Source organism: Methanolapillus africanus (assembly GCF_032714475.1).
GTDB classification, from domain to species: Archaea; Halobacteriota; Methanosarcinia; order Methanosarcinales; family Methanosarcinaceae; genus Methanolapillus; species Methanolapillus africanus.
In genome coordinates this window covers 57,672-115,342 of sequence record NZ_JAWDKD010000013.1, presented here as the reverse complement: position 1 = coordinate 115,342, position 57,671 = coordinate 57,672, and the positions used below count along the sequence as shown (strand labels likewise).

Here is a 57,671-nt window from a genome sequence, read left to right as displayed (position 1 = left end):
TAGAATTCGTGAATCGCGATCAAACGCAGACTCTGGAAACGCTGGGCGCTCTGACCACCCTTTCTTTGTTTGCCGGGAACGGTCGAGGTGAGGCGGCGGTAAGAATCGATTTTTTTACCGGTCAACAACCCGATGGTCGCTTCCCGGCGGTCCATGACCAAAAGGCCGAACGTTCCTTTTTCTTTGAGCATATATTCGAGCGGCTCTAAGTAAAACTCGGAATTGCAGTGGTATTTATAAGTCACAATCGGTTCGGGCGGGTGAATGACGTAACTTTCCATGCTGGTTTTGTTGGCGCCGATGTCGACAGCACCCGTAAAGTAAACGATCCCGTTTTCCGGCACTTTGTCCAGGTAGCGCAGCCGGGACAAAAGGGAATCAATCGCACCCTGCACGTTTGTTTTCGTCAATTTGGATTTAATGTTGGACGCCTGGCTGTGCTCCTCGCGCAAGTCGGCGGCGACGTCCGAAATCTGTTTGTCCGGCGGAATGTAAAGGGAAACCAATTCGGTACTGCGGCCGCTCTTGTCGCGAAGAATCTCAAGCGTTTTTTTGAATTCGTATTTCTCATGCGCTGACGTTTCTGCCATTTTAAAAATACTCCGAAAGAATCATTGAAATAATATTTGAATAATTGAAAATGAATTGAATATCATCTTTGTATAAATATAGATTTTAGAATTTTGGATTAAATGAACTCATAAATTATAAACCAATCTGAAAAAGACGGCAAAAACAAAGTAAAACGAACAAATAAGGATAAAAAGAAATGTTGGGTTAAAAAATAAAAACGTCCCGACTGAGATTCGAACTCAGGTCGAAAGCTCCGGAGGCTCTCAGGATATCCGCTACCCTATCAGGACTTGACAGAACAAAAAACAAAACGAAAAAATAAATAAAAAAGCCGCGAACGAATTCGCGGCGGCGACGTCCCGACTGAGACTTGAACTCAGGTCGAAAGCTCCGCAGGCTTCCAGGATATCCACTACCCTATCAGGACACAGAGCAACAAATAGGCAATATCGGATATAAACCTTATGATAATGTCAAGTCAACGCCAAGTCAACGCCAAGTCAACACCAACCCCGCAAATTCCGCCGCGCCCATGCGCGCGCGTGACAGTAATCACCTTTATTCAATGAAAACCGGAGCCGTTTTAAAAACAAAAGATAATATTTTAAAGATTCAGGGATATGGCGTATCAAAAAGCGGGGGAATCAAAATGGATGTGGCCGATAAAAAATATTTTATGAAATTCAACGACGCGACCGGGCGAAAACTCAGACCGCTCGCCAATGCGTTTGAAGAAGATTTTAAAACCGGATCCGACCTCGATGAGGCGGACAACGACATCCTGATGTCGCTCGCGTTTTATTTATGGAATTTGGACGGCAAAGCGGACGTGATCCGGGAAAAAAGCGGCGAAAAAGAAGCCGTGCTCTATGAACCGACCGTTGATGAAATCGAACGGGCGATGTCGGCGTATCACGTCGCTTTTGAAAAAGAGCTGACGGAGAAGAATTTCCACGAAGCGGTGCATTATTTGTCGGATATTTTATCGGGTCCGAATAAAAAAACGCCTCGCGTCGAATACCGCCGCGTCCCGGTTGCGATTTTCAACGGGCGCGGAAAACGCGTCTATACGCCGCCGGAGCCGGAATATGTCGGCGCGCTCATGGCGTCCGTCTTTAATCAAACGGTGCTGCTGCTCAAACAAGACCTATCCGTTTCCGAAATATTTTACCACGCGGCGCTCATTCATCTGAAAGTGATTCAGATTCATCCGTTCATCAAAAACAACGTCAAAGCCACCGTTTTGCTTGAAAAATGGTTTTTGAAAGAAAAACTCGGCAACTGTTTTATCAAACTGCCGTCTGAGAAGTATTATTTTGAAAACAAAGACCGGTACAATGTCAATACGCTGACCGGATCGGCTTTCAACAACATTGACGACGACCGCTGTCTTCCGTTTCTGCTGATGCTGCCGGAAAGTTTGAAAATTCGGGACATTTAAATTTTCGCGGCGCCGGCGCGCGCGTTATGGCGTCGGCTTTCATTGATCGTCAAAAATCAACCCCAAATTTAAAAGAAATTCAAAAGCCAATCGAATTCAAATGCAGTTGACTGGAACAATATTAATTTATACAATTTTGCAATGCCATTGCAAATTAAACTAAAATAAATAATTTGGATAAAAAAAGTGTAAATCAGACAAATTTGCAATGGCATTGCAAATTTGTCCAAATATGTCATTCAATTCTTATTTTATTTGTTTTCCGATTTCTTGGATGTGGTGTAGAAGTAGTACACGCCGGCTGCCGCGATGATAATCACGACAATGCCCAAAGCGATCCAAATCCAGGTGGTGGAAGACATGCTGCTGCCGGTTGTTAATTCAACATTGAACGTGGCCGAAGATCCGGCTGCGGGGCGGTTGCTGCTGGTGATGGTAATGGTTTGGGTTTGGTAACCGTTGGCCTCGACCATGATTTCACCGATGGTTGCGCCGTTGCTGTCTGTGTTGATGGTCACGGATCCGGCGGTGATGTATCCGGTGTAAGCAACTTGGCCGTTCGTGTCAATTAAAGAGACTTTGGCGCCGTCGACGTTACAGTTGACGATGTAGGTGCTGGTGCTGCTCGGCTGGGAAACCGGTGTGAGCGTGATGTTCACGGTCACAACTTGACCTTGGTCCATCGGGTAGGTGTAGACCGGCGTGCTGTTGTTGTAGTAGCCGCTGGCGGACGCGCGGACTTCCGTAATCGGTGTGGCCGGGATGTAAATCGGGAACCAGGCGTAGCCGTTTTGGATAGAACCGGTGTAAACAATCATGCCGTTGGCGTTGACGAGTTGAACGAGTGCGCCGTTGACGTTACAGTCCACTTCGATGAAAGCGATGTTTTCGCCGTCATAGTCATCACCGCTGTCGGTCGGAGCTAAAGTGACCGAAATGGTGGTGGTTTGACCCGGGCCCGGGTTGTTGACGGAGACAACGGCGGTTTGGTAACCGTCTGCCGAGATGACGGCTTCCGTCACCGGTGTGCCGGTGGTGTAAACCGGAATAACGGCGTAGCCGTTTTGGATGGTGGCGGTGTAAAGAACGCTGCCGCTTGAATTCAAAAGCTGAACAATGGCGCCGTCCACGTTACAATTGACGCGAATGTTGCCTTCATCGCTGCCGGGCGCGGCCAACGCGGCACCGGAAAGGACGAACATAACCAGTAAAACAATAAAAATAGAGGCGATTTTTTTGAGACTTTTCACGATATTTCCAACCTTAACATTGAATATGAGATTTTTTAGATCAATTTTCAATTTTTATTTTGAATTTTATAACTATTCTTCGAATAAAATTCCTAATAATATGCCTCCGCCATCTTTTTAATTCATTTAATGGTGAGACAAAATTATTAAAGGATATTTATTAAATAGTTAATATGTTATTTATATTTTATTAATGATTTTATTTATTTTTGATAATTTTATCTAAAATAATAAAATCCGTGTGAAAGAAAAGAAAAATGTGACAGAAAAGCACCCGTTTTCGGCGGTTCTCAGAAAAATTCTGCCGTCACGCGCGTGCCGGCGCCGCCAAAATAAAATCAGAACAGACCGGAAGAGCAATAGAATAAAAATGAATATTTGTTTCAAAAATATAAAATGTTAATTTTGATTAAAAAAAAGGATGACGTCAAAGACGTCATCCTTTCTATCTCAAGTGGGGTTAGAACTTAAGCGTGAATTTAGTTTAAGCCGCCGAGCGTCTTTTCCTTCTTTTCTTTGTAGTAAAGGTAAGCGTAGGCGATGATCAAAATAATGATCAAGACGATTAAGATAATCGGAATCCATGGAATAGTTTTCTGTTTGAGGGTGACCGTGATGGTGGCGGTTCCGTTAACGCCGGGCCGGCAGTCGTCGCCGATAGTCACAACGGCGGTGGTATATCCGTCAGCTTCGACTTTGACTTTGTCGATCGGGGTGCCGGTCAAATAAACCGGAATGGTCGCTTGACCGTTCTGAACGGTGCCGTTATAAGCAGCATTGCCATTGATATCGATTAATGTTACATTAGCGCCGTTGACGTTACATTTAATAACGTATGTGCCTTTGTCGCCGCCGACTGAGTCAGCCGCGATCGCAACGCTTGCCAATGAGAGCAAAACCAATAAAACAACGAAGATTGAAAATAAATTTTTAATAGTTTTCATTGAGTACCCTTGCCTTTATTTGAATAAGATATATAAAATGTTTATAAAATATTCCAACCCATATATTTTATAAAAATTTTTAAATAAATCATATATCCATAGTATAAAAACATAGATAGTATATAAAAATATCCCCGTATTAAACGGGGACAAAAATCCGAATGAAGCAACCATTTTCACTGAAAATGAGGTGAGTCATTAAGTTTGTCGGGTTTGGCTATTTTGACGGATGCCGGGTTTTGCATCCGTCATATTTTTCAGCGGCGGCCTCATTCGGTTTTGAACTTTTGAACATATGCATCCGGCCATTTTTTCCGGAACATCATGTTATGGAGTTTAGTTTTTTGGTTCGTTTTTTGAGTTTGTTTTTGGAGTTTGGTTTGTTTTTGTGTGGTGTTGTGAATAAACCGGCTTTGCAATCAATAAAAAACAATGCATGGGAACTAAGATGGCAGTACCATGGATATTTTGAAAATGACAGCTTTGCCGGTAAGATATTATATAAAATAAAATATATATAAAATTATGTTTTAATCTTTTTTCAAAGGAAAAATCTTTTTAAAAATTGTATTTCAAAATATATTCGATAAGAAGAGAGATGATGGACGAAGATTTGAAAAGAAATCGTAAAAGAAGCCTAACCGGGAACATATATTATATGTTCCAAGAACCGAAAACGTGTATATATATTCCAAGAACCGGAAACATGTATTATAGAAACATATTATTACATAATCCAAGAACCGTTTCCCGGTATTTTTATACTTTTTTCGGCGGAAGGCCAAGCGCATTAATCTGCGTAATCAGTTCCGAAAACGCTTCAATTTCAAACGCGATGAGTTCTTCCCGCGTCATTCCCGCGGAAATTTCCCCGTCAATCGACAGCGTGTCGGGTCCCCGGCGGACAATCCGTTTGACGCCGCCGGCGTCCATAAACTCTTTGAGTTCGCGGTCATGCACAAACGCCCGCCCCGGAATGAAAACCGTTTCTTTAATATTTTTCATATCTTCCGGACTGAGTTTTTTGAAATCTTCAAAAGTGATCAGGCAGCCGATATCTTTGGGAACAGCGACGACGTTTACCAAACCGCCGAGTTTGTCAAAAATATCGGACAAGCGTGATTCGGCTGCTTTTCCGGTAATGACCGTTGCTTCTTTGGTGACGGCGGGCAGCTTGGACAGCGCGTCCGGATCGTTGCGGATTGCAAACGGTGAATCTAAAACCGGATCGCAAAGCGGCGTTCCCGAAATCCGAAGGTTCGGATGGTTTTTCGCAGCTGTTTTCACGATGTCGGAAAATTCCTCAATGGTGTGCGGCACAATTCCCGGCATCACCGGCTCGTTTCGAAGAATCAGGCCGTTGTCGTAACTGTTGGCAAACCGCATCAAAAGAGCGCCTTTAGCACCTGTTTTTTCGAGCCATGTCAGCGTTTCGTCCAAAACGGCGCCGTCGTTGACGCCGGGAACAAGAACGATGGCCGCATAAACATTGCAGCCGCAGCATAATTGTTCAAAAACCGCCAGCGACATTTCAGGCTCGGGGTCGCGCATATATTCCTTTCGAAGCGCCGGGTCGGACGCAAAAAGCGTAAAGTTGACTTCGGAAACACCCGAACCGAGCAAAACCGGGGCTTCTTTTCCCAAAAAACCTTTTCCGCTGGTGTAGCCGATTTTAACAGGGAGACCGAATTCGGACAAAAAAGAAAGCAGAGAATAAAATTCAGGATAGCAGCTGACATCGCCGCCGCCCGTAATCATAAATCCGGTGATGTCGTTCGGATTCACTTGAGACAGCTTTCCCGCCGTTTCATCCAAAACCTGGCGCATCGGCTTAAAGCCCGAATACGATTCCCGAACGCTGCGCGTGCAATAGTCACAGCCTTTCTGATATGGCAGACAGTATTTGCAGCCGAGCGGCTCGGCGTCTTTGACTTTTTTAAAATAGCAGTACTGACAAAATCCGCGGCAATCCGTCCCGGGATTTCCGCCGACGTCGATCAAAATATCCATGACAGGAAAATGAAAAGTCTTCTATTAATAATATATGCTAGAAACCACCCTGTGTTTTGACATATATTATATGTCAAAGAAAATCGAAGAAAATGGAAGATTCAATAGAAAGACCGCCTCACTTTTCGATTTTTAAAAAATACGTCGCCGTAACGCGCGCGCATGCCGCCGCAAACAATAAACGGACCGGACCGGCAGCAACATTGAATCAGAAATTGAAAATGCAAATATCATGATAAATCATGACTATAATTTTAAAAAAACAAACTCGAAAAATACAAAATGAGTCTCATATTTCAAAAAAGATTTGAGCAAAATAATGCCGCCGTTTTGAAAATGAGTGATGTTGATTTTGGGCGGATACATGAACATTAATTAAATATGTTTTGATTCGATTCTTTGAACTTTTTTTGGAAAAACAATCTTTTTCGGAAAAAAAGACGTGTTTTGATAATATTAACACGATTGTATTTTAGAATAATACCCTTTGCTAAAAATAATGTATATCGTATTCTCATCTTGTTTTTTCAAATGATTTTTGGTTAACAAATCTCAAAAGCTTTAAGTATAAAACTTACGAATTGGATAGATGATTGGAATGGTAAATAAGTGCAGATAATATTCTCTGCATTTTGAATATCGTTTATCATAGCCAATTTTTATTTTAAATATTTAAGGAGGATATATCCGTGTCTGACACCGTAGATATCTACAGCGATAGAGGAAAACTCTTAGAGAGCAACGTAAATATCAGAGACCTTGCTCCAACAAAAAACAAGGCAGTCCAAAAAATCATTATGGACACTAAAAGATCAGTTGCAGTCAACCTTGCCGGAATTGAGAAATCACTCTCCACCGGAAAGATGGGCGGCGCTGCAAAGCAAATTCTCGGACGCAAACTTGAATACAAAGTTGTTGCTGACTCCGGCGCTCTTTCCGACGCCATCAAAAAGCTCGTCCAAGTTGACGAAGGCGACGACACTGTTGTTAAGCCCCTTGCAGGCGGAAAACAACTCTTGGTTCAAATCCCGACCGCAAGATTAACCTCGGGTGCGGAATCCACCGCCTCCATGACCGTCACTGCAGCTGCAGTTACCCAAGCGATTCTTGACACGTACAACACTGACATGTACGACTCTATGATGGTCAAAGCCGCCATTTGGGGCAGCTACCCGCAAACCGTCGGTATGGCCGGAAGCCCGATCAAAGGAATTCTCGACATCCCGCAAAACAACGAAGGTCTTGGATATTCACTCAGAAACATCACATCCAACCACGTTGCCGCTATCACCAAAAGAAACGCAATGAATGCAGCCGCACTCTCCTCCATTTACGAGCAGTCCGGTATCTTTGAAATGGGCGGTGCCATCGGCGAATTCGAAAGACACCAACTCCTCGGCTTGGCCTACCAGGGCTTAAACGCCAACAACTTGGTCTACGAAATGGTCAAAGAAAACGGAAAGACCGGTACAATCGGATCCGTTATCGAGTCCACCGTCTCCAGAGCCATCGAGAAGAAAATCATCACCGTCGACAAGACCGGCCCGTCCGGATACAAATTCTACAAAGCAAACGATGTTGCCATGTGGAACGCCTATGCCGCAGCAGGAACCCTTGCCGCAACAATGGTCAACTGTGGTGCCTCCCGCGCCGCACAAGACGTTGCCGCAACCATGCTCTACTTCAACGACATCCTTGAAAAAGAAACAGGCCTTCCGGGCTGTGACTACGGTAAACTTCAGGGCGCATCTGTTGGATTCTCCTTCTTCAGTCACTCCATTTACGGTGGCGGCGGACCGGGTATCTTCAACGGTAACCACGTCGTTACAAGACACTCCAGAGGATTTGCCATCCCCTGTGTCGCTGCAGCCGTTTCACTCGACGCAGGAACTCAGATGTTCACCATTGAATCCACATCCGCCATCATCGGCGACGTGTTCGGAACCATCGATGAATTCAGAGAACCCATTAAAGCCGTCGCAGGAGCCCTTTAAAATAACCAAGACAAGGTCTGATGTTTATGACAAATCCCACAGAATCAGGTTCAGATTGTCCGGTGCAGCCGGAAATTGGGGACACGCTCCAAATTGAGATCGTCCCGCAACGCATTTTGAGTCCTGAGACCTCGGAAAAACTTCTCGGAAGAATTTACGATTGCGACGGGATTGTCAGAGTCATGGTGCAAGGATCAAGTCTTCCGGATAAGGTCGGATACGGACCCGGAAAAGGCGAAAAAGTCAGCCATCCTCTCAAAAAACCAATTGAGGTGGAAGGCCAAGAAATCAACATGAGAGTCAGCCTCGGGCGGCTCCGGATTGAAGTACTCGACGAAGAATGTGTGGAACAAATCAGATTGGCTTGCAAAGAAGTCCTGAATTTTCCGTTTGAATTTTATGTCGGAACGTTTTTCAAAAAACACGCAACCGTTGTTGATTACGCCAAAATGGGACCCTGTGCCGATGAAACCCTTCTCGGAATGACGGACCCGAAAGCAAAACTTGACCAAATCGTCTACATCAAAAAAGAGGAAGACGACGAAGACAACAACACAAGCGGCGAAGAATGAAAAAGCACCTACGGATGCAATGATTGAGATCAAAACCAATCGGTGAATAATAAATGATGAACTTTAACCGGAACACCCAAGTTGTGGATTGTCGCTGCGGCTTAAGCCACGGAAAAGGCGGCAGTCTCGCCCGCGCGGGAACACTCTCCCAAGCCGGCAAACTGGAAGTCGTCGTTGTGGCGATGGGATCCGGACGAAGACACGTGACAAAACCGATTTGTGAAATCACATATGCTATCCGAAGAGAAAATATTCACACCGGCGTTTTGGTCCTTTACGCAGGAACCGGTTATCCCGACTCGGGAACCATGGGATCTTTCGGTATTGACCCGAAAGAATTGGACCAAATCAACATGCACAAAATGGCCATCATCCATTTCGGAAATGTCCGGAACCACTTTGTGAAAAAAGCCCGGGATATTTTCAGCGGCGTGCACATTCCGGCAATTATTATCTGCCAAGCACTTGTGGATTTTGAAGACTTCGCGAAAGTCGGCATCAAGACGCGCAACGTAAAACCCAAAGAGAAAGACATGATTTCCGACGGTATGATCTTAAATATCGTAACAGGAGTCGCAAGAGGCGACGCTTGTTCCAGAGAGAAACTGAGCGAGATTATCGTCAAAACAAAAGAAGCATTAGGCCAAATCGAATAAGGAGTTAGTAATATGGCATACAAAGCACAATATTATCCAGGTACAACCTCTGTTGCACAAAACAGAAGAAAACACATGGGTCACGACTTAGAAAAATTGAGAGAAATTTCTGACGAAGACTTAACCGCAATTCTCGGACACCGCGCTCCGGGTCAAGACTACCCGAGCACCCACCCGCCGCTCGCCGAAATGGAAGAGCCGCCGTGCCCGGTCAGAGAGATCGTCGAAGCGACCCCCGGCGCAAAAGCCGGTGACCGTGTCAGATACGTTCAGTTCGTTGACTCAATGTACAACGCACCGTCCGTTCCGTACGTCCGCTCGTACTACGCCGCCATCAACTTCAGAGGCGTCGACCCGGGAACCCTTTCCGGTCGTCAAATCGTTGAGGCCCGTGAGAGAGACATGGAAATCATCGCCAAAGACCAACTTGAAACTGAAATGAGCGACCCGGCCCGCTCCAGCATCCGCGGCGCCACCGTTCACGGACACTCCGTCAGACTTCAAGAAGACGGCGTTATGTTCGACATGCTCGACAGAAGCAGAAAAGAAGGCGACGTCATCATTATGGACAAAGACCAAGTGGCTATCCCGCTCGACCGCAAAGTCGTCCTCGGAAAGCCGATGTCTGAAGAAGAATTAGCCAAGAGAACCACCATCTACCGCGTGGACAATGTCCCGTACAGATCCGATGCAGAAGCAATCGAATGGGTCCACAGAGTGTACTTACAAAGAACCCAGTACGGTTTCAAACCGGGATCAAACAAAGCCCAGTAAGGAGAGACAAAAATGGCACAAGATATTTTTGACAGATTCAAGAGATCCATGGAAATCAAATTCGGAGAAGACTATGGAGACAACAGACAGGGCGGAACAGACATTACCTCTAAGACCGCGAAGTTCCTGAGATTAGGACCGGAGCAGAGCCCGAGAAAGAGAGAAATGATCAAAGCCGGTAAAGAAATCGCGAAAAAGAGAGGACTTGCAGGCTACAACCCGATGATGCACACCGGTGCACCGCTCGGTCAGAGATGTATCACCCCGTACAGAATTTCCGGCACCGACATGGTCGTTGACCCCGATGACCTCCACTACGTCAACAACGCTGCCATGCAGCAAATGGTTGACGATATCAAGAGAACCAACATCGTCGGTCTCGACATGGCTCACGAAACACTCGAGAAAAGACTCGGTAAAGAAGTGACTCCGGAAACCATCAACAACTACCTCGAAAACCTTAACCACTCCCTTCCGGGCGGCGCTGTCGTTCAGGAAATGATGGTCGAGTGCCACCCGGGACTTGTTGACGACTGTTACGTCAAGATCTTCACCGGAAACGACGAACTTGCTGATGAAATCGACAAACAATTCTTGATCGACATCAACAAAATGTTCCCGGCCGAACAAGCCGCACAACTCAAAGCCGCGATCGGTAACACATCCTGGCAAGCGCTCCACATTCCGACCATCGTCATCAGATCCACTGACGGCGGTCAGACCAGCAGATGGTCTGCCATGCAGATCGGTATGTCCTTCATCTCCGCATACAACATGTGCGCCGGTGAAGCAGCTGTCGCTGACTTGTCCTACGCTGCAAAACACGCCGGTGTCATCAACATGGGAGAATTACTTCCGGCCCGCCGTGTCAGAGCACCGAACGAGCCCGGAGGAGTTTCCTTCGGTCACCTTTGTGACATCGTCCAGTCCAGCCGTGTGAACGTCGATGACCCGGCCAAAGTCGCCCTCGAAGTCGTCGGCGCAGGCTGTGTCATGTACGACCAGATCTGGCTCGGTTCCTACATGTCCGGTGGTGTCGGTTTCACACAATATGCAACCGCAGGATACACCGACGATATCTTGGACAACAACTTGTACTACAACATGGACTACATCAACAAGAAGTACAACCAAGCTGCCAAGACCGGAACCGCAAACAAGGTGAAGGCCACCAACGAAGTCATCAAAGACATCGCCACGGAATCCACCCTCTTCGGTATCGAAGAATACGAAAAATACCCGTCTGCCCTTGAAGACCACTTCGGTGGCTCCCAGAGAGCAACCTCCCTTGCAGCAGCAGCAGGCTGCGGTGTCTCCATCGCCACCGGAAACGGTAACGCTGGTCTCTCCGGCTGGTACCTCTCCATGTACCTCCACAAGGAAGCCTGGGGACGTCTCGGATTCTACGGCTACGACTTGCAGGACCAGTGCGGTGCCTCCAACGTTTGTTCCTACCAGGGCGACGAAGGATGTCCGGCTGAACTCCGCGGACCGAACTACCCGAACTACGCCATGAACGTGGGTCACCAGGGCGGTTACGCCGGTATCACAATGGCTGCTCACTCCACCAGAGGAGACGCCTACACCGTGAGCCCGCTCGTCAAAGTCTGTTTCGCAGACGACTTGCTGCCGTTCGACTTCACCAGACCGAGATACGAATTCGGCCGCGGTGCCCTCAGAGAATTCGAGCCGGCCGGCGAGAGATCTTTGATCATCCCCGCCAAATAAGCGTGTTCTCGAACATAAAAATTAAAAATAAAAAAAATGAAATTCGGATGAAAATTCCGAATTTCATCCCGCCGGACAAACGAAAGTTTGTCCGGCTTTTTTTTAGCTTACAAAAACATTCATAAATTTTGGATTACAAAAACATTCATAAATATTCGGGATAATGTTACTTTGGAATTGTAATGAGTTTGGGGTCAAGCTCTTGATTTCCAAGTATATTTTTCAATTTTTGTTTCGATTTTTAATTTTTGAATCGGATAACAGGTATTTTCTTTGGGGTTAATTTTTCCCTGATTTTCAAGAAAAGAAGGCGTTAAAATGGAAGAAAATAAGAATAACTCATCCGAAGCCGGCGGCAGTTCCGCTGATAAAAAACCAAGCGCAGCATCAACCATCGGAAAACTTCTGCTCGTCGTTATTATTTTTGCCGTCCTTGTGTTTTATTTGTCGCAAACGGGCGCTCTGGCGTCCATCAATCCGGGATGGGGATTTAAAGCGCTCAACGAAAAAAGTTCCGAGAATTTTGACGAAGCACTCGTCTTTATTTGGGACACGCAGATGAACGACTCGACCACGAGCGGCGTTCAAAAATGGGCGGCGCCTATGAAAATCAAAATTGAGGGCGATCCATCCGACAAGGATTTAAAAGCGCTCAATCAGACGATTGCGGAATTCAACACCATCCAAGGTTTCCCCGGCATGCAGATTGTAAACAGCGGCGAAAACATCAAAATCATCTACACAACCAATGAAAATTATGAAACCGTCCGAGATCAATATTCAAGCGGCGGTTTTGAAAAGAGTTTCTGTGATTTCAACATTCGAAACGGCGAAATCTATCAAGCCAACATCATTATGGAACCGGGCGGACCGCAGGGATATAGAAACAGCGTCATGCTCCACGAATTCGGCCACATGCTCGGCTTTTACGACCACGTCGACGGTCGAACCAGCATTATGAATATGAATAATCCGGTGTCAAGTTTCTCCAAAACAGACACATTGGCGCTGAAAATGATTTACAACCCGGACATTCCGATCGGTATGCCGTATTTCAGATTGTGCGATTATTATGACAACACGACCGTGGATGAATTTGTGAATAATTAATTCGAATAAATCCGGCGCTCGGATTTATTTTTTACTTTTCTTTTTTACATTTTACTATTTTTATCATTTCATTTTTACTATTTATTTTTCGTACTTGAAACGTTCTTGATTTTGAACCTACTATATTTTCCGTAAAAAATAAATAATCTCGGAAAATACATCAAAAACGGAGAATCAAAAATGGAAAAACTCACCCCCGAACAAATTACCGCCGCCAAATCTAAAGGCTTCCTGCAAAACCGCAACACAACCAATTTTTCGGGACGCATCGTCGTCCCGGGCGGCGTTTACACCGCCGAGCAGTTGGCTCAGATTTCCGAATGCGCGAAACGCTTCGGAAACGGAAAAATCGCAATGACCACCCGCCAATCCGCCGAAATTGTCGGCATTCCGTACGAAAACATCGAGCCGGCACGCGAATACATAAATGGCCTCAATTCCGGCATTTTCTTCGGCGGCACCGGTCCCAAAATGCGCCCGATTTCAGCCTGCAAAGGAACAACATGCGTTTTCGGCGGCTGCGACACGCAGGGAATTGCCCAAAAACTGCATCAAATATATTTCGTGGACCGTTTGGGAGAAACATTTCCGGCCAAGGTAAAAATTGCGGTCGGCGGCTGCCCGAACAACTGCGTGAAACCGGATTTGAACGACATCGGCATCGTGGCGAAGCGTCAGAAGGGAGAAACGAAATATCAGATTTATGTCGGCGGCATATGGGGACGAAAAACGAGAGTTGGAACGCCGGTTTCAAAATTGATTGAGGAAGAAGAGATTCTGCCGATGGTGGATCAGATTTTGGCGTGGTACGCAAAGAATGCCAATCCGAAAGAACGGCTGGGATTTTTGATTGAACGGGTCGGGATTGAAGATTTGGAGAACGCGCTGTTTTCGGAAAAATGAAACCGATATCAAAACTGTCTCTTGAAGGTGGTGAGAGTTTTATGAAAATATTTCACAATCTAGAGACGTTTTGAAAAAATATTTTCTCACAAGTGGTGAGAGAAATTCAAGATAAAAATGAATATGATATCAATTTTCCCAAAAACCGGCCGTTTTTTAAGAAAATATGTCGCCCGATGGTGCTGAGAGTTTTGTCAAAATTTATCGATTGCAATAGACATTGTCATAGAATAATTTCATACAAGTGCTGAGAGTAATTCAAGATAAAATTACCTGGATATTGGTTTTTGATTGAAAAGGATATCAATGACCATTTTTAATACTTTTAATTTTTGAACAAAAGATTTTAACGAATGAAACCGTTGTCATTCACATCAACAGAATTGAGGATTGAATATGGATTACAGCGGAATACCGATTTATCTGATTTTGGGCTTTATCATTCTTCTGGCAATTATTTTGCTTCTGGCTGCTTTTTTTATGCGCAAAATGGCCAAAAAACAAAATGAATTGACTTTCTACGAACAGGACGCCGGCAACAAAGAATATGATCTCGACTTGCTCTTGAGAGATCAGGCCGAACGCTTGAGCTATCTCGCGGTTTTGCTTCAAAAATATGATGCGGACGGAAAACTCCGTCAAACCGTCGCCGACGCTCAGAATGAAGAAAGAAGTGTGGCGGAATGTTACAAAAGCATTCAATCGGCCGGCCGGATCATGAACGACATGATCGCCAAAAACCCGCAGATTATCGAAAACCCGATGTATGCGGAACTGATGAACGAAATCGAAATCAATGCCCGAAAAATTCATGAATTCAAAGAAAAATACAATACGGCTGCCGCAAAATATAACAAAATGATAAAGGCGCCGACAAATGCGGATATCGCCGACAAATGGGATTTCGAAGAAAAAGAAATCTTGGGCGCGTCGCCGGAAATGAATCAATAAACCGGATCGACAGAATTTATATTTTCTTTTATTTTTCTCTTTGTTCTTTTTTTTCTTTTTTTATGGCGGGCGCCGCCGCGCGCATTACAGCAACACATTTTCGGCAACTCGCCAACCGACCCTCATTTTTCAAAAACAAGACTTCAAACCCGTTTGCAGTTAAAGTAAAGACTTTATAAAAACCAGCCCTTTTTGGATTTAGATTTTAAATAAAAGCATTATAAAAGCCGTTTATTAAAAATCAAAATGTATTCGAAAAGGTGACATTATGGATGAAAAATCACACATGAAATTATGGATTATTATTTTAGCCGCTGTCTTTATTGTGGTTGCGGCCGCCGGTGTTTATACGGCGATGAATAAGATGGATGCAAAAGAAAACAAAACAAACGACACTGATCTCGGCACCATTATGATCAATTGGTATTTCCCCGAATTCCCGCAATTGGTTGATAATTCCGATTTAATCGTCGTGGCAACCGTGACCGGCGAGAAAGGCGTTTGGGACACCCCTGACGGACAAAAACCGGCGAACATGACGGAATACAAAGACAATTACGGACAAATTTCAACCGAATACACGTTTCAGACGGACGACATTTTGAAAGGAACCGTCAACGACACATTTACCGGCCGCGTGAAAGGCGGCACTCTTGACGGATACACGTTTACCGCCCAAAAAGTGCCGACATTTGAAAACAACGACACGGTTTTGCTGTTCATTCAATATCCGAAAGACGAGAACGGAACTGTGATTCAACAAAACTACGTTCAAATCGGATTCCCGAACGCATTCATTGAAACCGCAAACGGAAACTTCACCAGCGAATATTACGGCGACGTCACGTTGACCCAAGTGAAAGAAGAAATTGCCTCCTAAGCAATCTCTTTTTTCATTTATTTATTCGTTTTTTATTTTTCATTTTTGCTTTTCCTTTTGTATTAAAAATCGGAAGTGGAAACTGTGGACAAAAATAAAAAAATTGCAGCCGGAATCATCATTGTTGTTGTTCTGACCGTTGCCGCCTTAGCCCTTATCATTTCAGCCGCGTTTATTTCCTTTGAAAACGATTGGGAATTAGACGACGGGACAATCCTCGTCGGCGGCATGTGTATTTGCTATGTCGGATACACCGCGGAAGAATTGATTGAAAAATCAGATGTTATTGTCATCGCAACTGTGACGGATTCTAAGGGCGTCTGGAATACATCAGATGGGGGAAAACCACCTCAATACACACATTCGAGATTATACGCCAAATTGTACCTGTTTGCCGATATGTTTTATGACAGACATCTGAATCCGGAAATCGGACCAACGTACGACATTCCGATTCATACGGAATTAACCTTTGAAACAAATGAAATTTTAAAAGGTGAAATGCCGGACACGTTCAAAAAACAAATGTGGGGCGGAACCGTTGACGGATTTACTTTCGACAACTGCACCTATGAAAGAGAGATCGGGCAGCAATTTATTCTGTTTATCGACAACGATACGAATGAAAAATTCATCTTAGAAACCGAAATTTATGAAACCGGAAAGATGTTTTACAACGGCGGCGAACAAATCAGCTTTGAAGAATTGAAAACAAAAATTAAAGCCGAAAATAATTAAATTTTTCAATTTTCAACTTTTATTTCAAATTTCTCATTTTTATTTTTTGATAATTATAAGTCTAATAATTTTCAATATGTATATATCAATTGAACATTTTTTAAAAAATAGTGAATGATGATGAACAAAAATAAAAAGATGAGAATATCAATTGCAGTTGTTTTGATTATTGCTGTATTGGTTGTTGTTGCAGCTATGTCAACATATCATGAAATCAATCGAAGATACCAAAAAGAAGACGGAACGGTCGGAACAGGATGGATGTGCGTCCTCTATGTGGAAACGCCGATGGGCGAACTGATTTCAGAATCAGATACCATTGTGATTGCAACCATCACCCAATCCGAAAGCGTTTGGAATACGCCGGATGGGGCAGCGCCACAAGAATTTTCAAGATCGAAAAATTATGCAAAACTTTACATGTACGTTCACAGCTTTTTTGATGATTCCGACGGATGGGACGCACGAGAATATCCGATTCGAACGGTTCACACATTTCAAACGGATGACGTTCTGAAAGGAGAAATGCCGGAAAAATTCACAAAACAAATGGGCGGCGGAAAAAAAGACGATTTTTTTTATGACAATGGTACAATTGACCGGGAAATCGGAGAACAAGTTGTCATATTCATCAACAGCACATCTGATTTTCTGACGGAGCCGGTTTACACCGTCAACGGCGGAAAGATTTATCATTACGGCGAACAAATCAGCTTTGAAGAATTGAAGAATAAAATTCAATCAGCAGAGAACTGAAAAATAAATCAAAAATAAAAAACTGAAAAACAAAAACTCAATCTTCAGACAATTGTTTTTCAGAAACTTTTCCTTTTCGTCCTTTCGGATCTTCACCGTAATGATTCGGTCCAACCGATCCTTCAAACAGGCATAAACAAATGTCCAAAAGGATGACGGCAAAAACCGTCACATAATTCAATCCGGGAATCAAAAGCGTTGGTTTTAAAATCCAAAGCCATCCGGACCCGTTTAGATCATGAAGGCGGCGGACGGTTTGAGAATAGTTGAATATGGATAAAAGAATCAAAAAAAGGACGTAAATTAAAAAAACCGCAAGGAGCAACAAATTCCAATAGCTGAAATAAAGATCTTTCCAAAAAAGAAGAAAAAAATAATAAAAAGCAAAATAGTTGAAAATCGCCAATAACCAGCACCCGATTGTTAAAAAAATATAAGGCGCCCGGTTGAGACGGCCTTGATATGAAAAAATGTTCATGATGGAATGCATGAACATAAAATATTTTAATAGTATATATGTGTATTTTAAAATTTAAAAATTAATAAAAAAATGGCGGCAGCTTCATAAAACAATAGATTTTACTCTTTATATTCCCGTTTTTTTGACAAAGCGCTGGCCACCATAATGGCTTTCGTATAATGCCCAGCCGACCGCGACGTGTCCACAAAAACATGGTGATCCATTAAAATCGGCGCGCCTAACCCATCACCGCCGCCCAAGAACGTTAAGGCGCGGAAAATCAAATTTCCGGAAATGCCGTTGGGCGCAATGATATAATTGGAATTCTCAAACGCTTTTTCCAAATTTAAGCCGTAATCAATCACAGTAATATCTCTTTTCTTCATTTCCCGAATGATGATGGCCGCTTCTTCTTTGCCGGCGTCGTCCGGGGTTGTGATCAAACCGACGCAGGGCATGACGCCGACGCGGCGCAGCAAATGCGTGCCGAGGCAGATGAATTTCACTTTGTCTTCCGCCGTCGTTCCTTCATCGATGCCGACCGGCGCGAAAAAATAGGGGTTTCCTTGTTTGGTGAGCAAAATCGCAATCCTGTGAATTTCATTGATGTCGCAGGCCCGTTTCAGGTTGGACAGCGAGTCGCTTGCTTTGGCGGTGCCGCGAATGGCGGCGTCCACTTTGCCCGACATCAGCATGGAAACAATTTCTTCTTCCGGCTCGTCCGTGTCCACGATTTCAAACGGTAAAGGCGCGTCCGCCGGCAAAACCGACGCCGACGCTTTTTCGATTTCCGCCCGGTTGCCGACCAAAACAACATCCGCATAGCCTTGCTCAACGGCGCGGCGGGCGCACTCAATCGTTTCCGCGTCCGCTTGCCGGACGCCCATCGCGACCGTGGCGTGTTTCAAAACCGCAAACTGCTCCATGAGACCGATGAGTTTTCTCATCTCCTTCGAATCCGCAGCCGGCAAACCGGTTTGAATAGCCGGCGCTGTTGACGTCGGAATATTGGGTGCCGATTGTTCCGGTTTTTGATTCATAAAACGTGCCTCGTTTTTAATTTAAATAATAAATGACTGAAAGTTATTTCTCATTCTGTTTGGCGTCAAGCGCTTTTAAAACCGCGTCTTTCATAACGGAAACATCCGGTTTTTGCCCGGTCCAAAGCTCAAACGCCAAAGCGCCCTGATAAACAAGCATCATGGTTCCGTTGATTGTTTTGGCGCCGGCTGTTCTGGCTTCCTTTAAGAATTTTGTTTCCTTCGGATTGTAGACAATATCGAAAACAACCGTGTTCGGAGTTAAATATTTTTTGAGCAAATTATTGCGCAAATTTTCATCCGAATCAACCGATTCCGTTTGATCGAAAACGGAAACGCTCTCATATTTTCCCATACCGAGTTCCGTCGTCTGAATAATAATATCCGCCCATTCGACATCGTCTAGCAGATTTGAAAAACCGCCGGCTGATACATTGTTTCCTGTTTTTCCGGAAATTTCCGCCGCCAGCTTTTCTGCTTTTTCCGCGGTTCGGTTGATGATTTTGAGCGGATTTTGCCGCTGTCCGAACAAAAAAGAAATGGACCGGGAAGCGCCGCCGGCGCCGATCACCAGAATATTTTTGCCGTCCGTGGAACAATTTTCAGATTCCAGCGCCAAAAGCGCGCCCATGGCGTCCGTGTTAAACGCTTCAATGCCGGTTGGCAAAAAACGGAGCGTATTAGCGGCGCCGACCATTTTTGAAAACGGATCGGGTGAAATAAAATCGAATTTTAAAACGGATTCTTTGTGCGGAATGGTGATATTCAATCCCCGGAAGCCGTCATCTTTGGCTTTTAAAACGGCATGTTCCAAATCGCCGGGTTTGACCAAAAAAGCCTCATAAACGGCCGGAATCCCGAGATTTGAAAAGGCGGCGTTGTGCATCACGGGAGACAAAGAATGGTGAATCGGGTCGCCGAAAACCCCGTATTTTTGAACATTGGACATTTCATCTGATTTCCGAGATTTGAATGAATAAAAAATAAAACAAATGTAAAATAAAAATGAAATTAAAAAACAAAAATAAAATGTGAAAAGAATTCAAAAGAATGAAGAATTCAAGAAAATCAATTGAATTCTAATTCAATCAATCAAGATCTCAAATTCAAACTTCTGAATCCGTTTTTGACTTCATCCACGCGAAGCTGCCCCGGCGCGACCGGCGCTGTAATGTAGCCGTACGACAAAACCGAACCGAAAACCGGCGCGATAATTCGGGAATACCGAAACGGACCGCCCATCGCAATCAAACAAACATTTGCTTCCGCGTCCTGAGACGCAAGTCCGGCTTCAAACAGTTTCAAAACATCGGCTTCGTTCTTGGGTGAGACGGCGATTTTGGAAATGTCGGCCCCTGCTTTTTGAGATCCGGTCAGCATTTTAACCATCGCTTTTTGAGACGGCATTTTGTCAAAGTAATGAGAAGAAATAATCACTTGCGTTTGGCTCTTTTGCGCCAGTTCCACCGATTTTTTAATTTTGCTTTTCGGACTTGACCATTCCAAATCCACAAAATCAACGTGCGGCGTGATAAAATGGATCCATTTAAATTGGTCCCGCACACTCAAATCCATTTGTCCGCCTTCGCTTTTGGAACGAAACGTCGCGATGATGGGCAAACCGGTTTCCCGGATTTTGCGGATCATGGAAACACATTCCTTTTTGACCATCTTTTCGTCAAATTTGGACATCAGGTCCCCTAAAATCAAATCATACCGGATTTCCAGAATATCGGCGCCCAATTCCCGCCCGAGAAAAGCGGAGTGAACGGCGTCTTCGGAAATGGTGCCGACGACCGCCGGGTAAAGTTGCAGATCTTGATTCGGATTTTGACTCATAAAAACACAACTCGCAAACAGTTGATGACGAACGAAATGAATATTTTCAATCAATGAAACCGTTTTTCAATCAGTTTTCAATAATTTTTTCGGTAACGGTCATGCCGAAATGCCGGCCGGCCTTTTCGGTTTTGACCAAAATTTTGTCGCCTTCTTTTAAACTCGTGATCGGAACCGTTTTACCGTCCGGCTTCACCAGTTTGATGGTTTCGGCGTTTTGAAGAATGACTTTAATTTTCTTGCCGTCCGCTTCGGCTTCAACGAGCATCATCGGGCGGGATTCGATTTTAACGCGGCCGACAATACCGGGACGCGTTTCGCCTTTTTCATTGACAATCGTCACATCGTCGCCGGCCTGAAGTTCCGACAAGTAGCGCGTCATGTCGCCGACTTTCACATACGAATAAACGGCGCCCGCATTGACGCGGAACGGCCGGGACGCCACATACTGGCTTTCCTCGACTTCGGCCTGAACCAAAAACATGCCGGAAGATTGTGATCCGATCAGCATGCCTTCGCCCGGCTCCATCAAATTGCAGGTGTCGACACAAACGCGGTCGCCCATGCCGAGCGGCTGAACTTTTGTGACCGTCGCCGGCGTTAAGGTTTCGTGAATGCGGTCGCAAGATTTGATCGCCGAAACCGATTCCCGAATTTCGTCCGGATCGTCGCAGTCAATCAAAACGCCGTCAACGCCTTTTTCCAAGATTTGAGACGCCGTTTTGACCTCGTCGCCGGAGCTGACGCACGCGATAATTTTGACGTCGTATTTCTCCAGCGCCGCAATCAAATTTTCAAGCGGAATAATCCGCCAGTCGTTGGCGGAAATGATCAGGTAATCCAGCTGCTTGCCGACTTCGGCGGCGTAGACTTCCGATTTTTTGTTTTGGATGTCCACATAGCCTGCCATCGTTTTTCCGGCGCGCTTCAAATCCCGGATCATTTTAATGTTGAGCGCCTCGGTGTAATCGTCCAGAACATCGCTGTTTTCCGGCGTGATGTCCATGACCAAAACGTCGGCGCCCTCTTTTTCTTCATCATAAAAGCACGCGACTTTAACGGCGCCGAGCTTTTTGATTTTGGAAATATCGGCCGCACCGGCAAAAACGAAGTCGACGCCGGATTCAAGACCCATCGTAATTCTGTCTTTCTTTTGTTCCCAATCGCCTTCGTCGGCTTTAATCCATGCGGTTTTCATGATATTTCCTCGTTACGTCAATATTTATATTTTATATTTTATTGAATAGACGGATAGTCGTCTTACTATTAAGTTTTACCTTTTTTTTCTTCAGCGGCACGCGCCTTTTTCTGACTGTTTTTCAATTCCGCCGGTTTGTTGCTGCTGGAATACTTGTGCGTGTTTTCTTTGGGCTTGCTCGCCGGTTTGGGCGCCGGTTTCGCCGCGGGTTTTGCGGCGGCTTTGGAAGCCGGTTTGCTTGACGATTTGGAAGACGTCGTTTTGGACGACGGCTTGCTTTTGGACGGCGATTTCTTGCCTTTGGATTTGTCTTGATCCTTATTTTTCATATAATACCAAATTCCCGCCGCAATCAGAATAATCAGCAAAATAAGGCCGCCGATCAGACCGACCGTTTTCCAGGAAATCGAATCCGGGAACAGAGTCAATCCGCTGCCTTTTCCGTCCTCATTGACATAAAAAGCAAAAGATTGGTTGTCGACCGTAATTACATTGTAGCCGACGGTTTCCGGCTTCACCGTATATGAAACGGTTTTGGTTTCATTGACGTCGAGCGTCACTTTTTTCGTCGTGGTTTGCCCGTTGTATGTGATAGAAACGTTCTGCGTTCCTTTTTCCTTGCCGACGTTGGTCACTTCAAACGGAATTTTCGTTCGTTGATTGAATCCAAAGCTGAGTTCCGACAGCGACGCGTTCGTCACCGCAAAATACGGACCGTACGCCAGAATCTGCTTCTCCATCGTGCCTTGCGCATAACCGGGTTTTGTGGCTTTGTACGCATAATATCCGGCGGCCGGCGCGGTTACGGAAACGGAGCCGTTGTCGTCGGACGTGCCGACGAGAGCGTCATTTTGATAGACGGAAGCGCCGGAAATGTACATGTTCGTGTCATCGCGAACAAAAATAACAAATGTGTCGCCTGCAAAAATATAATCCGGCGCCGTCATCGTTAATGTTTTTTCGGGATCGGTCGTCGATTTACTGGTGGTGATGGTCGAATAGCCGCTCTTTTCCGCGGAGAACTCATACGTTCCGGAATCGCCCGGCGTGTACCGGATCGTGCCGGAAGAATCCGTGTTGCCGATGCTGTTGCCGTTGACTTTCACCTGGGCGCCTTCGGCGTTGATCCAGCTGCTGCCGTCAGCGGCCAGCACTTTAATGTCAAACTCCTGGTACGGGAAAATGGAATCCGGGAGAACGAACTTCAACGATTTGGACGTGTTGTTGGACGTGCCGTTTTGGTTGAAAAAGAAGAAACGAACGGTATCGGAATCCGCCACGTGGATGGACAAATTGTTCACCAATTTGATGTCGCGGCCGCGGGACAAATCGATCGTGTCGTTGTTCAGCAAATAAAAGCCGTTCTTGCTCGTGTATTCCACCCGCATGTTGTCAATGCGCTGTCCGGCCGTGACGTTGGTCGCGTTTTCCGAGATTTGGAAAATGCCCGGGATGGAAATTTCCGTGCTGCTGCTGCCGACAAAGATGGAGCCGATACGGACGACGATCACCGGCACATTGCTGACGTCGCCGATGGTTCTTTTGTACATATAATTTTGATTTTCAGAAACGCTGACGTTTTCCACAACGGAGCCGTTGCGCATCAAAGACATATTCAGCGTCTTGCTGCTGTTTTCGCCTTCGATTTTGTTCAGTTTTAAAGAATAGCCGTTCTCAAGCGAAATTTCGGAACCGGTGCCGTAACTGCGGCTGCTGTTGTTGTTCACCAACACTTTGGAGATCTGTCCCTTTTCCAAGATATTGTAATCGCTGCTGGTGAAATTGGTTGTGTTGTTGCGGTTCGAAGAACTGTACGCCGTGTAACCGGCAAAATACTCGTCGCCGGCAATGCTGACCGAGCGGAATCCGCCCCAGTCGGAATAATTGAATGTGGAATTGTAAGACAGAATTTCGTAACTGATTTCTTTCGGATTGATGGTGCGCCCGATGCTGCCGCTGATGTCAATCGTTAAGTTTTCGGGTGTGGATCCGTCGCTCCAAACATAAGTAAATCCGTCATAACTGCGGCCGGTCCAGCTTTTTATGTTGTTGTCGTTGCGGTCGTAAACCGTGCTGCGGGACGGATACTTCTTTTCAGCGTCCGTTTTCGGATCGGAAACGAGTTCAAAGCGGAGTTTTGAGGAGTCGCCGACTTTGATTTTGATGTGGTCCATCAGCGTGACGTTGCGGTTGGCGGACAAATCGATCCGGCTCGGGTTTTTCATGACGATGGTCGTGTTGTTGACGCTGGTGATTTCCATGGCGTCGACGCGCTTATTCAAGGAAACGTCGGTCGATTTTTCGGAGATTTGGAAAAGGCCGTCGATCACAGCTTTGCCGTCCGACACTTCTTTGACGTGAACGGCGATGATGGGCGTGGTGCCGATGTTATCCAAATTCTTTTCGTAAACAAAGGTCGAGTTGCGGGAAACAGTTTCGTTCTTCACGGCGCTGCCGTCTTTTTCAAGCGAAATTCTGAACTCTTGGCTGCTGTTGTTCACATCTGAAATTCTAATCCGGTAACCGTTTTCCAAACTGAGCGTGTCGCCGGAACTGATTTTGCGTTCAGATTTTTCATTGATGAGCACTTCAAACAGTTTCTTTTCGGAAAGCGCGCTCACATTGGAATTCGCAAAATAGGCGGTGTCGTTGCGGTCACTGGAATTGTACCGGTCGTATCCGGCAAAATAAGGATCGCCGAGCCAGGCAATAAAATTATAGCTGCCCCAGTCGGCATAAGCGAACCGAGCCGGTTCAACTTCCGTTGTGTAGCGGGCGTTTGAAGAATCGATAGACCGGTTCGACGTGGTGATGCTCATTTCCAAAGATTCCGTGTACAAATTCGTGTCCGCATCATAGTAAAATCCGGAATAGATGTACGGCGTCCAGTTGTAGGTGGACGGCATTCTTTGGTCTTCATCCCAAATGTTGCTTCCTTTTGTTTCGGCAGCGGTGGCTGCGTTGAGGCAGACCGCGACGGTTAAAAGAAGAATGAGAAACAATAATAGTTTTCGTGGCGCTTGTTTTCGAATGTTCATAGAGATACCTTTGAATTGTGTGAATGAGGCGAATTGTGTGTGAAACAAATCAAAATCGATAATGGAAAAACTTGCATGAAAGCAAAGAATCAAAGAGGGATGTGGCTTAAAATTAAACGGCTGACGAAGAACGGTTTAATTTTGGAATTAAATCTCTGATTCACGTTTTAACGGTTTTAATGATATTATGCCTTCTTTATATTATAATACTTTTTTGCTCTCCCCGTTTACGATACTTTTTTTGAAAACGAACCGGACCAAAACAGATGAATCGGTTCAAAACCGTTTTTGAGACGACGGCCATCGTTTTTCAATAAAAGAAAATGAATTAAATAAAAAAAGAATCCATACAAATGAAAATTATTTAAAAAGATTGAAATAGATTCTTGTTTTCTGTCCCGGGATGACAATGAAGCAAAAGAAGAATCTCATATACCGTTTATTCAAAGACAAATCCGGCGCCTCAGCCGTTTTCGGCGCGCTTTTGCTACTCGGAATCGCAGCCGTCGCCGCGTCTGTGATCGCCGCCGACGTGCTGCCTGCGATTTCTCAAAAAGCGGAAGAAAAAGAAGAGCGGCTGTTTTTTGCCGCCGTCGTTTCTTTTTCAGAAAAAATGGACCGGCTGATGAAACAATCCGTTTCGTTTACCGGACGGAATTATTCGCTTTCGGAAAATCAAATCATTGCGGCTGAAAATTCATCTGTTTTTGCCGATGAAAACGCCGGATGTTTTCTGATTTGGACGAACGCAACGCTTCCTCCAAGTTCAACGTTTCTGATTGCGAAAAATCATTCATTCTCAGAACCGGAAACCGATAGGGATGAAGATGAAAATGAAACGCGCCAACCGTATGAAGCGTTAACGCTGAGCCAAGGTTCTGTTTTATTTTTCAAAACATACGATCACCTGCCGGATCAGATGTATTTTTACGGTCCGTCGTCATTTATTTTGGCTCAAAGAAACGGTGCAGCGTCCGTATTTTCGCCGCAAGCCGTCACGCAAAACGACGGCAAAACGCTCATTTCATTGTCCGGACAGGTTTTTAAAAGTCATACGCCGGCTGTTGAATCCGATCAAAAAAACATCCGGTTTGACGTGACAAAAACCGCAACGATTCGGGACCGGGTCAATTATTTGGAAATTCAATACGTTCCGAACAGTTTGCCGGCATCAGAATTTTCGGATTTTTACAACTATCGGAACAAAAAGATTGAGGAACAAATGGCTGCAGCAGCTGAAAAACTCAATGCATTGCCGGGATGGACGTCAGCGTTTGATCCGGAAACGAAAATCATTCAAATGGAATCGGAGATTCCGTTTGAAATCGAAATTGTCGTTTCCGAAATTGAAATCGAGTTCGGATGACGAAAAGAGAAGCGTCTCAAAGAAGAAAAAACAAAAAAAAGGATTTAAAAAATGAAAATAAAAGAAAAGCGGGCCCGGGAGGATTCGAACCCCCGACGTTCGGGTTAGAAGCCCGACGCTATATCCTGGCTAAGCCACGAGCCCAAAAAGCGGGTTCTCATCGATTTTCATCGATTGGGGATGAGAAACGTTTCTTTTTCCATATATAGTTTATGCAATACGACCGAAAAAGGCATAAAAACAAAGGAGAGAAACAATGGAGACGGTGCGAAAGACGGAGGCGGACCGGATCGTCTGATTAAAATTAATAAGCGGGGATCAAAAAAAACTGAGGTGAAAAAATGATTGAAAGTGCGACGGGAAATATATTGGAATCGGAAGCGGACTGTATCGTCAATACGGTCAACTGTGAAGGATATATGGGAAAAGGACTCGCATACCAGTTTAAACTGAAATATCCCGAAAACAACAAAGAATACATCAAGGCCTGCCAAAACGGATCACTGCGAATCGGAACACTTCATTGCCATTCGGAAAACGGAAAAATGATCGTTAATTTTCCGACAAAAGACAATTGGAGAGAAGATTCCAAACCGGAATACATCGAAAAAGGACTGGCGGCATTGGCGAGATTGATTCCGGAACTGAACATCTCTTCGATTGCTGTCCCGCCGCTGGGCTGCGGAAACGGCGGTTTAAACTGGGCGGACGTGAAACCGCTGATTGAAAAATATTTATCGGAGACGGATGTGCATGTGTACGTCTATGAGCCGGCTCAAAACAAGCCTCAGGCCGGATTTCAAGAATCTCAAAACGAATCGAAAGATCACATTCTACAGCCGGCAGCCGCCCCGAAACTGTCTGCCGCCGCTTTGATTGTCATGAAAATCAAAGAAAAATTAAACCCTTCGGGAAACTTTCGCCTTCAAGCAGCCGCTTTTTTTGTCAATGTTTTTTCTCAGCAAAACGAATTCACGTTCGTTTTAAACGAACATGAACTCGTTTTAAACGAACAGGGTCCGTATTCAAATTCAATAAACAAGATTGAGCAGGACATTGAAACATTTCTGAAGGCTTACGATGTAAGCCTCCATGAAGCGTATAAAATGACATATCGCACGCTCGTCAGCAAATCTGTGGAGAGTAAATTGAATACGTTGTCGTCCGCCATCGAAGAAGCGGCAAATTATGTGAACGCCGTTCACGACGACCGCCTGTTGGAAAACATAACCAAGATCCTGTATTTGATCCGAGAAAAAGGAACATTGTCGGAAGATGAAATTGTTTTCGAATTTAAAAGTCCGGCGGCAAAAACAAAAAACGGCAGTGGTGAAGAAATCAGGGACGGAATCAATTATTTGAGTCAAACAAAAATAATTCAAAAAAACTTAATCGGATACAGCCTGCCGACCGGCAGCCAAAAAAGAAAAGCATAATCAAGACACCACATTTATAAGAATAAAAATAAATTTTTTCAGATTTTAAAGAAAACATTTAAATGAATTGAGAATTTGATACATCTTGATTTTTTGTTATAAATTAAAATGAAAGTGATTTTCATGAGTGAACAAGAGACTTTAATTTACATGAACGGCAAATTCGTTCCGCAGGAACAAGCCCGGGTATCGGTGTTTGATCACGGTTTCCTTTACGGAGACGGCGTCTTTGAAGGCATCCGCGCCTACAACGGCCGTGTCTTCAAATTAAAAGAACACGTGGACCGTTTGTTCGATTCCGCCAAAGCCATCGACTTGGACATCGGCATGACGAAAGAACAAATGTCGGAAGCCATTTTGGAAACCCTTCGCGTCAACAACTTGACCGACGCCTACATCCGCCCGATCGTTTCCCGCGGCGACGGCGACTTAGGTCTTGACCCGCGCAAATGCGCGAAACCCAATGTTTACGTGATTGCCAAATACTGGGGCTCCATGTACGGCGATTTGTACACCGTGGGCTTAAAAGCCGTCACTGTCGGCATTCGCCGCGTGGCTCCGGACGCTCTGCCGCCGAACATCAAATCCTTGAACTATTTGAACAACATCTTGGCCAAAATCGAAGCGAACGCCAAAGGCGCCGACGAAGCGATTTTCCTCGACAACAACGGCCGCGTCGCCGAAGGTTCGGGCGACAATATCTTCGTGATTAAAAACGGCGTCGTTTACACCCCGCCAACCATCGGCAACTTAAAAGGAATCACCCGCGCAACCGCGATTGAACTTCTCCAAGAAGCGAAAATCCCGGTCAAAGTGGAAGAAATCGGCCTCTTTGATGTGTACACCGCCGACGAAATCTTCGTCACCGGCACCGCCGCCGAAGCCGCGCCGGTCGTTTACGTGGACGGACGCAACATCGGCACCGGAAAGCCGGGACCGATCACCCTCGATATGGTGAAAAGATTCGAAAAATTAACAAGCACAACCGGAACGCCGATTAAAAAATAATCGGATTCCTGTTTTTATTTTTTATATTTTTTCTTTCTCTTTTCACTCATTTTTTCTTTTTTTTTATTTTTCTATTTTCTCTTCTTCTTTGTGTTTTTTGATTTTCTTGTGTTTTTCCGGCGGACGCTGCGTGCGCGTGGTCGCAATCATTTTTATGAAACGGCGTCGAAAAATGAAGAGATCCTTTTTTCAAATCAGACAACAATAAATAGATAAAAATAAAAATATAAAAAACAAAAAACGGTAAACATCTTTATTAAAATAAATTTATTAAAAATAGAATAAATTAGAAAAGAGGATAATTGCTGCTGTTTCTCCAAAGGAAAAGACGGGGCAGAATTATTTTGATAGTTTTATTCATATAACAAATAATTTTATGATTCATCGTTTTGTTGATGAATCATATAACAACCGAAAACAGAAACAAAACCCGATCAAATCGGGAAACTTATTTTTCAAAACAATTCCGGATAAAAGACGGGTAAACTTTGTCAATAATCGTTTCCAGGTTCACAATATCTTCTTTGTTGTAACGCAGCAACGTGTCCAAGGCCTCTTCGTCGCCGCGTTCGTACCGGCGCCAAAGGCGGACGGCTTCAAAACCGTCGACGCTTTTGAGATCTTCGTCTCTTTCAATGCCGAGCGTTCGTTCGATTTTTTTCAAACCGCCGGAATAACCGATGCGTTTGAGCGGATACATGAGATCCATGTGAAGCGGACTGAATTCGATTCCCGGAAATTCGCGTTTGATAAACGGCAAATCGAAACGTGCGCCGTTAAACGTCACCAGCATTTTGTATTTTTGAAGTTCGTCGACGACGTCGTCCAAATCAATGCCTTGGACGTAGGTTCTTGCTTCTTTCCGGTTATAAATTCCGACAACGGTGATGGTGTCGTATCCGGGCGCCAGGCCGGTCGTTTCAATATCGACGAAAGCGACAGAATCTGAAAATTCGGAATAGGCGCGCCAGTGTTCCGCTGACGGCAGCCGGTCTGCAAAAAATAAGTGGTCTTGATCTTTCAAGTGTGCGGCGGATTCATCAATTCCTTTCTCCACCGCTGCTTTTTTCGTTTTGGAAATCGGCAGTTCGCTGAGTTGGGCGGCGGCGTCCTCCCAAGATTCGACGCCGGAATCCCAAATACTTTTTTCGGCGCCTTTGCCGATGCCGTCCATTTGAATGTAAGAATTTCGAAGCATAATCTGAAAAACACCTCCGGTTTATTGAATGCTGCGGTCAGTCCTTCCCTCATAACACTTTTTTGGATTTTGTCGTATACAAAAAATAAATCACGTAAGCAATCAACGCAATCAAAATAACGATGGCCACAAACGGATTGAACGTGCTTTCAAAAAACAAAGCCCACGCGACAATTGCGTAACAGCAGAGTCCGAAAACTAAAAAAAGGGCATCGTAAATTTTCGGCAAAGGGAGAGAATTCGGATTCAACGATTCATAAATGCAAAAAGCGCCTAAACTCAAATTCATAAACATAAAAAACCCGTACGGTTCTTTGTATTTCCAAGCCAAAAAAAAGACGCTCGGCACAAGCAAAACCAATAAAATTATTTTTTTTTGTGTTAAATTCATTTTTGATTCCCCTAAAAGTTATGAGCCGTGACAACGGACTCAGGATGACTTGACGATCGTACAGCATAATTCAACGTCAATGTATATTTAGTAAATGGAATCGGTCATTTCAAGCTCGTTTTGCCGACAAATATCCGGCCTGCTCAATAAAAATATCATGAAACCATATGCCCGCTTGCATTTCTTTAAGCCGCATGCTGTTTATTTTCGGTTCTTCGGCGGGTGTTTTCGTTGGAAAACAGGGGTTGGCGCAATGTCAATAGAATGCCTTTTTGATGAAAAAAGTCATGAAGCGAAAGTATATATAGATTTGAAGCACCATTTCCATTGCAATTATGCAAAAGCAAAATGCACTATTCAAACCAGTGATAAACCTCAAAAGAATATGAGATTTTATCTCAAAAGGATATGAGACAATGCAGTCTATGCAAAATGTCGATTTAAAGACAAAAGGAAACAAAAATACAAACACAGAATTCAGTACAGTCAGCAAAACAACGGTTACATTCGGAAAACTCTTCCTTCTCCTGTCCATTTTCGGGCTGGCGTGGCTTTTGACCATGATGTAAGAGACATGTAAACGTACGGATGTCATCCGTTTATCTTTTCCATCAGAAGCCCGGGAAACACCTGTTTCCCGGGCTTTTTTTTGGTTTTGCGCGGCATCCGCGCACGCGTTATGGCGATCGTTTCTGACGGCGCGCCAATAAAAATCAGAGTCCGTTATTGTTTCTCTTTTTGATGCTGAAGTTTGTTTTTCTGATCCAAAGCAAACGTAAGCGCGTTGATCTGCGTCGGAATGGCGCCGATTGCCGTACACGTTTCCAGGGAAATGCGTTTGGACGTGATGTCCAAATGGTATTCCGCCCGCTCAAACAAGTCCTTGGGCAATCCTTTCCGGCCGAGTCCGACCAAAAACATGTACGATTTCTTTTTCAGATTCCCGTCGGCGACGTCCAGCGGCGTCAGCGTTTTTTGCGGGGACGGTTTGGACGTCGTCGTCACGATGGAGCCGAAGTGCGCCGGAAAGCCTTTGGGCGGCAAATCCGAAACATAAAGGTGGTGTTCGTTGTTGAGCAGTTCCAAATATTTGCCGGATTCGCCGATGGTCGTCTCTCCCCGGACAAATTCCACCAATTCTTCTTTTTCCATCTTAAACGGAAAATCGAACAGCGCCAACGAAAAATCATAAGCGTAACAAATCGGGGCCGCCCGCGCAATGGCGCGGTAGTGGGCGTCCACGATTTTAATTTTGTCATACATATTGACAATGCCGAGCGTTAACATAAATTCACATCAATTTTAAATCTTATTTAGGCGGCCGTTTGTATTTTATCCGCTTTTGTTCCCCACAGCTTTTGGATGCCTTTGATGGAAACGGAAATACCGAGACCGAAAAGCAAAACGGCGAAGAATAACTGAAGACCGTCGCTGTAGATGATAAAGTCATGGGTGATAAATAATTTTTCAAACAATTTCAACACCGTGAGAGAAAGCGCCGAAAACGTCACCGCCATCATGAAAATCATCGGAATGTACAACATAAATCCTTTCTTGTTCGTCTTTTTGAGAAAAACGGCCAAAACGATCAGCGTCAGCGCCGCTAAAAGCTGGTTGGCGGAGCCGAACAGCGACCAAATATTCAGGTAGCCGCCCAGCGACAACAAAAATCCGAGGAAAAGCGTCACTGCGGTTGCAAAGAATTTGTTGCCCATGATTTTGTTCCAAGACGTGTTTTTCTTTTCCGGATTGCTGTTCATGAAAAGTTCGGAAAACGTCAGGCGGCCGATTCTGGAAATCGTGTCCAAAGACGTCAGCGCAAACGCGGAAATCGCGAGCGTCATCAAGGTATAGGACAACTCGACCGGCAAACCGACGGTCGCCAAAAATCCGGAAATAGCTGTCGCAAAGATGACAGGCGGCGTTCCGGATGGAATTTGTCCGCCGACGGCGATGGCGCCGACGGCAATAATGGCAACGACCGCCAGCAGCACTTCCACCAGCATTGCGCCGAACGAGATCGGAAGAATGTCGCGTTCATTGTCGATTTGTTTGGACGTCGTGCCTGAACAAATCAAACTGTGGAATCCGGAAACGGCACCGCACGCAACGGTCACGAAAAGCATCGGGAACAAATACTGTCCGTTAACGACAAAACCGGAATAAGCGGGCAGCTGAATGGTCGGATTGGCGACGATAATGCCGACAAAGGCGGCGGCCATCATGGCCAAAAGCAAAAAGGAACAGAGATAGTCGCGCGGCTGAAGCAAAATCCAAATGGGCGTCACCGACGCGACGAAAATGTAGAGGAAAACGACGTAGAGCCAGGTGGTTTCGGACAAATAAATCGGATAAGTCATGCCGACGGCCAGGCAGATAATAATGAGAACAACGGCGACAACTGTCGAAACGATGGCATTCGGCTTTTTGAAATAAACGAAAACGCCCAGAAGAAGCGCTGCCAAAACGAACATGATCGACGTGGACGCGGTGGCTGCGTTGGAGTAATTCATCACCGTTTCACCGCTGCTGCTCAAAGTCATTCCGGAAAACGTACCGGCGACAATGTTGGCGAAAGCCGCAATGACTAAAATCGATAACAACCAAACGAAAAGCAAGAAGAAGATTTTACCGCTTTTGCCGATGTACATTTCAATCAAGTAACCCATCGATTTGCCTTCATTTTTGACAGAGGCGTAAAGCGCGCCGAAATCGTGAACGGCGCCGATGAAAATACCGCCGACGAGAACCCAAAGCAGAACCGGAAGCCAGCCGAACATCGCCGCGATGATCGGACCGTTGATCGGACCCGCGCCGGCGATGGATGAAAATTGGTGCCCGAACAAAACGTTCTTTTTGGCCGGAACATAATCCACGCCGTCTTGAAGCGTGTGCGCCGGCGTTTCTTTTTTCGGGTCGACGCCCCATGTCCGCTCGAGCCATTTGCCGTATAAAATGTATGCCAGAGCGAGGATAATAATGGACCCGCCCATTAAAATGATACCGTTCATTGTTCCCACCTGTTATTCGTCAAAAGTCACAAACCATCGTTTTCAAATTTACAAATCAAATTTACAAATCAAGATTTATCAAAAAATTGAAAAGGATTTGATGACATATATATTTATTTTAATGAATATTAATAAACCGTTTTTTAAAACAGACTTAAATAATGAATTTAAAAGATGAATAAAAATAATAAAAGTCAACAAATGATTTTTGTTGACATTAATTGTGTTGACATTAATTGTGTTGACATTAGTTGTGTTTGATTATTTTAGAAAGCGCTTTTTGAACGCAGGATTCGAATTTCTGACAATCGCGGCATTCCGTCCAAAGCTCTTTCTTTTCCGAGTCGTCGATTGCGGAAAATCCCTGATTAATAAAGAATTCCGGCGACGTTGTTCGGGTGTAAATCGTTGTCGATAAAGCCGGACTTCCGGAACATAAAATATCCGTCGACATGGCCAGCAAAAGCTGCGCGCCGACGCCTTTGTTTTTATAGGACGGCAAAACCGCAATCGTATGGATTTCATAAAATGATTGGAAATTCACCGAACAGCGCTGGTCGTAAACGGCGCAGCCGATAATCTTGGGGCGGCCTTTGACATCAATTTCGGCCACCAAAAATCTTTCGTGCGGAACGTCTTCCCGGTCCAAAAAGTAGGTGGAAAGAATGACGTCAATCGAAACGGCGTCTTCTGCCGTTGCCGGACGAATTTTCGCTTGAAGAATGTTTGCCGCCGAATCGGAACAGGCGGCAGTTTCAGATTCTTCCGTATCGTTATCCCGAGTCATAGGTCCATGCTCCCGCTTCGGAATCCTTCCAGATCCAAAGTCACATATGAAAATCCGCTCTTTTTCAGAAAATCAATCACGGATTGAATTTTTAAACCGTTTGAACCACTCGATCCAACCGAACCGCTTGAAATACCTGAAACGCCTGAAACGCCTGAACCGTTGCACGGCGTCGAATCAAACAACTTTTCCATTTCGCTGTTGTTAATTTCAATGCGGGCGAACTTTCGGCGTTCGGAATCAATGTGGCAGCGGATTCGGATTTGAGAAAAGCCGCATTTGACCATCATTTCTTCGGCGGTGTCGATGGTTTTGAGCAGCTCCGGCGTTAAGACCGTATCGTATGTAAAACGCGTGGCTAAACACGACATCGACGGCTTGTCGGAAGAAAGCACCTTTCTTTTTTTGGACATTTTCCGGATGTCGTCCTTGGTAATTTGAAGTTCCACGTACGGCATTTGGATTTTAAAATCGGAATTGTTGTTGATTTCCAAAATCGCATTGTATCCCGGGCGGGAAACGGTTCCCATCACGTCGGAATAGTTGGTGCCGTCGACGACGGCCTCAAACCCTTGATCCTTGGCGATTTGGATGAGCGACTCCATGATTTCTTTTTTGCACACGAAACACCGGTTGAGTTCGTTTTTCCGGATGCCTTTCATGTCCAGCATTCTTTTTTCCAGAAGAATGTGCGAAACACCGATATCGGCAGCGATTTTTCGTGCGTTTTCAAGTTCGCGTTCCGGAACCAAAGGAGAAGAAACGGTGACGGCCAAAACTTTTAAGCCCGGCGTTTCCGCGGCCACCGCGGCGAGAAGCGAACTGTCGACGCCGCCCGAAAACGCAACAAGGACGTTTTTGCGGCGCGCAAAGAAATCTTTTAATTCTTGCTCTTTTTTTTCGGTCCGGAAAATTTCGGAAACAGCCATTGTTTTTCACCGCCTGTTATTGTCAATCGAAATATACGTTTTAAATTATTTTATATATTCATCGTTGGATATGTAAACCAAATATACAAATTTAAATATGAAACATTAATGTAGTTTCGTTTTGAGATTATTTAAAATTATTCTGTACAAATTATTCAATGCACAAAATTTAAATCAACGTAGATTGAAGTGGAGTCATTATGACAGCAATAAACAATACTTTTCAAGGAAAGGCTTTCAAATTCGGCGACGACGTCGACACGGACGCGATCATTTCCGGCACCTGCTTGATTTACAACACGCCCGAGGAATTGTCCAAATACACGTTTTGCAGCGTCCGCCCGGACTTTGTCGCCCAAGTAAAACCGGGAGATATCATTGTCGGCGGCAGCAATTTTGGCTGCGGCTCCTCCCGCGAGCATGCGCCCTTGGCTTTGATCGGCTCCGGCGTCAGCTGCGTGATCGCCAAATCCTTTGCCCGCATCTTCTTCAGAAACTCGATCAATATCGGGTTACCGCTGATCGAGTGCGCCGACGCGGATAAAATCGCGGAAGGCGACGTTTTAGAAGTGAATTTAAGCGCCGGCACCGTTAAAAATCTGACCAAAAAGGAAGAATACAAATCCACGCCGCTGCCGGATTTCCTCATGGAAATCGTCAACGACGGCGGACTTGTCAAACATGTCCGGCAAGAAATTTTTGAGTAAATCGAAACCGGATTTATTCAAAAATTCGACCTGAATCATTCATTCAAATTAATTTGAATGAATTAACTCAATAATTAATTCATTCAAATTTAATTCATTTATCAAAATTAATCAAATCATCAAAAAACATATTCATTGGAAGTTTTCAAAATGACTCAATACAAAGTACCGGTTATCGGCGGGGACGGCATCGGTCCCGAAATCGTTCGTGAAGGCAGAAAAGTGATTGACGCGGCCGGAGAAGTTTTCGGATTCGACGTGGACTGGATCGACTATCCGCACGGCGCCGACCACTATTTGGAAACGGGCGAGCTGATTTCCGAAGACACGCTCAAAGAATTGTCCCAATACAAAGCGATTTATTTGGGGGCTCTCGGCGACCCGCGCATGACGCCGGGCATTCTTGAAAAAGGAATTTTGCTCAACATGCGTTTTTACTTTGACGAATACATTAACTTGCGCCCGATCAAACTTTTGGACGGCATCGAATCTCCGATTCGCGGCAAAACCGCCAAAGACATCGACTTTGTTGTTGTCCGCGAAAACACGGAAGACTTTTACATCGGTATCGGCGGCCGCGCCAAAAAGGGCGAGAAAAAAGACCTTCTGGAAGTGAAACGCCAGCTTTATTCCGCAAAATTCGGTCTTGACGTCGAAACCGACAGCGAAGAAATCGCTTACCAAATCGGCATGGTGTCCAAAGAAGGCACCCGCCGTGTGATTGAATATTCTTACGATTTGGCCGCGAAACGCAACAACCACCTGTCATCGGTGGACAAAGCGAACGTTCTGTCCGACATTTACGGTTTCTGGCGGGAAAACTTCACCGAAGTCGGCAAGAATTATCCGGGCGTCGCCACGGATTTCAATTACGTGGACGCCGTCACCATGTGGTTTGTTAAAAACCCGGAATTTTTCGACGTCGTCGTGACCCCGAACATGTTCGGCGACATCATCACCGACCTCGGCGCCATGATTCAGGGCGGCCTCGGCCTTGCGCCGGGCGGCAACATCAACCCGAAAGGCACCAGCATGTTTGAACCGATTCACGGTTCCGCCCCGAAATACAAAGGTATGGACAAAGTCAACCCGTTGGCCACCATTTGGGCCGGCGCGCTCTTGCTCGACACGCTCGGCGAATCCAAAGCTGCTGACGCGATTGTGAACGCGATTGAAAAGAACGTTTCTGCAGGAATTGTGAAAACTTCAGATATGGGCGGCACAAACAAATGTTCCGAAGTCGGAACGGACGTCGCGAAAATTGTCAAAGAAATCGGGAAAAACTAATTCCTGATTCCTTTTTTTATTTCTTTTTGTTTTTTTATTTTTCAGTTTTTTATCTTTCAGTTTTTCGTTTTTGCGGCAGCCAACGCGCGCGTTACAGCAATCATTTTTTGTAAATCGGCAAATATCGGCCCGCTTTTTTTTTCAAATGCGACTGTTGCTGTTTTTATCCATTCGGCTTTTTTTCAAGTTATAATTATATATATTTGATTAACATATATGGTGTAAAATAAAAATGGGCATATATTTAAAAAATAACAAAGTCCATTTTATTTTATTTATTTTAATCAATCCGAGTGTGATAAGATGACAATTCAATCCAAAGATGCGACAAAATTCACCAAAGAGGCGAATGCCGCTATTTTAAAAGAGCTTCCGTTCGATGACAAACAAGATTTTGAAGACGCTCAGCGCGGATTCATTGCAACCGTTCAAGGCGACGGTATTTACAATGACAAAGGCGACCATTTGATTTGGGATTTAAAATCTTATGAGTATCAAAAAATCGGTGCACCCTGCCCGGACACGATCAACCCGAGTCTTTGGCGGCAAGCCCAGCTCAACAACATTCACGGTCTGTTTAAAGTGATGGACCGCGTTCATCAGGCCCGGAATTTGGACATGGGCAACATGACGATTATTGAAGGCGACACAGGTCTCATTGTCATCGACTGCACGACGTCCGATGAAACCGCCAAAGCCTGCATGAAACTTTACCGCGACAACGTCAACAAAAAACCGATCAAGGCCATTGTTATTACACACTCCCACACCGACCACTACGGCGGCATTCGGGGGCTCATCAGCGAAGAAGACGTCAAATCCGGAAAAGTTCAAATTTACGTGCCGGACAATTTCTTATTTGAAGTGGTCAGCGAAAACGCTTATGTCGGAAACATCATGTCCCGGCGTACTTACGACCAATACGGCACCATTTTACCGAAAAATGCGAAAGCACAGGTGGATGACGGCCTCGGAAAAGGAATGGGCAGCGGCGGAACACACTCGATTCTCCCGCCGACATATATTGTTAAAAAAGATGTGGAAGACATTGTTATTGACGGTGTGACATTTGAATTTATGCAAACACCCCACACGGAAGCCCCATCTGAAATGATTATGTACTTCCCGCAATTCAAACTGTTGTTGCCGGGCGAAATTATCACCCACACGTTCCACAATTTGTACACATTGCGCGGCACTGAAGTTCGCGACGCCCGGATGTGGTGGAAATCCGTGGACCGCATGATTGAAACGTATGCCGACAAAACCGAAGTCATCTGCGCCGTTCACCACTGGCCGACCTGGGGAAAAGACCGCTGCCGCGCCTTTTTGGAACTTCAGCGCGATTCTTACAAATATATGCACGACCAGTGTCTCCGCTTAATGAATTTGGGCTACACGTCCTTGGAAGTTGCGGAAATGATGGTTTTGCCGGACGCGCTCGGTAAAAAATGGGCGATGCGCGGCTATTACGGCACATGGAACCATGACGCGAAAGCGGTTTACCAAAAGTATCTCGGCTTCTTCGACATGGTGCCGGCGAACCTGCACCCGCTTCCGCCGGAAGACGCGGCCAAGAAATATGTGGAATTCGGCGGCGGCTCCAAAGCCGTTCTCGCCAAGACCAAAGAAGCGTTTGACAAAGGCGAATACCGCTGGGCGGCCGAAATCGGCAACCGCTTGGTCTTTGCCGAACCGAAAAATGTGGACGCGCTCAACATGCTGGCCGACATTTATGAGCAACTCGGATACCAATGTGAGTGCGGAACATGGCGCTGCGTCTATTTGATGGGCGCGTTGGAGCTGCGTTTGGCGGCAGTGGGCAAGAGCGCCAACCCGACGACCAGCACCATCAACCCGGATTTGACGAACGTAATGGACGATGAAATGTTCTTCGACTTCATGGCGGCACACTTGAACGCGCCCAAAGTCGGGGATGAAACGATTATCATCGACTTTGAGCAAACCGACCGCAAAACAACCTGGGCGCTCCGGATTCAAAACGGCGTGCTGAACTTCCACAAGGACAAGAAGTATCCGAAATTCGACGCGAAAGTGAAGCTTTCCCGCGACGATTTCTCCCACTTGATCTTGGGACTCGACACCGTGGACGGTTTGGTGAAGAAAGGAAACGTGAAAATCGACGGCGACGCCAAGAAAGTTCAGCGGTTCTTCGACGTGATGGACAAGTTCACATTGGACATCAACATCATGACGCCCTGATTTGTTTTAAATAAATTCAACTATGAAAGTCAAGATGATTTGTTTCATCTTGGCGATTTCTTTTTTTGTTTTTCTTTTTTTGAGCTGGCGGCGGCGCGCGCGTTATGGCGACACTTTTCGTTTTATGTTTTCAAAAACCAGTGGTTGGTATTTTGTATTACTTTTGGCGTTTCAGAGCCACTTTTTTGTTTTATTTTTAAAACTTAGAGTTCACTTTTTCATTATCCAAGCAAACCACCCCGCTTAAACAGACGCCTTTGGCGTCTGTTTAAGCGGATATCGCGTATAATTAGGATTGGAATAGTGAACAGTGGGTGCAAATTGGAACAAGTAAACATGTGTATTGTTAGAAACAGTAAGATGCAAATTGGAACAAGTAAACATGTGTATTTTTGGAAACAGTAAGGTGCAAAACGGTACCAAGAAATATGTGTATTTTTGGAAACGGAAGATGCAAATCAGTTCCTGAAAATAAAAATCAGAGGATCGTTTTGCTTGATTTTGAAAAAAAATGATCGCCATAACGCGCGCGCAATGCCGCCGGAAAAAAACAGAAAAGAGAAAAATAAGAAACAAAGAGAAAAATAAGAAAATGAAAAGAAAAGTGAGTTTTACTCTTCCTCACCTTCTTCTTTCTTATAGATCATTGTTCCGACACCGATGTCGGTGAACAGTTCCAACAAAAGCGAGTGCGGCGTGCTTCCATTAATAATGTGAACGCCTTCAACGCCGCTGCGGACGGCCACTTCGGCGCCGCGGATTTTCGGAATCATACCGCCGGTGATGATTTCATCGTCGATCATTTTGTCAATTTCGGAAATTTCGATCTTGGAAATGCGGCTGGTTTTGTCTTTGACGTCGCGCAGAACGCCGGAAATGTCGGTCATCATGATCAGTTTTTTGGCGCCGAGCGCGGCAGCGACGTCGCCGGCAACGGTGTCGGCGTTGATGTTGAGCATATGTCCTTTCTTTTCGGCGGCGACCGGTGAAATGACCGGAATGTAGCCGTTTTCAATCATGATCCGGAGCAGTTTCGGGTTGATGATTTCGGTTTCGCCGACCCAGCCGATGTCAACGTCTTCTTCGTTGCCGTCGACAACGATTTTCTGAGTGCGTTTCTTTTTCGCCTGAATCAGATTGGCGTCAACGCCGTTTAAACCGACGCCTTTTCCGCCGTATTTGTTGATGAGAGACACCATCTTTGTGTTGATGTTGCCGACCAAAACCATGGTGGCAATTTCAAGCGTATCGTCGTCGGTGACGCGCAAACCGCCGATGAATTTCGGCGTTTTGCCCATCTTTTCCATCTTTTCATTGATTTCGGGACCGCCGCCGTGGACAACGATCGTTTTGATGCCGACGAAATGCAAAAGCACAATGTCTTGGACGATTTCGTCCATTAAATTCGCCGCGGCTTCCGGCCCCATCATCGCGTTGCCGCCGACTTTGATCACCATGATTGATTCCGAAAAATCCCGAATGTAAGGAAGGGATTCGATTAAAACGTCTTCAAACTTTAATCCCGTAATTTTGTCCGTCATATTATCCATCTGCTGTGAGTGATTTGATGTAGATCAAGATAAAATAATCAATGAATAAATGAATAAAATCAATGAATAGAGCCATAAATCCAATCAATAAATCATTCAATCAATGAATCATTCAATCAATGAATCATTCAATCAATGAATCATTCAATCAATGAATCATTCAATCAATGAATCATTCAATCAATGAATCATCCAATCAGTAAATAATCCAATGATCATCAATAAATGAAATGATGGGATTCATAAAAATAAAATTATCAAATAATGCCTAGTCCTTTTGTTCTCTTAAAGATTTTGATAAAACAGGAATTAATAAAAATACAAAAATGTTAGAATATAGAAATATTAAAATATTTCAAAAGTTGGGAAGGGATTAAAAAAAGCAAAAGTGATTGCTCACTTTTGCTGAGAGATAACAACAATGAAAATAAATTTCATTCAAGCTTAAATCTCGTCGAGTTTAATGATTTCGACTTTTTTAACGAACGGCTTGTTGATTTTTGCCGGCATCCAGGACGGTCTGTTCTTCGGAGCGTCAACAAGTTCTTTCCAGGCCTTGAAGACGTGGACTTTCTTGGTTCCTCTCTCGCGGAGCATGATTGTTTCCGGTTTCTTTTTGTTGCCGTTGCCGCGGTTTGCAACTTTCAAAGCTGCTTGTCTGGGTTGTTTACCGGTAAAGACACCGGATTCGGTACCATCTTTTTCTCTTAAAACAAAGTTTCTTGTTTCTGCCATCTTAATCACCTTTGCAATAATATTGAATATATTGCTAGTGAGTGAATTGGCAGTTCTTATATATATAGTTTATCTATATATTGACTCTTTTAACGCCGTTTTAACGATTTTTTTATTTTTTTTCAGGCAGAGGCTAATTTTATACATGAATGTGAATATTTTTCAATTTCCACCGAAAAAATAAGTCAATTGACAACGATTTTTGAAAAACATATCTTTAGCGAAATCATATTATTTTTGAATACTATCGTAACCCTCCCCAAAATCTCATTTTTAAAAAGAAGAACGAGAGGATGAACTATATAGATTTTAAAAATATCTGAAAATTGCCCAAAAGAACCCAAAGGACGGACAAAAGTTTTGCAAATCAGATAATTATCATAAATAAAAAGATCAAGAAACAAAAAATAGACGAATAAACGAATAAATGAATAAACGAATTTCATTTGAGAACAAGCTTTTATATCCGCAGAAAATATTGGCTACTCGAATAATATTTTCATTTATAATTAGAAAGTAAATAAATAATTTGCAACGCGTTTTGCGCAGCGATGTGTCAAAATGCGTTTCATTTTTTAAAAACAATAGAGGTAAACACTAAATGAAGGCATGCCCGATTCTTCCGGACGTTCAGGCCAATAAACCCAACGTTCCGATTAATTTGACACGTGTCGGTGTGACCGACGTTAAAAAACTGGTTGAAATCAAGCGGGACAACAAGCGGCCGATTATCTTAACATCGTCCTTCGACATTTTCGTCGACCTCCCGTCCGACCGCAAAGGCGCCAACCTGTCCCGTAATTTTGAAGCGGTCGACGAAACGCTCAACAACATTTTCCATTTGCCCGTTTATGAAGTTGAAGATTTGTGCGGCGACATCGCCGAAAATTTGATTGGACGGCATGAATACGCCTCGCGCGCAGAAGTGCGCATGCGCAGCGAATACGTTCTCAAGAGAAAATCGCCGGCAACCGAAATCGAATGCCAGCAATTCGTGGATATTTTCGCCGACGCCGTGGCCGAACGAACGGAAAACGACGGCTGCGTCCGCGTCCAAAAAACAATCGGCGCGGAAGTCATGGGCATGACCGCTTGTCCGTGCGCGCAATCCATGATGCAGGAAGAAGCGGAGCAGCAGCTCCAAAAATTGGGCGTTGAGCCGGAAAAGATTGCCGCCTTTTTGCAGGCAGTGCCGATGGCGACGCACAACCAGCGCGGCCGCGGCATTATTTCGATTCAAACCACCGACACCAAAGGCGTGAGTTTGGATCAAATCATCAAAATTATCGAAGAATCGATGAGCTCCAACGTCTTTGAAGTCCTCAAACGCGCGGACGAAAAAGTTGTCGTCGAGCGCGCGCACAAAAACCCGAAATTCGTGGAAGACTGCGTCCGGACGATGGCGAAAAAAGTCGTGGAAACGTTCCCCGATTTGTCGGACGATTCGCTGGTCACGATTAAGCAAATCAACGAGGAAAGCATTCACAAACACAATGCGTTTGCCGAAAGAATCGCCCGCATCGGCGACATCCGGGATGAAATCGCACACGGATGAGTTTTGCGAATAATATAAATCATTCAAAAGCGTAGGAAAAAGCATGACAACTTCGGACAAAAACAAAGAAGAAAACGGTCAGGACCTTCAAGTCTTGGACGTCCGCGGCGTTCCGATGAAAGTCGGCGACTTTGTCAAATACATCAACACAGGAACCGTCGGCTATATTTTGGAAATTATGGAAGACGACGAAGGTGTTTGGGCTTATTTGGACTCGACCGAACTTTATTACAAAATCGGTTTTTTGGAAATCACGCCCGAAATCAAAAAGGCGGCTGACAAAAGAAAAGATTTGGAAGACGAAATCCAAGAAAAGATCCGCATGCGTGAAGAAGTTGCGGGATCCGCCAGTACTGAAAATGTTGAAATGGGCGGCGCCGGTTAAATTAAAACCGTCTGCCGTTTTTTATTTTATTTAATTTTTTGATGGATTTTTTAAATTCGGCATTTTTCATGTCCTCTATTTTGATTTGTAGAAATATTTGTTAAATATTATCGGACGCCGCATCATTGATCACTATGCAACTTGCCGTCATCGTTCTTTTCTTTGTTTTCATTTTGATTGCGGTCCGCCGGATCGGCAGTTTCCGTCTCCCGATTTGGGGCATTATGACCGCCGGTGCGGTTGCTGTCCTTCTGCTGGGTCAAATTTCAATCCCGGACGCCTTTTCCGCCATTCAATGGGAAACGATTCTGTTTCTGTTCGGCATGTTCGTCGTCGGCGCCGCGATCGATCTGTCCGGGCTTTTACGTTCCTACGCCGATTCGCTTTTTGCCGGTATTCGTTCTCAAAAGAAAATGCTCTTCTGGTTTATTTTTGCCGCCGGATTCTTTTCCGCGATTCTGATGAACGACACCGTTGCCATTATCGGAACGCCGTTTGCGCTGTGGTGCGCCAAAAAATATAACGTCCCGGCCAAAACCATGCTGTTTGCGCTGGCGGCCGCCGTAACGACCGGAAGTACTGCGTCGCCCATCGGCAATCCGCAAAATTTGCTGATCGCGTCAAGCGGTCTTCATGAACCGTTTTTGCTGTTTCTATATTATTTGTTCATTCCGACCGTGATCGGTTTATTGATGGTTTATTTCCTTTTGGCTTGGTCGCTGAAATTCAACAAAACGGTTTGTGAGAATCCGATTTTGGATGAAACCGGCGCAGTTGTCGGTTGTGAAATTCCGGAAGAACCAAAGGCTGCACCCGGATTTTTGTTGCTGACAAAACTGTCAGTTGTTGTGGTTTTTGTGATGATCGCGCTTTTAATTATGGCATCCGTTGCCGGCTATGAATTTTCACTTCTGTTCATTGCGCTTTTCGGCGCGCTTCCTCTCCTTATTTTTTCAAACCGCCGTGTCGAGTTGCTTCAAAAAGTCGATTGGACAACACTTCTGTTTTTCGTGTCCATGTTCATCTTGATGAAATCGGTTTATGATACCGGTTTTTTCCAAAATCTTTTGCCGGCCGGATTTGAGGCGTCAGTTCCGGCTCTGTATTTGATCAGTATCGTGATCAGTCAATTCATTTCCAATGTTCCGTACGTGACATTCGTGTTGCCTGTTTTGGAAAATGCGGCCGCGCCGGTTGTCAGCTACATGACGCTTGCAGCCGGAAGCACATTGGCCGGGAACTTGTCTGTTTTCGGCGCCGCCAGTACGATTATCATTATTCAAAATGCGGAAAAACAGAAGGAAACGCTGACATTTTTGGATTTCCTGAGATTCGGAATTCCGTTAACGATTGCGCAAACGGTTTTATTTATCGGCTGGCTGATGCTGTTATCATAACAACTTTAAATTCAGGGTTCAGAGTGCATCCGCTGTTTTTAGTATTGAGTTGCACCGACTGTTTCTGAAAATACACCTATTTCCGAATCCAATTCACCAACCGTTTCTGAAAATACACCTATTTCCGAATCCAATTCACCAACCGTTTCTGAAAATACACCTATTTCCTAATCCAATTTGCCAGCCGTTTCTGAAAATACAGGTATTTTCTGATCCGATTTGCACCTGCAGTTGCTATTCCCAATCCCAATTCATCAGATTCCGATTAAATCAGACGCAATTGCGTCTGATTTAATCGGGAGGGTTTGCTTGAAATATACAAAAAACAACCATCGAGTTTTAAAAAATCAAAAAGAAAAAGTGTCGCTATAACGCGCGCGACGCCGCTCACCGCAAATCAAACTTGCTGGAACCTTTTGCGTTCCGCCATAATACAGCCGCCGCCTTTGTTTCCGCCGAGCGGATTTTTCGGACAGCCCAGAGAATTCATGCACCGCGCCATCACGGCCGCGCCGCGCGCCAGCCCGTCTTCGGCAAATAAAATTCTTTTTTCGGGAGATTGGATCATGCGGCTCACTTTTTGAAGAATCAGATCCGGCTTTTTACCGGTCGTTCCGGCGCGTCCCGTAATGCCGATCGTCGCACCGTCAAAGAGAAGTCCCGCGTCGATGACGCATTTTACCAAATCCACAGCGATGTCCGACATGACTTCGTCCATCAAATCCGAAACCGCCGAAAATCCATAGTTTTCATAGACCGAATAACCGATATCGGAAAGCGCGGACAGGTCGGATCCATTTTCGCCGACGTCGCAGCCGATGAGCGTAAAACCGCTTTTTTTGGCAGCCGCCGGGTTCACCAAGAAAGGACCAAACTGCGTCCGGTTTTCAGGAACTTCCATGACATTAATCAAAGAGCGAATTTCATTTTGCGCAGACTTGATGCCGCGGCGTTCAGGCGATGATAAAAAAGGAACAGACGATAAAAATGATCGAGACAAAAAAGAAGAAGGCTTTGAAGACGGCGCGGATGCCGCAGGCGACGCGGACGAAACCGGTTGTTGGTTTTCATCCATTCCGAAAAGCTCAAACGCGCTTTGTTTTTCCGCGTCGATTTTTTGAATCAGGTAATCAGAAACGGCGCCGGCATAGCCGCAAAAGTTGCCGTGCGTTTTGGCGTACGGCTTTTCATTGCCGATAATCCGGCCGGACAGCGTGGTTCCCATGTCGATCGCCAGACACGGATTTCTAAAATCAATACTGGTATGCTTACCGGCTTCTTTGAGGCCAGCGGCGGCCAGCTCGCCTTCCATTTCATTGGAAATGATATTTTCGGCAAAACATTTCGGCGGCAAAACGCCGGCAACGGCGCCGTCGAAGTAAACGCGGTCCAAAAGCGAATACGCTTGAAGCTTTTCCGGCATTTTGTTCAAACTCAAATAACCGGTCATTTTGCGGGGCGTGAAACCGGCCATTAAACAGCCGTCCGCCAAGGCTTGAACAACTGTTCCCATGTAATCCGGAACCAAATCAACTTGAACGGCGGCCGCATGGTTGGCGGCGCCGTTTGTCACACCGGTCGAACGGACCACAAAATGAACGTCGTCCACCGTCATTCTGTTTTCAAAAAGCGTGCTGAAAACCGTGTCCCGAACCAATTCCGCCAGCGATTGCCGGGTCAGGCGGACGCCGGAAATAGTTTCACCGAAAACGATTTCATCCGGATTCGGCGGGCGGGCGTCGCGCGTGAGGCAAACGTATTTCCCGATTAGGTCAGTCTTTCCCGTTTTCAAATCCGCCGCCGTCAAAATGCATTTGGTCGTCGTGTTGCCGACTTCAACGGACGCGACGACGAAAGAAGAATCTGACGGCGTGAATTTTTGACCGAGATACCGGCTGTAAATCATTTCGGGCGTTGACATTTGACTCAGTTTTGATTTTAATAGGGATAGAAAGAACGGAAAGAATGAAAAGAATGAAAATAATGAATAAGGAATTAACTCAACTATGTAAAAGCCTCTGTTCATTTAATTTTATCTCAAACAAAAGATGAAATAAATCAATATATTTTTCAAAAAAATATTTAACAAATTCTAATGTGACGGATTTCCGTAACATTGAAAACAGAAGCGAAAGAATGAATGCTTAATCATTCAAATTTTAATTCCATCGAATTCGATGAAATTAAAAACAAATCATCATTGATTTATTGATTTTCAGTTTTACTTATTTCTTGTTTTTTGTTTTGATCTTTTTGCTTTTCAATTTTCATTTTATTTTGTTTTTGCTTTTTTGAATTATGTGTTTTAGTTATATTTTATGTGAACAATTATTACAAATCAGACATTTTCTATTTTTTGCCGAATTCAAAAGTTGATCTTTTTGTCAGGGTCTTGAATTGACTTTTATTCAAACTTAAAAAATTTAACATAAAACCGATTCGATTAATAATCATGACAGACTTTTATGCAGATAGATAATGTTTTATTGGATAACTGTTACACTTAAAATTAGTATTATTTAAAACAACCAAAACCCGAATTCGCCTGTTTTAACCGGCGTTCAGGGGGAATTGTATGATTCAAAAAGATGAGACGAAAACTTTAGCATGGAGCGCTCGAATTGCCGTCAAAGATGGGGAAATTCCCGAATTTTGCGACAAACTCAATCAAAAGATGGATTCTTATGCCATCCTCAGCGGCGCCCCGACCGACGGCGTCAAAATGACCGTCAACCCCTCGAAGATGAACACCATCGTTCGAAAAGATGTCGTGGTTCCATCCATGAGCGTTGAAGAAGCGCTGAAAAACGCACCCGACACCTATGAAACGTCTTTTAAAATCCCGAAAATTCTTTAAAAATAAAAAATAAAAGACTCAAAATAAAAAGAGGAATAAAATGGTCAAAGATATCTCGGAATTTAAAAAATCGGCCGCAAGCAGTCGTGAAAAAACAATTGCTTCCAGCCTTGATCAAATCAAAAAAGACGACTTAAACATAATCATTACAGTTTCAGATGCGGCCGTTGCGGCCTCCAAAGGCGAATGCCAATGCGGCTGCGGGAAAGACAGCACCCTTTGCTGTGTCCCGTATATTGTTTCTGATAATTTTTCAACCAAAGGCATTGAAACCACGTGCGCTTCTCAAATTATGAAAGGCTACGTCCCGCCGTTTGAGGGATTCGCCATCGACCGCATGACGGAAGCCGGCGCGGTCCTGCTCGGCAAAGCCAACATGATGGAATTCGGTATCCTCGGCGCGGGGAGCGCTTACGGACCGATGAAAAACCCGTGGGACAAAACCAAAAAAGCCGGTCCGTCCGGCGGCTGTACGGCCGCTGTCAGTGCGGGCGAGGTGCCGGTCGCGCTGTCCTCCGACGCCGGCGGCATTTTGCGCGTCTCCGCGTCCTACTGCGGCGTTTACGGATTCCGTCCGAGTTACGGCGCCGTTTCCCGGTTTGGTTTGATTTACTGCAGCGGATCCATGGACCAAATCGGCGTGGCGGCAACAACGGTGGCCGACGTCGCCGCAGTGATGGAAACCATCTCCGGACACGACAACCGGGACACGACGTCCCTGCCGGAAAAAATGTGCTACAAGATCAACTTTGAAGCCAAAGAAAAACCGCTGGAAGGCGTCAAAATCGGCGTTCCGGAAGAATATTTGGAAAATGTCAATCCGGACGTTTTGAAAGCTTTCAACGAAGCGCTTTCCGTCTTTGAAAAACTCGGCGCTAAAGTCAGCAAATGCACGTTGCCGAGCACCAAATATTCCATGGCGGCGCACGACGTCATCTTTGCGGGCGAAAGTTCCGCCATGTTGGCCAAATTCGACGGCACCCGGTTCGGACCGCGCGTCGCGGCCGACAACTGGCACGACATGATTGCCAAAACCCGCGGCTTGTTCGGCCCGGTCGTTCAACGCAGAATCATGCTCGGCGTTCACTTGCTGACCGTCGGTCAATATCAGGATTATTATGTGAAAGCTCTCAAAACCAGAACCGTCATCGTTTCAGAACTTGAAAAAGCGTTGAACGAATACGACTTTTTGGTCTGCCCGACAACCCCGAATACGGCGCCGCCGATGGGAGAAGCTTGCAGCGCCGGTTGCGCCGGCGAAATGAGCGCCTTTTCACCCGCGATTGCCGGCGTTGATTTGGCCGGTCTGCCCGCCATCTCCATCCCGTGCGGATTTGCCGGCAAAATGCCGGTCGGAATGCAGCTCATCGGCAGCAGCTTCAAAGACGCCGACGTGCTCAAAGCGGCCGAAGCGTTTGAAAAACAAACAGATTATGTCAAAAACCCGGAAGTGATCTAAATGGTTTACGAAAACCCGGACCAAGTGATGATCGGACTTGAAGTCCACGTCCAGCTCAACAAAGCCAACACCAAAATGTTCTGCGGCTGTACCACCAATTATACGGATGAAGAAGCCAACACCTGCCTGTGCGCCGGCTGTTTGGCCCTGCCCGGAACAACGCCGGTTCTGAACGAAAAATCCATCGAGTACGCCATCAAAATCGGACTCGCGCTCAATGCGGAAATTTCCGAAGAAACGGACTTTTACATGAAGAATTATTTCTACCCGGACCTCGGAAATGGCTACCAGGTGACCCAGTTTGACAAACCGATCGTCAAAGACGGACATGTGGTCATCGAAGGCGAAGACGGCGAATTAACCGTCCGCATCCGCCGCGCCCACATGGAAGACGACCCCGGCAAAATGGCGCACTTCGGAACGATTGAAAAGTCCACCGGCAGTATCATCGACTTTAACCGCTCAGGCATGCCCTTGGTGGAGATTGTGACCGAGCCGGACATGAGAACCGCCAAAGAAGCCCGCCGGTTCCTCGACAAGCTCAGAAGCATCCTGGAATACTTGGACGTCTTTGACGGCTCCCGTGAAGGCGCCATGAAAGCCGACGCCAACGTTTCCGTTTACCACGGCACCCGTGTGGAAGTGAAAAACATTTCTTCGCACAAATCCGTTGAAAAGGCGATCAACTACGAGATTATGCGCCAAAAAGACGCCGTCCGCAAGGGCAAAACGTTGGTTCAGGAAACCCGCCACTACGACGAGGCCCGCAACGTGACGATCAGCCTCCGTGTCAAAGAAACGGCCGACGACTACCGCTATTTCCCGGATTTCGACTTGGTGCCGATGTATGTCGGCGACAAAGTGGAAGGCATCCGCGCGAAAATGCCGGAGCTGCCGGACGCCAAACGCGAACGGTTTGTGGCGCAATACGGTATTTCCGACGCCCACGCCAAAGGTTTGACTTCAGAAAAAGCATTTGCCGACCTCTTTGAGCGCGTCGCTCAAAAAGTAGACCCGAAAGTCGCCGCATCCTGGGTGGCCGACGTTGTAAAAGGCGAACTCAACTACCGCGACATGCCGGTGACCGCTTGCGACGCCGACGACGTCGTCTGCGTGATTGACATGGTGTGCTGCAAAAAGATCAGCGACGAAAGCGGTGTGACCGTCATTCGCGCCCTTTTGGACGAAGGCAAAAAACCGGATCAAATTGTTGCCGAAAAAGGCCTGTCGATGGTCGGCGACGATTTCTTGGTCAAAGCCGCACAAGAAGCCATTGCAGAAAGTCCGGACGCCGTCGCCGATTACAGAGCCGGCACGGAAAAAGCGCTCAACTTCATCGTCGGAAAAGTCATGCAAAAAGCCAAAGGAAAAGCCGACGCACGGCAAGCCCGTGAAATGGTTTTGAAAGAATTGGAAAAATAAAGAATCCGTCTTTATTTTCCATTTATTTTTTTTGCTCTTTTTTTATTTTCCTCTTTGCTTCTGCTTTTTTCTTTCCGGCGGCATTACGCGCGCGTTATCGCCATCATTTTTTATAATTCTGAAACTGCACCTCTGATTTTTGATTCCGATTTGTGTCCTCTGTTTTCAACAAGCTTGAAAGAATGAAAACAGAGCCGGAAACAAAAGAAAAATTATAAAAAGGCAGACCCGGTTCCAAAAAATGATACAAAAATGAACGCGATAACGCGCGCGCAGCCACTCGCCGAGAGAAAATAGAAAAGTTAGAGACCGGTGTTTTCACCGGTCTTGGGTTGAGTATAGATTCTTCGTTTTTTCGTTTTTATTATTTTGATTTCATCCGAAAATGGTCTGATGGAAGTTCACTTCCGGGTTGAAAACAAAATTCTGAAATTCAGCACTGCTGTTGATATTTTTGCTGCTGTCGATCCGGCTTTGTCCGGTTTTACAGGATTATAAAACCGGACAGAAGCGGCGTATAAGAATGAATTTATAAATTTTGATCGGACGATTCTTTACGGTTGAATCGGGTTCACAAATTCAAGTTTGATTCAAAAACACTCCCGGTCGTTTAAACCAAGACCAAGAATTTGATTCGGACGGAATATTTGTTTTCTTTGACGGACAGCGCAATTCTGAAATGAACCCGCCGGCGAACGATTTTTATAACTGACATAGTCATCCGTTTTGGTTTTTTGAAAGAATTTTGAATTTTAAAATAAACCGGGAAGGAGAAAGGGTGTTGTTTTGATGAGAAACCGAAAACATTTATGTTAACCGGAATGGATTGGAAATGCACAAATCTATTCTTCAACACGTTTCGAAAACAGAAGCGATTTCATTCAACCCACACATCGCTTGTAACGGCTCACCCCTTCAATATTTTAATATCAAAAGCCGAGCGATATTAGATAAATTATATAGAATGATGAATACATAGCATTTCTATATAAACATTTCATATTAATATCACATATATGTTTATCAAAAACAAAAGGAGAGATGTGTAGCAAAAACGATAATATTTTAAAAAAATATCAATAGAATATATGAGTGCGACAAAGCGCAGGAAAACCTCCATTTCTTTGACGGTGAACCAAAAATTTCTGAACAAGATGAACCAGCTCATCAAAACCAGCGAGTTTTCATCTATTTCAGATATCGTCAACGTTTCCGTGTCGATGTTTATCGGCAAACTTTCCGTTTACGAAAATGATCCCAATTTCAGTTGCGCGAAATTGGCGGAACTTTACCAAGACGATAACTCCCCGCGCGAGAAAATATCGGTATCCTACAGTGAATTTTTGGATAAAGAGTTGGAAGAGCTGTGCTTGGTGACTCAAAAAAATAAATCTTATGTCGTCCGAATCGCATTGGACAGTTTTTTAGATTATTACAGCAATTCGGATAAGAAGATCGTTCTCAATGGGGAGACAAACTTTTCAATGACAAAAGAAGACTTAAAACGGATTGTCAAAAGTATCATGGACGACATCAAAAAAGAAAATTCATGAGTCGAATTTATTTTTCGTTCATATTTTGTTTTTGATTCTGTTTTTCGTCGTATTTTGTTGAGATAATATGAATTTTCGATGCAAAATTCATGTTGAAAAATTATATTTCAACACGCGCGCCTATTTTTTTCATATCCTCGAAAAAAGACGGATAAGAAATCCGAATCGATTCCGCCGTATCAATCACCGTGTTGCCGGCAATCATTCCGGCGACGAAAAGCGACATCACAATCCGGTGATCGTCCCATCCGTGAACGGCCGCCCCTTTGATTCGGCTGTTTTGCCCGGAAATAATTAATCCGTCCTTGGTTTCAATAATATCCGCGCCCATTTTCGATAGCTCTGCCGCCATTGCCGCCAAGCGGTCCGTTTCTTTAAACCGAACATGTTCCGCGTTTTGGATGAGCATCATGCCGTCGGAAAACGCACCCAAAACCGCAAGCGTCGGAACCAAATCAGGGGTTTTCCCGGCGTCGACGACAATACCGGTCAATTTTTTTCCGGAATGGACAACGCGGACAACACCTTTTTCCTTGTCCCAAACAATATCGGCGCCCATTTCTTTTAAAATATCAATAATCGCGCTGTCGCCCTGCGCCGACGGGAAAATATTCTTGACCGACACATCCGATCCCGGAATGAGCGCCGCCGCCGCCAAAACGTAAGAAACGGAGGAAAAGTCGCCGGGAACCGTATAATCGCCCAAATCATAATGCTGATTACCGGCGATGCGGTATGAAATATTCCCATTTGCGCCGCCCTGTTCAATGATTTGAACGCCGGCCTTTTGGGCAACATCCACCGTGATGTCGACATACGGTTTTGATTTGAGTTCTCCATCGATCAAAAGTTCGGTCGGACCGTCAAGAAGCGGGCATGTGAGCAGAAGCGCCGAAACAAATTGAGAACTGACGCCGCCGTCGATCGAATATTTGCCGGGTTTCATTTTGCCGCGGACAATGAGAGGCGCGCAACCGTTGTCATTTTTAGAATAAGCTGCTGCGCCCATTTTTTGAAGCGTGGACAACAAAGGAACATTCGGCCGTTTTTGAATCGACGCGTCGCCGGTCAATTCGATTTCACCATCGCAAAGCGCCGACAGCGCCGTCATAAAACGCAATGTTGTTCCGGAATTGCCGATATCGACGACCTCGTCCGGCGTTTTCGGATGATTTCCGAACCCGGAAACGCAAATCGTGTCCGGCGTTTCGTCAAAGCGCGCCCCGAAAAGCCGGCAGGCGTTCATCGTCGAGCGCGTGTCGTCCGAAATCAAACAATTGGACAGCTGCGCTTTTCGAGTTCCCAGAGCCGACACAAAAACCGCCCGGTGCGTATAACTTTTAGAAGCGGGCGCATTGACTTCGCCCGATAAAACAGATTTTTGAACGGAAACAATCATGTTTTCCGTAAAACCCTGAAAGATTATAAAGGTTTTAGAAGAAAAAAATGAAAACAGAAGGGGAAAAAGAAACAATTGAATTATTTCTTTTTGCCGATTTCTTTGGATTTTTCAGCGCCGTCGATCACCGCATTCATAAATGCGGCCCGGACGCTGTATTCTTCAAGCGTTTGAATACCGACGATGGTGGTTCCGGCCGGCGAGCAAACCATATCTTTGAGAACGGCCGGGTGGTCGCCGGTTTCAATCACCATTTTGGCGGCGCCGATGACGGTTTGAGCCGCCAGAATCATCGCCGTTTTCCGGTCGAGACCGGCATAAACCGCGCCGTCGGCCATGGCTTCGATGACCGGGAAAATGTAGGCCGGACCGCTTCCGGAGAGACCGGTGACAGCGTCCAAAAGGTCTTCAGAGATTTCCATCGCGACGCCGACGGTTGAAAAGATTTCTTTGGCCAACGCCACATCTTCTTTGCTTGCATTTTTTCCGGGGCAGATGCCGGTCGCGCTTTCAAGAACGGTGGCGCAAATGTTGGGCATCACCCGGACGACGCGCGCGTCTTTGCCGATCATTTCTTCCAAACTTGCGGTGGTCACGCCGGCGGCAATGGAAATAAACAATTTTTGACCGGTCGGACCGGCGGTCGAGAGCGCTTCAGCAATGTCTTTGGGTTTGACGGCGATAATCAAAACGTCGGAGCGCTTAACGATTTCGGCGTTGTCGGCAGTGACGAAAATGCCGAAGTCCTTTCGGGCGACTTCCGCCGACGGTTCATATTTTTCACCGGCGCAAATGTTTTCCTTGGAAATGCCGCTTTTCAAAAGTCCGCGAATGATCGCCGACGCCATTTTGCCGGCGCCTAAAAATCCGATTTTTTGTTCGTTGAGTTTCATTGAAATTCCTCTTAAATTGAAACAGGGGGAACAAAACCTGTTCCCATATTTTGATCTTCATCCGGTATTCTTGAATAAAAAAATGAAATCTTATTTCTGAGTTCTTCTCTGGTTTGAACAGATAACTCCAAATGTTTACATTTGTTTAAATTTTGATTGTTTCGGTTGATTTCATCGGAATAAACATGAATTGAATCCTTAAAGTTAACCATATAACAATTTGTGATTAATTCTTTGTCTTTGTATTTGAGCTGATATGTCGGAAGGGCGTCATGCCCAGCATAAACGAAGGATTGAATTGTATTCAGCTTCGGGACAACATGAACAAAACCCGTCACAATATCTCCGAATCTTAATTCGGGACTTATCTTTTCAGCGTAAAACACGGTGATCACTCTCAGATAATTTCCACATCGGAAGACTCATGCAAGACCTCTTCCGGAAAAAACCGTTCCATGTCCTCTTCGAATTGCTTTGCCAAATCAACCCAATCGCCCGGATCGGGTATTTGATTGATTTTTTTAAAACCGACGAGGCGGTTTTCACGGTCAACGCAGACTTCGACGGCGAACCGGTCGAACATGTACTTCAAGATTTTAAAATCCGAATCGGCATATGTTTCCTGAATACTGTATTCAGAGGGGTTGATTAACAATATTTTTTCGGGCGTTTGAAGGAGGGGTTTTTGATCAGTCGTCATTTTTAATCACCATTTTTTGGATTAAAAACAGATTTGCGCCTTCCTTAAAATATCTTTTTATATTTTTTCAGAATCTATTGAATCACATATTATAAAAAAAGATGAGACGAATCGTTTTCAAAAAAAATAAAAAAAGAGATAGGTGCAGCACGACACAGTATTCAGTTCAAAAGAGAAAAGAAAAAAGAAAAAAGAGAATCGGATAAATTAATCCAACAACGCAATATTCTCTTTTCGAATCACGTTGTCGTAGTCTTTGTGTCCGAGAATTTTTTCAATATCGTCCGTGTGAACGCCTTTGATTTTGTCAATCTCTTGCGCGTCGTAATCCGTAATGCCTTTGGCGAAAACGGCGCCGCCGCACTCGATTGAAACAATGTCGCCGCGTTTGAAATCCCCGGAAACGCCTTTGACGCCTTTGGGCAGAAGACCGCCGGTTTTGATGACGGCGTCCATGGCGCCGCGGTCCACGGAAATCGTTCCTTCGGATTTTGAAAAAGAAATCCAGCGGCTTTTGTTATTGGAAATATTTTCCTCGGCCGCATAAAAGAGCGTGCCGATGTTGTCTCCGGCAACCACTTTTTCAATCACGCGGTCGATTTGGCTGTTGGCAATCACCATGTGGCAACCTGCTTTTTCACAAATTTTTCCGGCGATGAGTTTGGTGCGCATGCCGCCGACGCCTTTCATACTGGTCGGGTCGCCGCCGTATGCTTCGATTTCTGGCGTAATTTTTTCGACGAAACTGATCAGTTTCGCGTCGGGATAAACCTTCGGATTTTTGTCGTACAGGCCGTCGATGTCGGACAAAATGATGAGCAAGTCCGCTTCAATTTTGCTGGCGACCATGGCCGACAAACGGTCGTTGTCCCCGAAAACGGTGTCAATTTCATTCGTGCAGGTGCTGTCGTTTTCATTGATGACCGGCACCACGCCGTAACTGAGAAGAGAGCCGATACTGTTTCGGAGGTTCAGGTATTTGACCCGGTCGGAATAAAAGTCGTAGGACAGCAGAATTTGGGCGACCTTGGTATCGTAATGATGAAACGCTTCGCTCCAATAACGCATGAGCTCGCCTTGTCCGACAGCTGCTGCTGCTTGCCGCGCCGGAATTTCTTTGGGTTTTGTGGGAATGCCAAGCATCAGCAAGCCGACGCCAATGGCGCCCGATGTGACAATGATCACTTCTTTGCCGGCGGCGATTAAACCGGCCGTTTGAGACGCGACGCTGTCTAAAAAGACGGTGTTGACGGTGGAATCGTCGTTTGTAATCGACGTCGTTCCGATTTTAATCACAACGCGGGACAAGTTTTCAAAGAGGTCTTTTCGGTCAATTTCAGACATTTCAGTTTCATCTCGCGTAATTATTGAAGCCGGCAGTATTTTTCATCTGTCCGCTTGTGCATGTATTTTTTGGCGCCGATGCCGGTGTAGTTCGCCACCACTTGTCCGCTGCCGGATAATATGTATTTGTAAATCATGAGGCCTTCCATGCCGACCGGTCCGCGGGAATGGATTTTGTTGGTGCTGATGCCGACTTCCGCCCCTTTGCCGTACCGGAATCCGTCCGAGAATCGGGAAGACGCGTTCACCATCACGTTGCCGGAGTCGACCAATCCTGTAAATTGGTTGATGTTTTGTTTATTTTGAGACAAAATCACATCGGTGTGGTGCGACCCGTGTTTGTTGATGTGGTCAATCGCCTCATCGACGGAACCGACGACTTTTATGGAAAGAATTAAATCGTTGTATTCGCTGTCCCAGTCCTTCTCGGTTGCCTTCTGAAGGTTTGCGCCGCTCAAATCGGCGCCCGATTTTTTCAAAACTGTTTCCGACTTGTCGTCCAAACGCAGTTCAACGCCGTTGTCGGCGTATAATTTCGCCATTTGCGGCAGGAATTCGCCGGCGATTTTTTCGTTCACCAAAAGCGTTTCAATGGCGTTGCAGGCGGCAGGATATTGAATCTTGGAGTCTAAGCACACTTTTTTCGCCAGCTCGATGTCGGCGCTCTCGTCCACATACGCGTGGCAAATGCCGCTCGAATGGCCGAGAACGGGGATTCGGGTGTTATCTTGAATGTATTTGACGAAATCGTTGGAGCCGCGCGGAATGAGCAAATCGATGGAATTGTCCAGCTCGAGCATTTTGGCGACGTCCTCGCGGCTTTCCGCCAAATGGAAAGCGGCTGTGGGAATTTCGGGAATTTGGGAAATGGCGCTGATGAGCGTGTCAAAAAGAACGCGGTTGGAGTTCTTGGCTTCGCTGCCGCCTTTGAAAATGGTTGCGTTGCCGCTCTTGAGGCAAAGGGACATAACTTGAGGAACCACGTCCGGGCGGGCTTCAAAGATGACGCCGATCACGCCGATCGGGCAGCTGACTTGATAAAGCGTTAAGCCTTCGTCCAAAACAACGGTTGCGAGCGTTTTTCCGACCGGGTCTTCCAGTTTGGCGACGTCGGACACGCCGGAAACCATGTCATTGAACTTGGCGTCGCTGAGCTTTAAGCGGTCGTAAAGCGACGACGATAATTGGCCGTCTTGTTTCATTTTCTCCGCTTCTTCCAAATCC

The 57,671-nt window shown here is 45.3% G+C and carries 52 protein-coding genes and 3 tRNA genes (2 of these 55 cut by a window edge); 28 read left to right on the top strand and 27 right to left on the bottom strand.

Features of this window, described 5'->3' with window-relative positions; all coding sequences use genetic code 11:
• The 3 genes from prf1 to MsAg5_RS03685 form a co-directional block, all read right to left on the bottom strand.
• A protein-coding gene (gene prf1, locus MsAg5_RS03695) for a peptide chain release factor aRF-1 (protein ID WP_338099271.1) crosses the window boundary here: on the bottom strand, positions 1–590 show its 5' end (the start). It extends 658 nt beyond the left edge of the window; only the first 590 of its 1,248 coding nucleotides appear in the window; it begins with the start codon at positions 588–590; its stop codon lies off the left edge, out of view.
• Between the two features lie 201 nt (positions 591–791).
• Positions 792–863 (bottom strand) — tRNA-Arg (locus tag MsAg5_RS03690).
• A 65-nt stretch (positions 864–928) separates the two neighbouring features.
• A tRNA-Arg gene (locus MsAg5_RS03685) sits at positions 929–1,000 on the bottom strand.
• 222 nt (positions 1,001–1,222) lie between these two features.
• Between MsAg5_RS03685 and MsAg5_RS03680 the strand changes: the two genes are divergently transcribed.
• A complete protein-coding gene (locus MsAg5_RS03680; RefSeq protein WP_338099270.1) occupies positions 1,223–2,014 on the top strand; it encodes a Fic family protein in 792 nt (263 codons plus the stop codon).
• Positions 2,015–2,265: 251 nt separating this feature from the next.
• On the opposite strand, the gene MsAg5_RS03675 is transcribed toward MsAg5_RS03680, so the two are convergent.
• From MsAg5_RS03675 to mmp10, 3 genes are all read right to left on the bottom strand, one after another.
• A complete protein-coding gene (locus MsAg5_RS03675) occupies positions 2,266–3,264 on the bottom strand; it encodes a hypothetical protein (protein WP_338099269.1) in 999 nt (332 codons plus the stop codon).
• Between the two features lie 479 nt (positions 3,265–3,743).
• Positions 3,744–4,208, bottom strand: coding sequence for a hypothetical protein (locus tag MsAg5_RS03670; RefSeq protein ID WP_338099268.1), 465 nt, complete (start codon positions 4,206–4,208; stop codon positions 3,744–3,746).
• Positions 4,209–4,967: 759 nt separating this feature from the next.
• Positions 4,968–6,218 carry a methyl coenzyme M reductase-arginine methyltransferase Mmp10 gene (mmp10, locus tag MsAg5_RS03665; RefSeq protein WP_338099267.1) on the bottom strand — a complete coding sequence of 417 codons (1,251 nt, stop codon included), beginning with the start codon at positions 6,216–6,218 and terminating at the stop codon, positions 4,968–4,970.
• A gap of 689 nt (positions 6,219–6,907) precedes the next feature.
• On the opposite strand from mmp10, the gene mcrB reads away from it, so the two are divergent.
• The 11 genes from mcrB (at position 6,908) to MsAg5_RS03610 (ending at position 17,280) form a co-directional block, all read left to right on the top strand.
• The gene (gene mcrB / locus MsAg5_RS03660; RefSeq protein ID WP_338099266.1) at positions 6,908–8,212 is read left to right on the top strand and encodes a coenzyme-B sulfoethylthiotransferase subunit beta; all 1,305 of its coding nucleotides are present in this window, start codon (positions 6,908–6,910) and stop codon (positions 8,210–8,212) included.
• A 26-nt stretch (positions 8,213–8,238) separates the two neighbouring features.
• On the top strand, positions 8,239–8,784 hold the full coding sequence (gene mcrD / locus MsAg5_RS03655) for a methyl-coenzyme M reductase operon protein D (RefSeq protein WP_338099265.1): 546 nt from the start codon (positions 8,239–8,241) through the stop codon (positions 8,782–8,784).
• Between the two features lie 56 nt (positions 8,785–8,840).
• Positions 8,841–9,440 carry a methyl-coenzyme M reductase I operon protein C gene (gene mcrC, locus MsAg5_RS03650; RefSeq protein WP_338099279.1) on the top strand — a complete coding sequence of 200 codons (600 nt, stop codon included), beginning with the start codon at positions 8,841–8,843 and terminating at the stop codon, positions 9,438–9,440.
• A gap of 12 nt (positions 9,441–9,452) precedes the next feature.
• A complete protein-coding gene (mcrG, locus tag MsAg5_RS03645) occupies positions 9,453–10,214 on the top strand; it encodes a coenzyme-B sulfoethylthiotransferase subunit gamma (protein WP_338099264.1) in 762 nt (253 codons plus the stop codon).
• A gap of 12 nt (positions 10,215–10,226) precedes the next feature.
• Positions 10,227–11,942, top strand: coding sequence for a coenzyme-B sulfoethylthiotransferase subunit alpha (mcrA, locus tag MsAg5_RS03640; protein ID WP_338099263.1), 1,716 nt, complete (start codon positions 10,227–10,229; stop codon positions 11,940–11,942).
• Between the two features lie 318 nt (positions 11,943–12,260).
• Positions 12,261–13,052, top strand: coding sequence for a DUF2927 domain-containing protein (locus tag MsAg5_RS03635; RefSeq protein ID WP_338099262.1), 792 nt, complete (start codon positions 12,261–12,263; stop codon positions 13,050–13,052).
• 180 nt (positions 13,053–13,232) lie between these two features.
• Positions 13,233–13,955 carry a hypothetical protein gene (locus MsAg5_RS03630; RefSeq protein WP_338099261.1) on the top strand — a complete coding sequence of 241 codons (723 nt, stop codon included), beginning with the start codon at positions 13,233–13,235 and terminating at the stop codon, positions 13,953–13,955.
• Positions 13,956–14,351: 396 nt separating this feature from the next.
• Positions 14,352–14,906 carry a LemA family protein gene (locus MsAg5_RS03625; RefSeq protein ID WP_338099260.1) on the top strand — a complete coding sequence of 185 codons (555 nt, stop codon included), beginning with the start codon at positions 14,352–14,354 and terminating at the stop codon, positions 14,904–14,906.
• A 268-nt stretch (positions 14,907–15,174) separates the two neighbouring features.
• The gene (locus MsAg5_RS03620) at positions 15,175–15,786 is read left to right on the top strand and encodes a hypothetical protein (protein ID WP_338099259.1); all 612 of its coding nucleotides are present in this window, start codon (positions 15,175–15,177) and stop codon (positions 15,784–15,786) included.
• An 84-nt stretch (positions 15,787–15,870) separates the two neighbouring features.
• On the top strand, positions 15,871–16,524 hold the full coding sequence (locus MsAg5_RS03615) for a hypothetical protein (RefSeq protein WP_338099258.1): 654 nt from the start codon (positions 15,871–15,873) through the stop codon (positions 16,522–16,524).
• A 138-nt stretch (positions 16,525–16,662) separates the two neighbouring features.
• Entirely contained in the window at positions 16,663–17,280 is a 618-nt protein-coding gene (locus MsAg5_RS03610; RefSeq protein WP_338099257.1) for a hypothetical protein, read from the top strand.
• A gap of 37 nt (positions 17,281–17,317) precedes the next feature.
• Here the strand turns inward: MsAg5_RS03610 and MsAg5_RS03605 are convergent, their stop codons facing one another.
• From MsAg5_RS03605 to MsAg5_RS03580, 6 genes are all read right to left on the bottom strand, one after another.
• Entirely contained in the window at positions 17,318–17,758 is a 441-nt protein-coding gene (locus MsAg5_RS03605; protein WP_338099278.1) for a DUF805 domain-containing protein, read from the bottom strand.
• Positions 17,759–17,859: 101 nt separating this feature from the next.
• On the bottom strand, positions 17,860–18,780 hold the full coding sequence (locus MsAg5_RS03600) for a methyltransferase (protein ID WP_338099256.1): 921 nt from the start codon (positions 18,778–18,780) through the stop codon (positions 17,860–17,862).
• A 43-nt stretch (positions 18,781–18,823) separates the two neighbouring features.
• Positions 18,824–19,729: a shikimate dehydrogenase gene (gene aroE, locus MsAg5_RS03595; protein ID WP_338099255.1), complete on the bottom strand. Its 906-nt coding sequence runs from the start codon at positions 19,727–19,729 to the stop codon at positions 18,824–18,826.
• 143 nt (positions 19,730–19,872) lie between these two features.
• Positions 19,873–20,619 carry a type I 3-dehydroquinate dehydratase gene (aroD, locus tag MsAg5_RS03590; RefSeq protein ID WP_338099254.1) on the bottom strand — a complete coding sequence of 249 codons (747 nt, stop codon included), beginning with the start codon at positions 20,617–20,619 and terminating at the stop codon, positions 19,873–19,875.
• Between the two features lie 70 nt (positions 20,620–20,689).
• Positions 20,690–21,817, bottom strand: coding sequence for a 3-dehydroquinate synthase II (locus MsAg5_RS03585; protein ID WP_338099253.1), 1,128 nt, complete (start codon positions 21,815–21,817; stop codon positions 20,690–20,692).
• A gap of 68 nt (positions 21,818–21,885) precedes the next feature.
• A complete protein-coding gene (locus MsAg5_RS03580; protein WP_338099252.1) occupies positions 21,886–24,855 on the bottom strand; it encodes an S-layer protein domain-containing protein in 2,970 nt (989 codons plus the stop codon).
• A 403-nt stretch (positions 24,856–25,258) separates the two neighbouring features.
• Here MsAg5_RS03580 and MsAg5_RS03575 point away from each other — a divergent pair, with 403 nt between their 5' ends.
• Positions 25,259–26,221 (top strand): hypothetical protein, encoded by a 963-nt coding sequence (locus MsAg5_RS03575; RefSeq protein ID WP_338099251.1) that lies wholly within the window; start codon positions 25,259–25,261, stop codon positions 26,219–26,221.
• A gap of 69 nt (positions 26,222–26,290) precedes the next feature.
• On the opposite strand, the gene MsAg5_RS03570 is transcribed toward MsAg5_RS03575, so the two are convergent.
• Positions 26,291–26,365: transfer RNA gene (locus tag MsAg5_RS03570), tRNA-Arg, on the bottom strand.
• Positions 26,366–26,562: 197 nt separating this feature from the next.
• On the opposite strand from MsAg5_RS03570, the gene darG reads away from it, so the two are divergent.
• A complete protein-coding gene (gene darG, locus MsAg5_RS03565) occupies positions 26,563–27,657 on the top strand; it encodes a type II toxin-antitoxin system antitoxin DNA ADP-ribosyl glycohydrolase DarG (RefSeq protein ID WP_338099250.1) in 1,095 nt (364 codons plus the stop codon).
• A gap of 123 nt (positions 27,658–27,780) precedes the next feature.
• Positions 27,781–28,665, top strand: a complete 885-nt coding sequence (gene ilvE / locus MsAg5_RS03560) for a branched-chain-amino-acid transaminase (protein ID WP_338099249.1) — start codon at positions 27,781–27,783, stop codon at positions 28,663–28,665.
• A 448-nt stretch (positions 28,666–29,113) separates the two neighbouring features.
• Here the strand turns inward: ilvE and MsAg5_RS03555 are convergent, their stop codons facing one another.
• Positions 29,114–29,863, bottom strand: coding sequence for a ribonuclease H-like domain-containing protein (locus tag MsAg5_RS03555; RefSeq protein ID WP_338099248.1), 750 nt, complete (start codon positions 29,861–29,863; stop codon positions 29,114–29,116).
• A gap of 49 nt (positions 29,864–29,912) precedes the next feature.
• Positions 29,913–30,254: a hypothetical protein gene (locus tag MsAg5_RS03550; RefSeq protein WP_338099247.1), complete on the bottom strand. Its 342-nt coding sequence runs from the start codon at positions 30,252–30,254 to the stop codon at positions 29,913–29,915.
• 94 nt (positions 30,255–30,348) lie between these two features.
• Here MsAg5_RS03550 and MsAg5_RS03545 point away from each other — a divergent pair, with 94 nt between their 5' ends.
• On the top strand, positions 30,349–30,666 hold the full coding sequence (locus MsAg5_RS03545) for a hypothetical protein (RefSeq protein ID WP_338099246.1): 318 nt from the start codon (positions 30,349–30,351) through the stop codon (positions 30,664–30,666).
• 4 nt (positions 30,667–30,670) lie between these two features.
• A complete protein-coding gene (locus MsAg5_RS03540) occupies positions 30,671–30,823 on the top strand; it encodes a hypothetical protein (RefSeq protein ID WP_338099245.1) in 153 nt (50 codons plus the stop codon).
• Between the two features lie 154 nt (positions 30,824–30,977).
• Here MsAg5_RS03540 and MsAg5_RS03535 read toward each other — a convergent pair whose 3' ends face one another.
• The 4 genes from MsAg5_RS03535 to larE form a co-directional block, all read right to left on the bottom strand.
• The gene (locus MsAg5_RS03535) at positions 30,978–31,541 is read right to left on the bottom strand and encodes a DUF531 domain-containing protein (RefSeq protein ID WP_338099244.1); all 564 of its coding nucleotides are present in this window, start codon (positions 31,539–31,541) and stop codon (positions 30,978–30,980) included.
• Between the two features lie 26 nt (positions 31,542–31,567).
• Entirely contained in the window at positions 31,568–33,265 is a 1,698-nt protein-coding gene (locus tag MsAg5_RS03530; RefSeq protein WP_338099243.1) for a carbon starvation CstA family protein, read from the bottom strand.
• 247 nt (positions 33,266–33,512) lie between these two features.
• A complete protein-coding gene (locus MsAg5_RS03525; RefSeq protein WP_338099242.1) occupies positions 33,513–34,052 on the bottom strand; it encodes a GNAT family N-acetyltransferase in 540 nt (179 codons plus the stop codon).
• A complete protein-coding gene (gene larE, locus MsAg5_RS03520; RefSeq protein ID WP_338099241.1) occupies positions 34,049–34,981 on the bottom strand; it encodes an ATP-dependent sacrificial sulfur transferase LarE in 933 nt (310 codons plus the stop codon). The genes MsAg5_RS03525 and larE overlap by 4 nt, the downstream gene beginning before the upstream one ends.
• A 200-nt stretch (positions 34,982–35,181) precedes the next feature.
• Between larE and MsAg5_RS03515 the strand changes: the two genes are divergently transcribed.
• The 4 genes from MsAg5_RS03515 to MsAg5_RS03500 all read left to right on the top strand — a co-directional run bounded on the left by MsAg5_RS03515 (position 35,182) and on the right by MsAg5_RS03500 (position 39,786).
• Positions 35,182–35,688: a 3-isopropylmalate dehydratase small subunit gene (locus MsAg5_RS03515; RefSeq protein ID WP_338099240.1), complete on the top strand. Its 507-nt coding sequence runs from the start codon at positions 35,182–35,184 to the stop codon at positions 35,686–35,688.
• A 150-nt stretch (positions 35,689–35,838) separates the two neighbouring features.
• Entirely contained in the window at positions 35,839–36,975 is a 1,137-nt protein-coding gene (locus MsAg5_RS03510; protein ID WP_338099239.1) for an isocitrate/isopropylmalate dehydrogenase family protein, read from the top strand.
• 303 nt (positions 36,976–37,278) lie between these two features.
• The gene (locus tag MsAg5_RS03505; RefSeq protein ID WP_338099238.1) at positions 37,279–39,198 is read left to right on the top strand and encodes an alkyl/aryl-sulfatase; all 1,920 of its coding nucleotides are present in this window, start codon (positions 37,279–37,281) and stop codon (positions 39,196–39,198) included.
• A 438-nt stretch (positions 39,199–39,636) separates the two neighbouring features.
• Positions 39,637–39,786: a hypothetical protein gene (locus MsAg5_RS03500; RefSeq protein WP_338099237.1), complete on the top strand. Its 150-nt coding sequence runs from the start codon at positions 39,637–39,639 to the stop codon at positions 39,784–39,786.
• Between the two features lie 23 nt (positions 39,787–39,809).
• Here MsAg5_RS03500 and argB read toward each other — a convergent pair whose 3' ends face one another.
• Both argB and MsAg5_RS03490 read right to left on the bottom strand, forming a co-directional pair.
• Positions 39,810–40,739: an acetylglutamate kinase gene (gene argB / locus MsAg5_RS03495; RefSeq protein ID WP_338099236.1), complete on the bottom strand. Its 930-nt coding sequence runs from the start codon at positions 40,737–40,739 to the stop codon at positions 39,810–39,812.
• Positions 40,740–41,192: 453 nt separating this feature from the next.
• Positions 41,193–41,483 carry a non-histone chromosomal MC1 family protein gene (locus tag MsAg5_RS03490; protein ID WP_338099235.1) on the bottom strand — a complete coding sequence of 97 codons (291 nt, stop codon included), beginning with the start codon at positions 41,481–41,483 and terminating at the stop codon, positions 41,193–41,195.
• 601 nt (positions 41,484–42,084) lie between these two features.
• Here MsAg5_RS03490 and mptA point away from each other — a divergent pair.
• The 3 genes from mptA to MsAg5_RS03475 all read left to right on the top strand — a co-directional run bounded on the left by mptA (position 42,085) and on the right by MsAg5_RS03475 (position 44,820).
• The gene (gene mptA, locus MsAg5_RS03485) at positions 42,085–43,038 is read left to right on the top strand and encodes a GTP cyclohydrolase MptA (protein WP_338099234.1); all 954 of its coding nucleotides are present in this window, start codon (positions 42,085–42,087) and stop codon (positions 43,036–43,038) included.
• Positions 43,039–43,081: 43 nt separating this feature from the next.
• Positions 43,082–43,423, top strand: a complete 342-nt coding sequence (locus tag MsAg5_RS03480) for a DUF2098 domain-containing protein (protein ID WP_338099233.1) — start codon at positions 43,082–43,084, stop codon at positions 43,421–43,423.
• Between the two features lie 134 nt (positions 43,424–43,557).
• Positions 43,558–44,820 carry an ArsB/NhaD family transporter gene (locus tag MsAg5_RS03475; RefSeq protein WP_338099232.1) on the top strand — a complete coding sequence of 421 codons (1,263 nt, stop codon included), beginning with the start codon at positions 43,558–43,560 and terminating at the stop codon, positions 44,818–44,820.
• Positions 44,821–45,217: 397 nt separating this feature from the next.
• Here MsAg5_RS03475 and MsAg5_RS03470 read toward each other — a convergent pair whose 3' ends face one another.
• Positions 45,218–46,741: a methanogenesis marker 14 protein gene (locus MsAg5_RS03470; protein ID WP_338099231.1), complete on the bottom strand. Its 1,524-nt coding sequence runs from the start codon at positions 46,739–46,741 to the stop codon at positions 45,218–45,220.
• A 654-nt stretch (positions 46,742–47,395) separates the two neighbouring features.
• On the opposite strand from MsAg5_RS03470, the gene gatC reads away from it, so the two are divergent.
• The 4 genes from gatC (at position 47,396) to MsAg5_RS03450 (ending at position 52,111) form a co-directional block, all read left to right on the top strand.
• Positions 47,396–47,677: an Asp-tRNA(Asn)/Glu-tRNA(Gln) amidotransferase subunit GatC gene (gatC, locus tag MsAg5_RS03465; protein ID WP_338099230.1), complete on the top strand. Its 282-nt coding sequence runs from the start codon at positions 47,396–47,398 to the stop codon at positions 47,675–47,677.
• A gap of 40 nt (positions 47,678–47,717) precedes the next feature.
• Positions 47,718–49,136: an amidase family protein gene (locus tag MsAg5_RS03460; RefSeq protein WP_338099229.1), complete on the top strand. Its 1,419-nt coding sequence runs from the start codon at positions 47,718–47,720 to the stop codon at positions 49,134–49,136.
• Entirely contained in the window at positions 49,137–50,558 is a 1,422-nt protein-coding gene (gene gatB / locus MsAg5_RS03455) for an Asp-tRNA(Asn)/Glu-tRNA(Gln) amidotransferase subunit GatB (protein WP_338099228.1), read from the top strand.
• Between the two features lie 1,088 nt (positions 50,559–51,646).
• The gene (locus MsAg5_RS03450; RefSeq protein ID WP_338099227.1) at positions 51,647–52,111 is read left to right on the top strand and encodes a hypothetical protein; all 465 of its coding nucleotides are present in this window, start codon (positions 51,647–51,649) and stop codon (positions 52,109–52,111) included.
• A 100-nt stretch (positions 52,112–52,211) separates the two neighbouring features.
• On the opposite strand, the gene aroA is transcribed toward MsAg5_RS03450, so the two are convergent.
• From aroA to MsAg5_RS03425, 5 genes are all read right to left on the bottom strand, one after another.
• Positions 52,212–53,510, bottom strand: coding sequence for a 3-phosphoshikimate 1-carboxyvinyltransferase (aroA, locus tag MsAg5_RS03445; protein WP_338099226.1), 1,299 nt, complete (start codon positions 53,508–53,510; stop codon positions 52,212–52,214).
• Positions 53,511–53,590: 80 nt separating this feature from the next.
• Positions 53,591–54,403 carry a pyrroline-5-carboxylate reductase gene (gene proC, locus MsAg5_RS03440; RefSeq protein WP_338099225.1) on the bottom strand — a complete coding sequence of 271 codons (813 nt, stop codon included), beginning with the start codon at positions 54,401–54,403 and terminating at the stop codon, positions 53,591–53,593.
• Positions 54,404–54,800: 397 nt separating this feature from the next.
• A complete protein-coding gene (locus MsAg5_RS03435) occupies positions 54,801–55,103 on the bottom strand; it encodes a hypothetical protein (RefSeq protein WP_338099224.1) in 303 nt (100 codons plus the stop codon).
• A 207-nt stretch (positions 55,104–55,310) separates the two neighbouring features.
• On the bottom strand, positions 55,311–56,447 hold the full coding sequence (proB, locus tag MsAg5_RS03430; RefSeq protein WP_338099223.1) for a glutamate 5-kinase: 1,137 nt from the start codon (positions 56,445–56,447) through the stop codon (positions 55,311–55,313).
• Between the two features lie 20 nt (positions 56,448–56,467).
• Positions 56,468–57,671: the 3' portion of a glutamate-5-semialdehyde dehydrogenase gene (locus MsAg5_RS03425; RefSeq protein ID WP_338099222.1), read on the bottom strand. The gene runs 152 nt beyond the window's last position; 1,204 of the gene's 1,356 nt are visible here — the last part of the coding sequence; the start codon falls outside the window, past its right edge — the gene reads right to left on this strand; its stop codon occupies positions 56,468–56,470.

Bases quoted from the DNA above. Each gene is read 5' to 3' on its own strand.
- MsAg5_RS03680 (WP_338099270.1), top strand. From the start codon at position 1,223: ATGGATGTGGCCGATAAAAAATATTTTATGAAATTCAACGACGCGACC.
- MsAg5_RS03670 (WP_338099268.1), bottom strand. From the start codon at position 4,208: ATGAAAACTATTAAAAATTTATTTTCAATCTTCGTTGTTTTATTGGTT.
- mmp10 (WP_338099267.1), bottom strand. From the start codon at position 6,218: ATGGATATTTTGATCGACGTCGGCGGAAATCCCGGGACGGATTGCCGC.
- mcrD (WP_338099265.1), top strand. From the start codon at position 8,239: ATGACAAATCCCACAGAATCAGGTTCAGATTGTCCGGTGCAGCCGGAA.
- mcrC (WP_338099279.1), top strand. From the start codon at position 8,841: ATGAACTTTAACCGGAACACCCAAGTTGTGGATTGTCGCTGCGGCTTA.
- mcrG (WP_338099264.1), top strand. From the start codon at position 9,453: ATGGCATACAAAGCACAATATTATCCAGGTACAACCTCTGTTGCACAA.
- mcrA (WP_338099263.1), top strand. From the start codon at position 10,227: ATGGCACAAGATATTTTTGACAGATTCAAGAGATCCATGGAAATCAAA.
- MsAg5_RS03635 (WP_338099262.1), top strand. From the start codon at position 12,261: ATGGAAGAAAATAAGAATAACTCATCCGAAGCCGGCGGCAGTTCCGCT.
- MsAg5_RS03630 (WP_338099261.1), top strand. From the start codon at position 13,233: ATGGAAAAACTCACCCCCGAACAAATTACCGCCGCCAAATCTAAAGGC.
- MsAg5_RS03625 (WP_338099260.1), top strand. From the start codon at position 14,352: ATGGATTACAGCGGAATACCGATTTATCTGATTTTGGGCTTTATCATT.
- MsAg5_RS03620 (WP_338099259.1), top strand. From the start codon at position 15,175: ATGGATGAAAAATCACACATGAAATTATGGATTATTATTTTAGCCGCT.
- MsAg5_RS03610 (WP_338099257.1), top strand. From the start codon at position 16,663: ATGAGAATATCAATTGCAGTTGTTTTGATTATTGCTGTATTGGTTGTT.
- MsAg5_RS03605 (WP_338099278.1), bottom strand. From the start codon at position 17,758: ATGAACATTTTTTCATATCAAGGCCGTCTCAACCGGGCGCCTTATATT.
- MsAg5_RS03600 (WP_338099256.1), bottom strand. From the start codon at position 18,780: ATGAATCAAAAACCGGAACAATCGGCACCCAATATTCCGACGTCAACA.
- aroE (WP_338099255.1), bottom strand. From the start codon at position 19,729: ATGTCCAATGTTCAAAAATACGGGGTTTTCGGCGACCCGATTCACCAT.
- aroD (WP_338099254.1), bottom strand. From the start codon at position 20,619: ATGAGTCAAAATCCGAATCAAGATCTGCAACTTTACCCGGCGGTCGTC.
- MsAg5_RS03585 (WP_338099253.1), bottom strand. From the start codon at position 21,817: ATGAAAACCGCATGGATTAAAGCCGACGAAGGCGATTGGGAACAAAAG.
- MsAg5_RS03580 (WP_338099252.1), bottom strand. From the start codon at position 24,855: ATGAACATTCGAAAACAAGCGCCACGAAAACTATTATTGTTTCTCATT.
- MsAg5_RS03575 (WP_338099251.1), top strand. From the start codon at position 25,259: ATGACAATGAAGCAAAAGAAGAATCTCATATACCGTTTATTCAAAGAC.
- darG (WP_338099250.1), top strand. From the start codon at position 26,563: ATGATTGAAAGTGCGACGGGAAATATATTGGAATCGGAAGCGGACTGT.
- ilvE (WP_338099249.1), top strand. From the start codon at position 27,781: ATGAGTGAACAAGAGACTTTAATTTACATGAACGGCAAATTCGTTCCG.
- MsAg5_RS03555 (WP_338099248.1), bottom strand. From the start codon at position 29,863: ATGCTTCGAAATTCTTACATTCAAATGGACGGCATCGGCAAAGGCGCC.
- MsAg5_RS03550 (WP_338099247.1), bottom strand. From the start codon at position 30,254: ATGAATTTAACACAAAAAAAAATAATTTTATTGGTTTTGCTTGTGCCG.
- MsAg5_RS03545 (WP_338099246.1), top strand. From the start codon at position 30,349: ATGGAATCGGTCATTTCAAGCTCGTTTTGCCGACAAATATCCGGCCTG.
- MsAg5_RS03540 (WP_338099245.1), top strand. From the start codon at position 30,671: ATGCAGTCTATGCAAAATGTCGATTTAAAGACAAAAGGAAACAAAAAT.
- MsAg5_RS03535 (WP_338099244.1), bottom strand. From the start codon at position 31,541: ATGTTAACGCTCGGCATTGTCAATATGTATGACAAAATTAAAATCGTG.
- MsAg5_RS03530 (WP_338099243.1), bottom strand. From the start codon at position 33,265: ATGAACGGTATCATTTTAATGGGCGGGTCCATTATTATCCTCGCTCTG.
- MsAg5_RS03525 (WP_338099242.1), bottom strand. From the start codon at position 34,052: ATGACTCGGGATAACGATACGGAAGAATCTGAAACTGCCGCCTGTTCC.
- larE (WP_338099241.1), bottom strand. From the start codon at position 34,981: ATGGCTGTTTCCGAAATTTTCCGGACCGAAAAAAAAGAGCAAGAATTA.
- MsAg5_RS03515 (WP_338099240.1), top strand. From the start codon at position 35,182: ATGACAGCAATAAACAATACTTTTCAAGGAAAGGCTTTCAAATTCGGC.
- MsAg5_RS03510 (WP_338099239.1), top strand. From the start codon at position 35,839: ATGACTCAATACAAAGTACCGGTTATCGGCGGGGACGGCATCGGTCCC.
- MsAg5_RS03505 (WP_338099238.1), top strand. From the start codon at position 37,279: ATGACAATTCAATCCAAAGATGCGACAAAATTCACCAAAGAGGCGAAT.
- argB (WP_338099236.1), bottom strand. From the start codon at position 40,739: ATGACGGACAAAATTACGGGATTAAAGTTTGAAGACGTTTTAATCGAA.
- MsAg5_RS03490 (WP_338099235.1), bottom strand. From the start codon at position 41,483: ATGGCAGAAACAAGAAACTTTGTTTTAAGAGAAAAAGATGGTACCGAA.
- mptA (WP_338099234.1), top strand. From the start codon at position 42,085: ATGAAGGCATGCCCGATTCTTCCGGACGTTCAGGCCAATAAACCCAAC.
- MsAg5_RS03480 (WP_338099233.1), top strand. From the start codon at position 43,082: ATGACAACTTCGGACAAAAACAAAGAAGAAAACGGTCAGGACCTTCAA.
- MsAg5_RS03475 (WP_338099232.1), top strand. From the start codon at position 43,558: ATGCAACTTGCCGTCATCGTTCTTTTCTTTGTTTTCATTTTGATTGCG.
- MsAg5_RS03470 (WP_338099231.1), bottom strand. From the start codon at position 46,741: ATGTCAACGCCCGAAATGATTTACAGCCGGTATCTCGGTCAAAAATTC.
- gatC (WP_338099230.1), top strand. From the start codon at position 47,396: ATGATTCAAAAAGATGAGACGAAAACTTTAGCATGGAGCGCTCGAATT.
- MsAg5_RS03460 (WP_338099229.1), top strand. From the start codon at position 47,718: ATGGTCAAAGATATCTCGGAATTTAAAAAATCGGCCGCAAGCAGTCGT.
- gatB (WP_338099228.1), top strand. From the start codon at position 49,137: ATGGTTTACGAAAACCCGGACCAAGTGATGATCGGACTTGAAGTCCAC.
- MsAg5_RS03450 (WP_338099227.1), top strand. From the start codon at position 51,647: ATGAGTGCGACAAAGCGCAGGAAAACCTCCATTTCTTTGACGGTGAAC.
- aroA (WP_338099226.1), bottom strand. From the start codon at position 53,510: ATGATTGTTTCCGTTCAAAAATCTGTTTTATCGGGCGAAGTCAATGCG.
- proC (WP_338099225.1), bottom strand. From the start codon at position 54,403: ATGAAACTCAACGAACAAAAAATCGGATTTTTAGGCGCCGGCAAAATG.
- MsAg5_RS03435 (WP_338099224.1), bottom strand. From the start codon at position 55,103: ATGACGACTGATCAAAAACCCCTCCTTCAAACGCCCGAAAAAATATTG.
- proB (WP_338099223.1), bottom strand. From the start codon at position 56,447: ATGTCTGAAATTGACCGAAAAGACCTCTTTGAAAACTTGTCCCGCGTT.